At 35.6% G+C, this 57671-nt stretch carries 47 protein-coding genes (2 of these 47 cut by a window edge); 15 read left to right on the top strand and 32 right to left on the bottom strand.

Annotated elements, in window-relative coordinates; translation table 11 throughout:
• The 4 genes from AAC601_RS02035 to AAC601_RS02020 form a co-directional block, all read left to right on the top strand.
• Positions 1-1053 carry the 3' portion of a DUF1343 domain-containing protein gene (locus AAC601_RS02035; protein WP_340152328.1) on the top strand. The gene continues 129 nt to the left of window position 1, outside the view, so only the last 1053 of its 1182 coding nucleotides appear in the window; its start codon lies off the left edge, out of view; the stop codon is at positions 1051-1053.
• Between the two features lie 315 nt (positions 1054-1368).
• Positions 1369-1974, top strand: coding sequence for a hypothetical protein (locus tag AAC601_RS02030; RefSeq protein WP_303267971.1), 606 nt, complete (start codon positions 1369-1371; stop codon positions 1972-1974).
• 247 nt (positions 1975-2221) lie between these two features.
• Positions 2222-2437 (top strand): hypothetical protein, encoded by a 216-nt coding sequence (locus AAC601_RS02025; protein ID WP_340152327.1) that lies wholly within the window; start codon positions 2222-2224, stop codon positions 2435-2437.
• Positions 2438-2491: 54 nt separating this feature from the next.
• Entirely contained in the window at positions 2492-3553 is a 1062-nt protein-coding gene (locus AAC601_RS02020; RefSeq protein ID WP_340152326.1) for a BF3164 family lipoprotein, read from the top strand.
• Positions 3554-3624: 71 nt separating this feature from the next.
• On the opposite strand, the gene queG is transcribed toward AAC601_RS02020, so the two are convergent.
• The 5 genes from queG to AAC601_RS01995 all read right to left on the bottom strand — a co-directional run bounded on the left by queG (position 3625) and on the right by AAC601_RS01995 (position 8655).
• Complete coding sequence (gene queG, locus AAC601_RS02015) at positions 3625-4554, bottom strand: tRNA epoxyqueuosine(34) reductase QueG (protein WP_340152585.1); 930 nt, start codon at positions 4552-4554, stop codon at positions 3625-3627.
• 7 nt (positions 4555-4561) lie between these two features.
• Entirely contained in the window at positions 4562-5590 is a 1029-nt protein-coding gene (ruvB, locus tag AAC601_RS02010) for a Holliday junction branch migration DNA helicase RuvB (protein ID WP_303267970.1), read from the bottom strand.
• A gap of 176 nt (positions 5591-5766) precedes the next feature.
• Positions 5767-7914: a M56 family metallopeptidase gene (locus tag AAC601_RS02005; protein ID WP_340152325.1), complete on the bottom strand. Its 2148-nt coding sequence runs from the start codon at positions 7912-7914 to the stop codon at positions 5767-5769.
• Complete coding sequence (locus AAC601_RS02000) at positions 7911-8300, bottom strand: BlaI/MecI/CopY family transcriptional regulator (protein ID WP_303267968.1); 390 nt, start codon at positions 8298-8300, stop codon at positions 7911-7913. The genes AAC601_RS02005 and AAC601_RS02000 overlap by 4 nt, the downstream gene beginning before the upstream one ends.
• A gap of 178 nt (positions 8301-8478) precedes the next feature.
• Complete coding sequence (locus tag AAC601_RS01995) at positions 8479-8655, bottom strand: hypothetical protein (protein ID WP_340152324.1); 177 nt, start codon at positions 8653-8655, stop codon at positions 8479-8481.
• A gap of 37 nt (positions 8656-8692) precedes the next feature.
• Here AAC601_RS01995 and AAC601_RS01990 point away from each other — a divergent pair, with 37 nt between their 5' ends.
• A complete protein-coding gene (locus tag AAC601_RS01990; RefSeq protein ID WP_303267967.1) occupies positions 8693-9421 on the top strand; it encodes a VIT1/CCC1 transporter family protein in 729 nt (242 codons plus the stop codon).
• 6 nt (positions 9422-9427) lie between these two features.
• Here the strand turns inward: AAC601_RS01990 and AAC601_RS01985 are convergent, their stop codons facing one another.
• Entirely contained in the window at positions 9428-10501 is a 1074-nt protein-coding gene (locus AAC601_RS01985) for a mannose-1-phosphate guanylyltransferase (RefSeq protein ID WP_340152323.1), read from the bottom strand.
• A 379-nt stretch (positions 10502-10880) separates the two neighbouring features.
• Between AAC601_RS01985 and recQ the strand changes: the two genes are divergently transcribed.
• From recQ to AAC601_RS01965, 4 genes are all read left to right on the top strand, one after another.
• Positions 10881-13058, top strand: a complete 2178-nt coding sequence (gene recQ, locus AAC601_RS01980; protein ID WP_303267965.1) for a DNA helicase RecQ — start codon at positions 10881-10883, stop codon at positions 13056-13058.
• 167 nt (positions 13059-13225) lie between these two features.
• Entirely contained in the window at positions 13226-14515 is a 1290-nt protein-coding gene (gene purD / locus AAC601_RS01975; protein ID WP_340152322.1) for a phosphoribosylamine--glycine ligase, read from the top strand.
• Between the two features lie 316 nt (positions 14516-14831).
• Positions 14832-15983 (top strand): regulatory iron-sulfur-containing complex subunit RicT, encoded by a 1152-nt coding sequence (gene ricT / locus AAC601_RS01970; protein ID WP_340152584.1) that lies wholly within the window; start codon positions 14832-14834, stop codon positions 15981-15983.
• Positions 15983-16447, top strand: a complete 465-nt coding sequence (locus AAC601_RS01965) for a gliding motility lipoprotein GldH (protein WP_340152321.1) — start codon at positions 15983-15985, stop codon at positions 16445-16447. Before ricT ends, AAC601_RS01965 begins: the two co-directional genes overlap by 1 nt.
• Before the next feature lie 13 nt (positions 16448-16460).
• Here AAC601_RS01965 and AAC601_RS01960 read toward each other — a convergent pair whose 3' ends face one another.
• The 20 genes from AAC601_RS01960 to AAC601_RS01865 form a co-directional block, all read right to left on the bottom strand.
• A complete protein-coding gene (locus AAC601_RS01960) occupies positions 16461-17213 on the bottom strand; it encodes a carboxypeptidase-like regulatory domain-containing protein (RefSeq protein ID WP_340152320.1) in 753 nt (250 codons plus the stop codon).
• 53 nt (positions 17214-17266) lie between these two features.
• The gene (locus AAC601_RS01955; RefSeq protein WP_340152319.1) at positions 17267-18034 is read right to left on the bottom strand and encodes a hypothetical protein; all 768 of its coding nucleotides are present in this window, start codon (positions 18032-18034) and stop codon (positions 17267-17269) included.
• Between the two features lie 30 nt (positions 18035-18064).
• Positions 18065-19393, bottom strand: a complete 1329-nt coding sequence (gene rmuC, locus AAC601_RS01950) for a DNA recombination protein RmuC (RefSeq protein ID WP_340152318.1) — start codon at positions 19391-19393, stop codon at positions 18065-18067.
• 144 nt (positions 19394-19537) lie between these two features.
• On the bottom strand, positions 19538-20218 hold the full coding sequence (locus tag AAC601_RS01945; protein WP_303267958.1) for an energy transducer TonB: 681 nt from the start codon (positions 20216-20218) through the stop codon (positions 19538-19540).
• An 84-nt stretch (positions 20219-20302) separates the two neighbouring features.
• The gene (locus AAC601_RS01940) at positions 20303-20596 is read right to left on the bottom strand and encodes a VanZ family protein (RefSeq protein WP_303267957.1); all 294 of its coding nucleotides are present in this window, start codon (positions 20594-20596) and stop codon (positions 20303-20305) included.
• 80 nt (positions 20597-20676) lie between these two features.
• A complete protein-coding gene (gene gcvH, locus AAC601_RS01935; RefSeq protein WP_340152317.1) occupies positions 20677-21057 on the bottom strand; it encodes a glycine cleavage system protein GcvH in 381 nt (126 codons plus the stop codon).
• A gap of 74 nt (positions 21058-21131) precedes the next feature.
• Positions 21132-28220 (bottom strand): cell surface protein SprA, encoded by a 7089-nt coding sequence (gene sprA, locus AAC601_RS01930; RefSeq protein WP_340152316.1) that lies wholly within the window; start codon positions 28218-28220, stop codon positions 21132-21134.
• Between the two features lie 67 nt (positions 28221-28287).
• Positions 28288-28881, bottom strand: a complete 594-nt coding sequence (ruvA, locus tag AAC601_RS01925) for a Holliday junction branch migration protein RuvA (protein WP_303267954.1) — start codon at positions 28879-28881, stop codon at positions 28288-28290.
• On the bottom strand, positions 28878-31157 hold the full coding sequence (locus tag AAC601_RS01920) for an NADP-dependent malic enzyme (RefSeq protein ID WP_303267953.1): 2280 nt from the start codon (positions 31155-31157) through the stop codon (positions 28878-28880). The genes ruvA and AAC601_RS01920 overlap by 4 nt, the downstream gene beginning before the upstream one ends.
• A 141-nt stretch (positions 31158-31298) precedes the next feature.
• Positions 31299-32405, bottom strand: a complete 1107-nt coding sequence (locus AAC601_RS01915; protein ID WP_340152315.1) for a DUF4837 family protein — start codon at positions 32403-32405, stop codon at positions 31299-31301.
• A gap of 10 nt (positions 32406-32415) precedes the next feature.
• Entirely contained in the window at positions 32416-33873 is a 1458-nt protein-coding gene (locus AAC601_RS01910; RefSeq protein WP_340152314.1) for a LysM peptidoglycan-binding domain-containing protein, read from the bottom strand.
• Between the two features lie 20 nt (positions 33874-33893).
• Positions 33894-35318: an Asp-tRNA(Asn)/Glu-tRNA(Gln) amidotransferase subunit GatA gene (gene gatA, locus AAC601_RS01905; RefSeq protein WP_340152313.1), complete on the bottom strand. Its 1425-nt coding sequence runs from the start codon at positions 35316-35318 to the stop codon at positions 33894-33896.
• Between the two features lie 2 nt (positions 35319-35320).
• Positions 35321-35563: a twin-arginine translocase TatA/TatE family subunit gene (tatA, locus tag AAC601_RS01900; protein WP_013455447.1), complete on the bottom strand. Its 243-nt coding sequence runs from the start codon at positions 35561-35563 to the stop codon at positions 35321-35323.
• Between the two features lie 142 nt (positions 35564-35705).
• Complete coding sequence (locus AAC601_RS01895) at positions 35706-36911, bottom strand: peptidoglycan DD-metalloendopeptidase family protein (RefSeq protein WP_340152312.1); 1206 nt, start codon at positions 36909-36911, stop codon at positions 35706-35708.
• Positions 36901-37641: a DUF4292 domain-containing protein gene (locus AAC601_RS01890; protein ID WP_303267947.1), complete on the bottom strand. Its 741-nt coding sequence runs from the start codon at positions 37639-37641 to the stop codon at positions 36901-36903. The genes AAC601_RS01895 and AAC601_RS01890 overlap by 11 nt, the downstream gene beginning before the upstream one ends.
• Positions 37625-39388 (bottom strand): tetratricopeptide repeat protein, encoded by a 1764-nt coding sequence (locus AAC601_RS01885; protein ID WP_340152311.1) that lies wholly within the window; start codon positions 39386-39388, stop codon positions 37625-37627. Before AAC601_RS01885 ends, AAC601_RS01890 begins: the two co-directional genes overlap by 17 nt.
• 7 nt (positions 39389-39395) lie before the next feature.
• Positions 39396-40406 (bottom strand): sugar phosphate nucleotidyltransferase, encoded by a 1011-nt coding sequence (locus AAC601_RS01880; RefSeq protein WP_303267945.1) that lies wholly within the window; start codon positions 40404-40406, stop codon positions 39396-39398.
• A gap of 77 nt (positions 40407-40483) precedes the next feature.
• Complete coding sequence (gene dut / locus AAC601_RS01875) at positions 40484-40918, bottom strand: dUTP diphosphatase (RefSeq protein ID WP_303267944.1); 435 nt, start codon at positions 40916-40918, stop codon at positions 40484-40486.
• Positions 40919-40944: 26 nt separating this feature from the next.
• Entirely contained in the window at positions 40945-42423 is a 1479-nt protein-coding gene (locus AAC601_RS01870) for a polysaccharide biosynthesis C-terminal domain-containing protein (RefSeq protein ID WP_340152310.1), read from the bottom strand.
• A gap of 149 nt (positions 42424-42572) precedes the next feature.
• The gene (locus AAC601_RS01865) at positions 42573-43358 is read right to left on the bottom strand and encodes an enoyl-CoA hydratase-related protein (protein WP_340152309.1); all 786 of its coding nucleotides are present in this window, start codon (positions 43356-43358) and stop codon (positions 42573-42575) included.
• Positions 43359-43641: 283 nt separating this feature from the next.
• On the opposite strand from AAC601_RS01865, the gene AAC601_RS01860 reads away from it, so the two are divergent.
• Positions 43642-44805, top strand: coding sequence for a T9SS type A sorting domain-containing protein (locus AAC601_RS01860; RefSeq protein ID WP_303267941.1), 1164 nt, complete (start codon positions 43642-43644; stop codon positions 44803-44805).
• Positions 44806-45242: 437 nt separating this feature from the next.
• Here the strand turns inward: AAC601_RS01860 and AAC601_RS01855 are convergent, their stop codons facing one another.
• The 3 genes from AAC601_RS01855 to fabG all read right to left on the bottom strand — a co-directional run bounded on the left by AAC601_RS01855 (position 45243) and on the right by fabG (position 48913).
• Entirely contained in the window at positions 45243-47288 is a 2046-nt protein-coding gene (locus tag AAC601_RS01855) for an OmpA family protein (protein WP_303267940.1), read from the bottom strand.
• 44 nt (positions 47289-47332) lie between these two features.
• Entirely contained in the window at positions 47333-47827 is a 495-nt protein-coding gene (locus tag AAC601_RS01850) for a hypothetical protein (RefSeq protein ID WP_340152308.1), read from the bottom strand.
• 333 nt (positions 47828-48160) lie between these two features.
• Positions 48161-48913, bottom strand: coding sequence for a 3-oxoacyl-[acyl-carrier-protein] reductase (gene fabG, locus AAC601_RS01845; RefSeq protein WP_340152307.1), 753 nt, complete (start codon positions 48911-48913; stop codon positions 48161-48163).
• A gap of 60 nt (positions 48914-48973) precedes the next feature.
• Here fabG and AAC601_RS01840 point away from each other — a divergent pair, with 60 nt between their 5' ends.
• Positions 48974-50137: a hypothetical protein gene (locus AAC601_RS01840; RefSeq protein WP_340152306.1), complete on the top strand. Its 1164-nt coding sequence runs from the start codon at positions 48974-48976 to the stop codon at positions 50135-50137.
• 68 nt (positions 50138-50205) lie between these two features.
• On the opposite strand, the gene AAC601_RS01835 is transcribed toward AAC601_RS01840, so the two are convergent.
• The gene (locus AAC601_RS01835) at positions 50206-51366 is read right to left on the bottom strand and encodes a hypothetical protein (RefSeq protein ID WP_340152305.1); all 1161 of its coding nucleotides are present in this window, start codon (positions 51364-51366) and stop codon (positions 50206-50208) included.
• Between the two features lie 134 nt (positions 51367-51500).
• Between AAC601_RS01835 and lpdA the strand changes: the two genes are divergently transcribed.
• From lpdA to AAC601_RS01815, 4 genes are all read left to right on the top strand, one after another.
• On the top strand, positions 51501-52895 hold the full coding sequence (gene lpdA, locus AAC601_RS01830; RefSeq protein ID WP_340152583.1) for a dihydrolipoyl dehydrogenase: 1395 nt from the start codon (positions 51501-51503) through the stop codon (positions 52893-52895).
• Between the two features lie 213 nt (positions 52896-53108).
• Entirely contained in the window at positions 53109-53654 is a 546-nt protein-coding gene (locus AAC601_RS01825) for a sigma-70 family RNA polymerase sigma factor (RefSeq protein WP_340152582.1), read from the top strand.
• A complete protein-coding gene (locus AAC601_RS01820) occupies positions 53651-54478 on the top strand; it encodes an anti-sigma factor (protein WP_340152304.1) in 828 nt (275 codons plus the stop codon). The genes AAC601_RS01825 and AAC601_RS01820 overlap by 4 nt, the downstream gene beginning before the upstream one ends.
• Before the next feature lie 303 nt (positions 54479-54781).
• Positions 54782-55894, top strand: a complete 1113-nt coding sequence (locus AAC601_RS01815) for a T9SS type A sorting domain-containing protein (RefSeq protein WP_303267934.1) — start codon at positions 54782-54784, stop codon at positions 55892-55894.
• A gap of 285 nt (positions 55895-56179) precedes the next feature.
• On the opposite strand, the gene AAC601_RS01810 is transcribed toward AAC601_RS01815, so the two are convergent.
• Both AAC601_RS01810 and AAC601_RS01805 read right to left on the bottom strand, forming a co-directional pair.
• The gene (locus AAC601_RS01810) at positions 56180-57085 is read right to left on the bottom strand and encodes a rhomboid family intramembrane serine protease (RefSeq protein ID WP_340152303.1); all 906 of its coding nucleotides are present in this window, start codon (positions 57083-57085) and stop codon (positions 56180-56182) included.
• A gap of 5 nt (positions 57086-57090) precedes the next feature.
• Positions 57091-57671 carry the 3' portion of a rhomboid family intramembrane serine protease gene (locus AAC601_RS01805; RefSeq protein ID WP_340152302.1) on the bottom strand. Its footprint extends 211 nt past the window's final position, so the window shows 581 of its 792 coding nt (coding positions 212-792); its start codon lies beyond the right edge, outside the window; it ends in the stop codon at positions 57091-57093.

The raw sequence follows: 57671 nt of genomic DNA, 5'->3' as shown, positions 1-57671 counted from the left end.
GAATATCTAACATATTTGAAAGGGAAATCAGTAGGCATGGTGGTTAATCAAACCTCAACAATTGGTAAAACCCATTTGGTTGATACCTTGAGATCACATGGGATTAAGATCAAAACAGTTTTTGCTCCAGAACATGGTTTTCGTGGGGAAGCAGATGCAGGGGCAAGCGTGAAATCTGGAATGGATGAAAAAACTGGGCTCCCCATCATCTCTCTTTACGGGGCCAACAAAAAACCTACTAATGAGCAATTACAAGATTTAGATGTTATCATTTTTGATATTCAAGATGTGGGTGCTAGATTTTATACTTACATCAGCACAATGCACTACGTGATGGAAGCTTGTGCTGAAAATGATATCCCATTATTGATTTTGGATAGACCCAATCCCAACGGCATGCATGTGGACGGCCCCATTTTGGAAATGGAACATCAATCATTTGTAGGCATGCACCCAATTCCAATTTTACATGGTTTAACTGTAGGAGAGCTGGCACAAATGATCAATGGTGAAAAATGGCTCAAAAATGAATTGCAATGCAAATTGAAAATCATCAAAAATAAAAACTACAAGCACAATGATTCTTATTCACTCCCTATCAAACCATCGCCTAACCTTCCCAATGATTTAAGCATTGCGATCTATCCTTCACTTTGCCTTTTTGAAGGAACAGTAATTAGTGTGGGAAGAGGAACTGAAAAGCCGTTCCAGCAAATTGGGCATCCTACATTAAATGATTTTGAGCATACTTTCACGCCTGTAAGCATGCCGGGAAGCAGCGTTCACCCTCCATTTGAAGATCAGAAATGTTACGGAATTGATCTCGGAATCAAAGATTTTGAGGAAGGAATTTCTTTGAAATACTTAATTGAACTATATAGTGCATTTCCTGAAAAGGATAAATACTTCAACAATTTCTTGACCAAATTAGCAGGAACGGAATCTTTACGCCATCAGATTGAAGCAGGATTTTCCGAGGAAGAAATCAAAATGAGCTGGCAGGCTGGTTTGGAAGAATATAAGGAGATGAGGGCGAAATATTTGATGTATTAGACCACTTCATATCAAAAAAGGAGGAATTAGATAATGAGGGATGCAAGGTGAAGGGGGTGTTGGGTGAATCCCCAAATAGTACTAACCTTTGCTGTTTATCCATCGACACCAAGCATCACTTCCTTCCAAAAGAATCCTTAAAACAGGAAATCAAAAGTGTTTTCATGAAAGCTAACAACAATCATTATATCTTGATTCTAGGTTCCAGTATCTAGAATCTATACCAAAACCCTGACTTAAATCATATTAGCTCCTTATTAATCTCAGTACGGAATCCATACAATTGTGCGAATTTTGTGAAAAACAATTGGGAAGATGGAAGCGAAAATAACACCTCATCAGACTGGAAACATTCAAGCGAACGACTGGATTCCAGCTAAGTCATTTTACAGCTGTAAAAATGGAATATGTACTAGTTGCTTAGCAAAGCATGAAGATCGTAAACAATTAGTTTTACCGCTATCAAAATTAAAGGAACCCGATTTCAAAATAGATTTAGGTAACTTCTTGAAGAGCCTGGCCAAATTTGATAGACCCGTATTATTTTACCACAGAGACTACCCTATCATAGAACAAGCCTTAATCAAGTTTACAGGACATGAAAACTTCGAGAATTCTTTTAAAATAGTTAGACCCTTTTTGCCTAAAACCACAATTCCCGCTACCATTATTTCACCCTATGCCTTGAGTAAAAATAACCGATTAAAAGAACAAAAATTGGTCAGTTTGACAAAAAGATTTTTTGAACCTCTGGGATTTATTAAGCTACACCTTCACTCTGTTGCTGACTATCATGAGTATGCTGAAAGCGAAAAAGTAGGTTTGTTGATGTTGCCATTGAAGGACTTACCAGATTATGTTCAATATGCAATGCATTCAAAGGATATAAAAGATGTAATTCCAGCTATTTTTCAGCCTTGAGATTTATTAAATTATAAGTGAGCTCACAATTATAATTAATTCTATTTTTTTTTGCAATATATTTATTTTTTGATAGTTTTGAACTATTCAATTAATCAAAGTGATAACTTTGATTAAATATTTTACTAGTGAATATTTTAACCAAACCTATGAAGCGTATTGCACTTAATCCTTCCGGCCAAAGGTCTGTGTCCCAATTCTACTTCCACTTTGATTTAAATTTTTTGTTTTATTTAAAATTTAAATTATGAAAATGTTCAAAAAACAAATCGCAACTGCTATATTATTAGTTGCAGGTTTATTTTCCAGTAGTTATTTATTTTCTCAAAATGAAGACAAAACGCTAGACCCAAATGATTATGGTGGCATTTGTTGTGATAATTTTGGGAATGTATGTTGGCATCCTAATGGAATGGTATTTCTTGGTGCTAAATGGTATTCAGGCGGACCATACTGCCAATGAATTAGTCCTGCAGTGTGAATTTACACTGCAGTTTTTTTATAAACTAAATTACTCATGCTTAGAACTGCAATCTTTTCAGTAATAACTATCTTTCTTACTGCTTCCTGTCAAAAGAAAAGCTTAGATCAAAATTATCAAATCAGTAAATTCCGGAACAATAATATACAATACAAGACCTTAAAGAGCGAAAAATTTGTATATAATCAAATCCAAGTACCTCACAGCATCACAAAAGTAAACTCCAAAATAGTAGTAACAGAACTGGCAGGAGATACTTTAATAAGTGTTATTAATGCCGAAGACATGACTTTTGATCATAAATTTGGCAAAGAAGGTCAAGGTCCCGGTGAATTTTATAAAATTTGGAATTTATATCCGGCCTCGGAAGAAAATGAATTTTGGATTTATTGCCCTGAGACAAAGATTTCAACGCTTTATGATTTAAATGAAGGCAAAATCACAAAAACCTATAAACAGACTTCAGATGATGTGTTAGCTGTCCAATTTGCCCCTACTTACAGAAATTCATTTGTTGGGATAAAAGCTGATGGTTCTTATCAATTTGCAGAATTTTCTACGATGGGCAGAGAGATTGCCGGATTTAATACTTGGGATGGCTACGTTGAAAAATCCGAAGATATTCCTAAAAATGTAATTGCCTCTGTACATCAGGGGAAATTATATTCAAATCCTAGTCAGGATAAATTTGCTTTAGCTTGCATAAATAGAGATATGATTGAAGTCCTTGATTTAAAAGACTCAAGCATTTTATCTATTCGAGGGCCGGAAAATATCATCCCTGAATTTACGGTGGACTATTCTGCGGGATACCCAATGGCACTTACAGATAGAGAAACCGATGTTTATTGTTATTTTGATGCCTTCCTCAGTGAAAACTATATCTACGGGCTTTATTCTGGAGAAACTTCAATAAATGTAAATCAGTTTCACTCTGACATAGCTAAGATTATCTATAAATTTTCATACAAGGGTAAATTGATTGCCTCCTATAAATTGGATACTTCGATACAAAACATCCATATTGATGAAAAAGAATCCAAAATTTATGGCGTTACTACGGATAAAAATCCTGGAATAGCAGTTTTCAGCATGTGATTAAAGATTATTACAGGATTCAGCTCATCAGCTTTAGATCTATTGAATACTCAATTACCCTAATCCACCCTTTACGATTTAATATAATCTATATTCCGCATTAAACCACTGTATTTAGTACGCTTAACAGCTGATTTTCTAAATACTTCGTTGAAAACCTCTTGGGTCATTTCTTGCCAACCCTGTTTATCCATTTCTTTTAAGAGAGGATTTGGTTGAAATGCTTCTTCTTGGTGGGATTTCGAAAAACGGTTCCAAGGACAGACATCCTGGCAAATATCACAGCCGAAAACCCAATTCTCCATTTTACCGGAAAACTCAGTTGGTAAATCGTCTTTTAGTTCAATGGTTAAATATGAAATACATTTTGAGCCATCCACAACTCCATCTCCAACTATCGCATCCGTTGGACAAGCATCCACGCATTTGGTGCAGGTACCACAGTAGTCTTGCATTGACCCATCTTCTTCTAACTCCAAATCAATTATGAGCTCTGCGAGAAAGTAGAAACTACCTCTTTGTTTATTGAGTAATAAGCTGTTTTTGCCTAACCAGCCCAAGCCACTTTTTGCTGCCCATTGGCGTTCCATCACAGGAGCCGAATCCACAAAAATTCTTCCCCCAACCTCTCCTATTTCTTCTTGGATTCGCTTCATGAAATCTTTCAATTTGTCTTTTATAACAAAATGATAGTCTTTTCCATAAGCATATTTGGCAATTTTATAGGAATCGCTTTTGGCTAAGTCTTGTTTTGGATAGTAATTGTACATTAAAGACACCACTGATTTAGCGCCTTCTACCAGCTTTGTAGGATCAAGTCGTTTATCGAAGTGATTTTCCATGTAGTGCATTTTACCATGGTATCCTTTTTTGAGCCAATTTTCTAATTTGGGAGCTTCCTTTTCCAGAAATCCTGCTTTGGACACACCACAGAAATCAAAGCCTAAATCTGAGGCTATGGATTTAATTGTTTTAGTATTTTTTTCCTTTAAAGAGGCCATTAAGACATCAATCAAAAAGACTACCCATTTGAGCGGGAGGTACATTCCCTAAATGCTTATAAGCCAGTTCCGTAGCCTGCCTTCCTCTTGCCGTTCTTTTCAGATAGCCTTCTTTGATTAAAAAAGGTTCATATACTTCCTCAATAGTGTCGGCTTCCTCTCCTACTGCTGTGGCTATGGTCCCCAAGCCAACTGGACCTCCTTTGAACTTTTCAATAATGGTGGTCAGAATTCTATTATCCATTTCATCCAGCCCATGCTGATCTACATCCAATGCATTCAAGGCAATTTCTGCAATTGATTTCGTGATGGTTCCATCCCCTTTTATCTCAGCAAAATCACGAGTTCTTCTTAAAAGTGTATTGGCGATTCTTGGAGTTCCTCTACTTCTTCTCGCTATTTCGTAAGCAGCATCATCCTCCATTGGCGTATTTAAAATAGCTGCAGAACGCTTTAATATTTTCTTTAATAATTCTGCATCATAATATTCTAAACGGGCATTGATCCCGAACCTTGCCCTTAATGGAGATGTCAGTAAGCCAGAACGAGTGGTAGCACCAATCAAAGTAAAAGGACTTAAACTGATTTGCACGGAACGGGCATTGGGGCCGCTATCCAACATAATATCAATTCTGAAATCTTCCATTGCAGAATAAAGGTATTCCTCCACTACCGCGTTGAGTCGATGGATTTCGTCAATAAATAAAACATCTCCTTCTTCTAAATTGGTTAACAAACCTGCTAAGTCTCCTGGTTTGTCCAAAACCGGACCTGAAGTGATCTTTAAATTAGAATCTAATTCATTTGCTATGATATGAGAAAGGGTAGTTTTTCCTAGTCCGGGAGGTCCGTGCAGTAGCACGTGATCTAAAGGCTCAGACCTTTTTTTAGCCGCCATCACAAAGACTTGAATATTATCAACAGTCTTTTGCTGGCCGGTAAAGTCACCAAAAGAAAGGGGACGAAGGGCTTTTTCAAACTCTCTTTCTTCCGGATTCAAATGTTCCTCATCTCCTGTTAGGAAATCTTCTCTCATATCAACTGATTATTTGCGGCAAGTTAATCAAAAAATGAGGATTTTGAAGGGATATTAATTCTTGACTTTTGTGATAATACGGATCTTAGGCCAATGGCTATAGTTCTCGCCTTGAATCCAAACAAAAAATGACCTGCTAACGACAGGTCATTTAAAGGTTGATAGTCTACCAGTTCTTATTCTTTTTTGAGATATATTTCAACTACACCATTTTTGGCTTTTTCTCCATATTTTTTAGTTGCTTTTTTATCTTTCAACACAACTATATGATCAATATTATTTGGTTCAATGTCCTTTGGTTTATAACCTAATTTTTTTAGATCTCCATCGATCACAAACAAAATTGATTCATTATTAAAATTAAGAACATCTAAAACATTTCCCCTGTCGAAATCCATTTGTACTTCACCAGGAAAATCACCTTCATTCGTTTTATATCTGATGTCAATCACTATCGTTTCACTCTCGCTTAGCACTTCCCCAACTTGATCTCCTACAATTTCACTTGTAAGAATATCGATCTCTGCATTTTTAGCATCCTTGGAAGGCATCACTATTTTGATATTTTTTATTTGTCTAACACCTAAAGCATTTTCAATACTGATATCTTTCTCGATTAATTTTCCGTCAATTTTCACTTTGACATCAGAATTTCCGTTCGAATCAAATTTCTGAAGTAGTTTTTTCAAAATCTCTAAATTACTTGTGTCTTGTGTGTAATCGTTCTGACTATGAAATTGCAGTTCAACCGGCCCAGGTATAATAATTTCAGATAAATCGGCAGCCATTTTCTGAGCTTTTGCAATGACATTAGAATTTCTTAAAGCATTTTGACTGAATGAATCAGTTGCTGCCTCTTCCACTTTATCCTTTGTCGAATCAAAATTCTTAGCAGGTTTGAATGTGAAAAACTCAGTGGAACGGTCGAAAACATACGTATTATGATGTTCATTTTCCTTAGCCCAATCTTCTCTATCATAAGTTTCAAAGTATTTTCTTGTGAAAAAATGATAAGACGCATTCTCATCGATCTCAAACATGGTAGCGATTTGATTTTCTCCAAAGGGCAGACGATCATTTAAAGTTTGAAGTTCTTCATCGAGGTACAATTTCACTTTAGCATTCTCTGTTTTTGCAATTAAAGTGTTTTGTGTCATTTCTAAAACCACTCCTAATCGACTATTTTCTGACTTAAACAGCACAGCTTCACTTGATTCTGTCAAGTGTTCGGAATCTACCGTATTCTCCATTAGTTCCGTTTTGTTGACTAATTTTGATGCTCCAATCGGCTCTTCTAATTTATAAAAAGTGAAGCTCATTAGAAATGAAATAATCATCAAAAGGCTTAAAAATGGCTTTAAACCTATATTATTCTCTGGTTTCTGTTCAAAAATTCTCATAATTCTCATTTTAAGGTTAGATTGTTTACTGGAAAAAGGAATAACATAGTTCAAGCTTTGTCTATAGCTCTCCATATTGAGCAAGGCATGTGCATAAACTTTCTTATCAATTATTTGAGTGACTTGGTCATCACATCTGTTTTCTCTTTCTTTTCGAATATTTTTTGCCAGCCACCACATGACTGGGTGATAAAAGAATATCACCTCAAAAGTCATGGTCATAATATTGACCAAATAGTCTCTGTATTTTATGTGATACAATTCATGTAATAGAACTGCTTCTATTTGCTCAGGGGGAATGCTAGTGAAAAATCCAACTGGCAAAACAATTATTGGCTTCAAGAATCCAAATGTGAAAGCTGAGTTTATTCGATGGCTTTCAAATACTTTGACATTATTGTTAATTTGAAATTTTTCAAGTTGCTGAATTATAAAATAATTCCAACTTTCAGGAACACTGCTTTGGGAAGAAACTATTAAGCCGCGGGTATAAAAATAGCCTCCCATCATTTTGATACTAAAAACCAATACCCCTATCAACCAAAATATACCAAGAGATTTAAATAAAAACTCCATATTGAAAGCCTCAGATTCTTTACGATTGGTCATACTTTGATTTTCAGGAATTTCAAAAACCACAGCATCAGCATTGAAATCAGGAGCAGTTTGGCTCACTTTCGTATTAATTGGAATTGGTTTCTTCTGAAGGGAGTTATTTTGGAAATATAAAGTGCCGGCAATATTCAGAAAAAAGAAGAAAATTACCGCAACAATACTTTTGTGGTAACGATCAGTAGATGATTGATTTGAGAATATGGAATCGAAAGCTTTTACAATCAGAAAAATCAGTAATCCGCTCAATAAGCTGACGGCCACCCAAACACCCAATAATTGAATAATGGAACTTTGAAATAAACTCATCATTTTATACCTCCTTTTTCCTTTTGTTCAATCCACTGTTTTAATTCCCGCAACTCTTCTTGAGTGGTTTCTTGGTTTCCCAACAAATGCATCATCATTTCTTTTGCAGAACCTTTAAATAATGTTTCTGATAATTTATTGAATATAGAGTTCTTAATAGATTGCTCGTCAAGCTCAGAAAAATATATAAAAAGCTTACCTTCTTTTTTTCTGCTTAGCATTCCTTTATCCTGCATTCGTTGCATTTGCTTCAAAGTGGTAGTATAGCCAACTTGCTTTCTTGCTTCCAGTTTTTCGTGAATTTCACTGACTGTTAAACCTGGTTTTTCCCACAATTCTTGCAAAATTTCTAGTTCTGCCTCGGATGGTTTTTGCTTGATTTTATTCATCTGATCAATAATTTAAAGGCAATCAAACGACAACTGTCGTAATATCCAAATTTTTACACGACAAATGTCGTAATTATAAATAATATTTTCTCAAGTCTTAGTCACTTTCTTAATCATTATTCGTAGACAGCCTTACTGCAGTACTTGCTGCAACACAATAGAAAATGAAAACCACAAATCAAAAAATCATTTCTCCTCCTGATGAGGACGAAGTGAACTGGCCCGTAGTAATTGGGATAATTGCTACAATGGCCTTTATAGTATTGCTTCTCAATTTTGCGTAGTTAAAAGAAGGCGGCACTTTCACACCGCCTTCTTTTATTGCCTTCTCAGTCCTATAATACTCATTAATCATTCTTCTTTTAAATTGAAACAATTATATTGTCATAAACATGAAGCAAAAGGAAGAATTTTTACATCAAGGGAGCAGCTTTTGGGGTAGACATCAGAACTATCTTTCCGAGTTCGTATACGGTGGGATTGATGGCAGTATTACGACATTTGCAGTAGTTGCAGGTGCTATAGGCGCAGGACTAGATAATGCTGTAATTATCATTCTTGGCTTTGCTAATTTATTTGCAGACGGATTTTCCATGTCAATAGGAGCCTATATGTCAGCAAAATCAGAGAAACAACATTTCAGAAAGCAAAAAGCAATTGAGTATTGGGAAGTGGAAAATTTACCAGATACAGAACGTGAGGAGATAAGAGAAATTTATATTGAAAAAGGATTTGAAGAGCCTTTGCTAAGTCAAGTGGTCGAAGTCATTACAAAAGATAAAGACAGATGGGTAGATGTTATGATGAAAGATGAACTTGGCCTAATAGAGGATAATAAATCCCCTTTTCAAACGGGATTGTTCACCTTCATTTCCTTCGTAGCTATTGGATTAATTCCTTTGTTGGTTTTTGTTGCTGATTACCTCAATATTGAGGTAGCTCATAAATTTCTTTGGTCTAGTATTCTTACAGGAATTGGCTTTATTATCATAGGTTTTCTTAAATCTAAAGTAACCAATAATTCAATAATAAAGGGGATTTCAGAAACTTTGCTTTTAGGCAGTTTAGCAGCAATAGTAGCCTATTTTGTAGGGGACTTTTTGGAGCATCTAATAAAGTAAAGGATACTAGACAAATCTATCCCCTTTTTCAGCTTTCACAGCGTTAACTATTTCCTTGATTTCTTTTTCAGCATTCTTCCTGCATATCAAGAGAACTCCATCTTGTTCTGCAACCAGAAAATCATGTAGATCTTGAATAACCACTAAATCACTTCTATCGGTGGTTACAAAATTACCAGTGGCGTTAAAGCTCATCACGTTTTTAGGAGTGGCATTATCCTGTTCATCTTTTTCACGAATTTCATGCAAACTTTCCCAATTCCCTAAATCAGACCATCCGATGTCAGCTAAGAGCACAAATACGTTTTCCGCTTTCTCCATTATACCAAAATCAATCGATATATTTACACATTGGGTATACGCCTTTTTTACAAATAGATTTTCGTTGGTTCCAAAATACTGACCATCTCCATCAGAAAAAATTTCAGCCAAGTCGGGCAAGAAAGTCTCATAAGCTTGAAGAATGCTTTTGGCCGACCAAATGAAGATTCCTGCATTCCAGACGAAATCCCCACTTTCAATAAATTTTTGAGCCAATCCAATTTCAGGTTTCTCGGTAAATGTTTTTACTTTCTTGATAGTCGCTGAGTCTGGTATGTATTGAATATATCCATAGCCAGTTTCAGGCCTGTTAGGATGCATGCCTAAAGTAATCAATTGATCATTTTTAGAAGCGCTATCCAGTGCTACCGCAATAGATTGATGAAAAATATCCTCCTTCAAAATTAAATGGTCTGCTGGAGCAATCACCATGGATGCATCTGGGTTCTGGCTTGCAATTTTGTGAGCAGCATAAGCAATACAAGGTGCAGTATTTCTTTTGTAGGGTTCTAACAACAATTGTTGGGTTCCGATGTCACTAATTTGTTCGTGGATTAAGTCCTCGTATTCCTTATTGGTAACTATATAAATATTTTCTTTAGGAAATTTAGCCAAAAATCTTTCATAGGTCATTTGAAGTAAAGATTTCCCGACTCCTAATAAATCATGGAATTGTTTGGGTTTTCTGGAAGTGCTCACTGGCCAAAGACGTGTTCCTGTCCCTCCAGCCATGATGATCACATAATGATTTTTATTCATAAGTTTTATGGTTCTGAGCAAGGTAAAGAATGCTCATAATAAAAAAATAAAAGATTTTTTAGGTTGGTACATTTAACGCCCCCATCAATACAAATGTTATACTGCATTTTCTGAAGTCCCAAAAGTGCAAAAATAAAACCTTATTGTAAAATGAATTTAGTTCAGCAAATAAACATTCAATCCAAAATTGCGAAAAATATGATTTAAGAGAAATAAAGCATTTTCAATAATATTCTTACACTCGACACATTATATATTAAAGATAATAAGGCAATGTTTTTAATATTTTTTATTAAATTCAAAGTATCTCATGAATAGCTGTTAAATTTGACATGAGATTCAATGAATATATAATAATTAAGCAATTTGTGCTAAAGAAATGATAGAAGAGCAAGAAGCTACTTTAAAAGAAAAATTAAAAGAGATATTTGGATACAATCAATTCAGGGGAAATCAAGAATTGATAATGCAAAATCTAATAAATGGTAAAAACACTTTTGTGATTATGCCAACTGGAGCAGGGAAATCACTCTGTTACCAACTACCTGCTATTTCCCAAGAGGGAACCGCCTTAGTAGTATCGCCACTAATTGCATTAATGAAAAATCAGGTAGACACCTTAGTCGCATTAGGGGTAAATGCTGCCTTTCTAAATTCCACCCTTACCAAGACAGAAATAAAGAGGGTGAAGAAAGAAGTGATGAACGGAGACTTAAAACTTCTCTATGTTGCTCCTGAATCTTTAACTAAAGAGGAAAATGTTGAATTTCTAAAGCAAGCTAACATCTCTTTTGCTGCCATTGATGAGGCTCACTGTATTTCTGAATGGGGCCATGACTTTAGGCCAGAATACAGAAAAATAAAGGCAATCTTACAGCAAATATCAAATATCCCAATAATTGCTCTGACGGCAACGGCCACTCCAAAAGTACAACTTGATATTCAAAAAAACTTGAATATGGAAGAGGCCAATGTATTTAAGTCCTCTTTTAACAGGGAAAACCTCTATTATGAAGTGAGGCCTAAGAATCAGGCCAAAAAGCAGTTAATCCGTTTTCTTAACGATCGGAAAGGCAAATGCGGGGTTATTTATTGCTTAAGCAGAAAAAAAGTGGAAGAAATTGCAGAATTCCTGAATGTTAACGGGTTTAATGCTGCTCCTTATCATGCTGGTTTAGAAAGTGCTACCCGTATGAAAAACCAAGATGATTTCTTGAATGAAGATGTAGATATCATTGTGGCTACTATTGCTTTCGGTATGGGCATTGATAAACCGGATGTTCGCTTTGTGATTCATTACGACACTCCAAAATCTGTAGAAGGATACTATCAGGAAACGGGCAGGGCAGGCCGAGATGGATTAGTCGGTGATTGCTTAATGTTCTACAGCTACAACGATATTCTTAAACTTGAAAAATTTAATAAGGATAAGCCTGTAACAGAAAAAGAAAATGCCAAACTCTTGTTGGAAGAGATGTCTTCCTATGCAGAGTCATCTGTATGCAGACGGAAACAACTACTGCATTACTTTGGAGAGGAATTTAGTGACTATTGTGGTAAATGTGATAACTGTATACACCCGAAGGAAAAATTTGAAGCAAAAGAGGAAATGACTACTGTTTTAAAAACAGTAAAATTAACCAAGCAAAGATTTGGTATCAATCATTTAGTAAATGTAATCAGAGGTTCTAAAGATCAATATGTAAGTAGTTACGATCATGACAAATTGGACGTACACGGAGTTGGTGCTGATCAAGATCCTGAATTCTGGAAGTCGGTAATTCGGCAAACAATGCTTTATGGATATTTATCCAAAGACATCGAAAATATTGGGGTATTGAAAATAAATAAAGCAGGAGAAGACTTCTTAAAGAACCCAACTGATGTTCAATTTACAGTTAATCATGTTTATACTGATGATGGCGATGAAGATCAAATTGAAAAAGAATCAGTTTCGGCTAAGGCCTTTGATGAAACACTCTACGCTCAATTAAAAGCGCTTAGAAAAAAAGTCGCTAAATCAAAAAATCTTCCACCATATGTGATCTTCCAAGATCCGTCTTTAGAGGAAATGGCTACCACGTACCCCACTACCAATGAGGAAATGGCAGCCGTAAATGGCGTTGGTCTAGGAAAAGTTCGGAAGTTCGGAAAACCGTTTATGGACTTGATTAAGGAATATGTTGATGAAAATGATATTATCACAGCTGCGGATGTTATGGTAAAATCATCTGTCAACAAATCCAAAATGAAGATTTTCATCATTCAGCAAGTCGATAAAAAAATTGACTTGGAGGAAATAGCTGAAATGAAGGATATTTCTTTTGAAGAACTGATTGATGAAATTGAACATATTTGTTATTCAGGAACCACTTTGAACTTAAATTATTACTTAAATCAGATAATCGATGATGAAAAGCAAGAGGAAATTATGGACTATTTTCTTTCTGCAGAATCTGACAGTATTGATGAAGCATTGGATGAATTTGAAGATGAATTCAGTGAAGAAGATTTAAGGCTCATGCGTATTAAGTTTTTATCTACTTATGCAAACTAAAAACAATTGATTTATCCAAAGACTGTCCATCATCTGTCTAGAATTGATATTATGGAGCTAAGAGTGGACATAACTGAATTTTCTAACGAATGAGAAAATGATAGACAAAATTTAATCATAATTGTCCCGTAGCCACGGGATAGAATAAGTAAAATCAAATCGAATAAATGAATATACTAATACTGGGCTCTGGAGGAAGAGAGTATGTTTTTACGGAAAAAATTGCTGAAAGTAAAGATTGTCAAAAACTTTATGTCGCTCCTGGAAATGCAGGTACAGCCACTATAGCTGAAAATGTAAATTTAAACCCAACTGATTTCAAAGGAATAGCTGATTTTAGCTTAACTAAAAAGATTGATATGATTGTGGTCGGACCTGAAGCTCCATTGGTGGCAGGCATCAGGGACTATTTTGAAGCTGAATCAGATTTAAAGAAAATCCAAATTATAGGACCCGGAAAAGCTGGAGCAGAATTAGAAGGTAGCAAGGAATTCGCAAAGAGTTTTATGCACAGACACAATATTCCGACAGCAGCTTATGCCACTTTCGAAAAACCGACATTATCTGAAGGAATTTCGTATTTACAGACTTTAAATCCACCGTACGTACTGAAAGCTGATGGCTTAGCTGGTGGTAAAGGGGTTGTTATATGTGATAATTTACAGACTGCAGAGCAATCACTTACTGAAATGCTCCAAGATGAAAAATTTGGTGAAGCCAGTAAAAAAGTGGTAATTGAAGAATTCTTACTGGGAATTGAACTTTCTGTCTTCGTATTAACTGATGGGGAAAACTACAAGATTTTACCTGCAGCAAAAGATTACAAAAGAATTGGAGAAGGTGATACAGGATTAAACACAGGTGGAATGGGGGCAGTTTCGCCAGTAAAATTTGCGGATGCAAATTTCATGGACAAAGTAGAGTCCAAAATAATCCAACCCACTATTGATGGTCTGAAAAAAGATAGCATAGACTATCAGGGGTTTATTTTTATCGGATTGATGAATGTTGGTGGGGAGCCTTACGTGATAGAATATAATGTAAGAATGGGAGACCCTGAAACACAGGCGGTTTTGCCGAGATTAAAAAGTGATTTACTATCCATATTTACGAGTATGAATGACAAAAATTTGGATCAGGCTTCATTTGAAATTAGTGATAATACTGCTGCAACTGTAGTGCTTGTGGCAGGAGGCTATCCTGAAAGCTATGAAAAGGGCAAAGTGATTAAAGGACTAAAGGATGTAACGAATGCAAAAGTCTATCATGCTGGAACTTCTACCAAAGAAAATGAGATCGTTACATCAGGGGGTAGAGTTTTAGCCATAACGGGAATTGGTGATAATTTAGAAATTGCATTAAAAAATGCATATGCTGGCGCAAATAAAGTGTGTTGGGATGATATTTATTACAGAAAAGACATTGGTCAAGATTTATTGGCTTTAGACGGTCTATGACCAAATTAATTAAAAGAAAACTCAATCCTGCTTCAGCTAACGTCTGATTAGTATTTAGATAAAATTCACAATAAATGTGAAAATATAAAATGCAAAGGCGGTTGAGAAATCTTACAGAATAATAATCAAATGAATATTCCTCTATATTTCTTTTGAGGGCATGTATTCATTTAAATTTAACTGATAATGCTACTCTGAAAAGTAGCTTAAAATAAAGTATATTATGGGATGCTCATCATGTGGTACTAAAAATAAGGAAGGCGCCACAACAGGTTGTCAAAATAACGGGGGTTGTAGTACAGGTGGATGCAACAAAATGAATGCTTTCGACTGGCTATCCAATATGGATTTCCCCAACTACGATAATTTTGATATTGTAGAAATCAAATTTAAGGGAGGTAGAAAAGAGTTTTTTAGAAATATACATAATCTTGATTTAACCACTGGAGATGCTGTTGTAGTAGATGTACCAAATGGTCATCATATTGGTTATGTTTCCTTGCAAGGGGAACTGGTACGCTTGCAAATGCAAAAACGAAAGGTCAAAAATGATGATGAAATCAAAGCCATATACCGCATTTCAACAGAAAAAGATTTAGAAAAATGGTACGAAGTGCAGAACAGGGAATTACCTACTATGTACAGAGCCAGAGAGGTGATTCAAGAGTACAAATTGAAAATGAAATTATCCGATGTTGAATTTCAAGCGGATAACTCTAAAGCTACATTTTTCTACTCAGCGGAGGAAAGAGTTGATTTCAGGGAATTAATCAAAAAACTAGCGGGGGAATTTAAGATAAGAGTAGAGATGCGCCAAATCTCCCTGCGGCAAGAGGCTGGTAGACTAGGCGGTATTGGAAGCTGCGGACGTGAATTGTGCTGTAGCACATGGCTTACAGACTTTAAAAGCGTTTCTACAAGTGCTGCACGATACCAAAATCTATCATTGAATCCGAGTAAACTTTCAGGACAGTGCGGTAGATTAAAATGTTGCCTTAATTATGAATTGGATACCTACATGGAAGCACTAAGTGGAATTCCTGAGGTTGAAAAACCACTTCAAACCAAGAAAGGGGCACTGGCTTTACAAAAAACTGATATCTTCCGAAAAATTATGTGGTTTAGCTATTCGGAAGACAATATATGGCATCCTGTAAAAGTGGATAGAGTAGCAGAAATAATTGCGCTTAATAAGCAGGGAGAAAAGCCTGATACGCTGATGGAAGACGTTTTAGAAATTGAGGATTCCGTTCAAATTAATAGTGATTTAATTAAGCTTGACCGTAAATTTTCGAAGCCTAAAAAGAAAAAGAAAAAAAGCGGCAAATTTAAATCCAGTAATGTAAAGGCCAGCAATGACGCAAAATCAGGAGATAAAGAAAAACCACAAGTAAACTACAAAAAAAATAAAGGAAAGAGAAGGTTTAATAAAAACAAGAACACTCCAAATAATAATAAAAAAGATTAATGAAGGTATTTTATAGTATTTTAGGACTGGCATTCCTATTGTTTTCTTGTACAGAAGAGCGCTATTACGAGGATAATCATGATTTCACAGACCGAATTTGGAATATGGAGGAAAGCGCTGAATTCAAATTCAAAATAGATTCAATTGAACTGCCCTACCAGATCAAATTGAACGTACGTAACACTATGGATTACTCCTACAGAAATCTATATGTAAAATATGAAATATTAGATTCGACAACTGTAATCGAAGAAAAATTACTGAACATAGATTTATTTGAATCAAAAAGCGGCAAGCCATTTGGTGAGAGGCAAAGCGAAATATATTCACATCAATTAATTCTGGAGGACTCCGTATATTTTGCTGACAAGGGAACCTTTACTATCGGTCTTAAGCAGTATATGAGAGAAAAAGAATTGGAGGGTGTTGTTTCTATTGGAGTTAGAATTGAGCAATTAAAGTGATACTAAGGGTAGCTCAGCCTCTTCCTGTTTTATAAACTTCAAATTCTTTAAGAATATGAGCAGCTATTTCATACTCACTTGATCGTTTGACAAACGCTGGGTCAATATTTAAAAAATGGATAAAATCGGTCAAATCATCTCCTTCCAGACCAGTTAAATCCTTCACTATTTCAGGATTATATTTTTTGTCATTTACAATTTTATTTCCTTGATTCGCTACCGTTTCATAGTACTTTACTTTGTTCTTGTGTTCTTTACTAATCTTTTTTACTAAAAAGGAAATGGGTTTAGTTACCGCATATTTCAATGAATTGTTATAAGTGGGATCATAATTTATCGGAATCTTACTTTTGGGTTTATTTGGTTTCATTCCAAAAGGTACAAAATTGTCATTTTCAACTTCTCCCATATCCACTAATTTTCTTCGAAAATCTGCTTCTGTTTCCGGTAGATTACTCACTCTCACCTCATCAAGTTGAATTACAGCAGGATTTAGGGTAATCCTAAGATATTCAGCATTACCCACTACAAATTGCTTTGAATTAAAGTTTATGTTTGAAGCAACCAACGTATCTCCTTTTATGACAGATAAAGAAAAAGTTCCTTTCTCATCAGAAATGGCCATTTTATTTTGAGAGGTATTTACAATATGAACTCCTTCAATCGGCAAACTATCTGCAGCTGAAGTAACTTTCCCCTGCAATTCCTGAGCTGAGACATGCAAAGTAAAAGTTACCATCAAAAAGAAGGTCAACACTATTTTCATTTTATGGTATTAAAAGTTTAAACTCTTTTAACTCAACGCTAAAAAGTGAATTTTTATTTGCTACTATACTCTTCGAATTTATCAAGAATTGTTTTGACCACTTCATAATCACTTGATTTAGATAAAAAATCATAATCAAAATCCAAATACTCCATAAAATCCATAAGCTCCTTGGCAGTTAAACCTGTAAGTTTCGTAACAAGTTCTTTATTATATTTCTCACTATTGGCAAAAACTTGTTCTTTTGAAGCTTTCAGTTCGTAGTAGTCCCTTTTTGCTTTATGCTTCTTACTAAACTTTTTAGTAAAATAAGAAATAGGGACAGTTATTGATGGATTAAAATTTTCATCAGCACCAAAAACAACATCGGTTTCCCTATTATAAAGTTTAGGTATTCTGCCTTTAGGCTTAGCTGCATTAACACCAAAGGGAATAAATGAATCTATTTCCAGAACTCCAAGATCCATAAGCCTTCTTTTAAAATCATTTTCATCCTCTGGTAAATTCGTCACTTTTACCTCCTTCAACTGAATTACATTTGGATGCAAACTAATCATTTTGAAATCAAATTCTTGAACCACAAAGTTAGAAGACTTGAAACTTACATTCGAAATCTTAATTGTATCGCCAATGTTAGCTATTAAATTAAAATACCCATTTTCCGAAGTAAAAGTGAGCTTTTGCTGTGATACATTAAGAATATGAGCACCCTCAATAACCTGATAGTCCTCTGATGAGAACACCACGCCTGTAATCTGATCTTGACCCCATAGCAGACTTGGAATAAAAACACAAATTGCAACTATAAAAACAATACGCATGAAAAAGAAAACGCGCCATGCATATGAAAATTATTCCAAAGACCGATCTAAAAGTCTCTTATCAATACTTTTGGTGGTTTTAGCCCCCAACTCCCTCAAAATCTCAGTTCTTCTAATCAAGTTGCCTTTACCATCATATAATTTTTTCATGGCGTCAGAATAACTATTTTGAGTAGTTTTAAGGTTATTGCCCACCTTTAGGAGATCATCAGTAAAATTTGTGAATTTATCGTACAGCGCACCGGCTTGTGTAGCAATTTCAATAGCATTTTTATTTTGCAAGTCCTGCTTCCAGATGTAGGAAATTGTACGAAGAGTAGCCATTAAGGTAGTTGTAGATACCAAGACGATATTCTTATCTAAAGCTTTTTCATACAGAGTATGATCTTCCTTCAGTGCAATGGTTAAAGCTGGCTCGTTAGCTACAAACATTAACACATAGTCTGGTTGATTAATATCATACAAATTTTGATAATTCTTCTCACCTAAAGTTTTGATATGAGAATACATACTGTCCAAATGATTTTTAAGGAAGCGTGCTTGCTTAATATCATCATCAGCATCAAAAAAGTTACTGTAAGCAGTTAAAGACACTTTAGAATCAAGCACCAAGTACTTATCGTCAGGCATTTTGATGATGTAATCTAACCTTTGATTAGCTCCCTCTTCATTCTTATAATTTTTTTCTTTCTCGTAATGCACTCCCTTTTGCAAACCAACCTTTTCCAAAATGGCTTCCAATTGCATTTCTCCCCAATTTCCTTGAGATTTCGAATCGCCTTTTAAAGCCCTGGTCAGATTTTCTGCTTCTTTGGTTATTTGCAAGTTCAATTCTTTTAGAGAGCTAATTTGCTCTTTTAAAGCTGTATTCCAGACTAGACTTTCTTTGCTACTTTTCTCTACTTTCTCCTCAAATTTATCGATCTTCTCTCGTAATGGATTCAGTAATTCTCCAATATTGGTTTTGTTTTGATCCGTAAATTTCTTGCTTTTTTCCTCGAATATCTCTTGTGCCAAATTTTTAAACTCGCTTTTAAACTGCTCCTGAAGTTCAGCAAGTTCGGATTTATGTTCATCCAGCTTAATTTTCAAATTTTTATAGTCCGACTCCACTGAAGAAAGTTGTCGAGTAAGTTGAATATTTTTTTCTCTCTCTTGAGCGTGAGCTTCTTTCTCTTCTTTTATTTCAATAGCTAAATTATCCCTCTGACTTTTCGATACACTTAGCTCTGTTAGGACTTGCTGTTTTTCGCCTCTTAGCTGTTCTAAATCCTTTCCACCAGTGTTTTGAGACTTAAAAATAAAATATGCCAGTACTGCTCCGACAAGTAATCCTATGACAACGCCAACAATTTCCATGATGCTAAAATTAAAATACTATGTAGTTGAACAAAATTAAGGATTCGAAGGGAGAGATAATTAAAATCCAGAAAAATAATCCAGAAAAAATAGACATAAAAAAAGCCGGATCAACCGGCTTTTCATTATCAAAATATTATATTATTAATTAAGTACGAATCTAATCGGAATTACCCTCTGAGAACGTACCGCTCTACCTCTTTGCTTACCAGGTGTCCATTTCGGTGCGTTTTTCACTACTTCCACAGCTACTTCATCACAACCTCCACCAATACCTTTTACTGCTTGCACGTCAGTTAATGATCCATCTCTTTCAATTACGAACTGAACATAAACTACACCTTCAATTCCCATTCTCTGTGCTTGACGTGGATACTTATCATTTAATTGGTTAGCAACATAGTCATAAAAAGCCTGGATTCCTCCAGCTGGTTCGGCTTGTTGTTCTACAATTTGGAATACCTTATCAACTTCTTCTTCTTCACCTTCTTCCTCGAATACCATATCCTCAATTGCATCATCCTGATCCATATCCATGTCCAAGTCTAATTCAATTTCTTCCTCAATTTCTTCTTCATCAGGGATCTCAATGATTTCAGGAAGCTTTACTTTTGGTGGCGGGGGAGGTGGCTGCTCCGTAGGTGGAATCTCCATGATTTCCTCCATATCGTCATTCACCGTACCTAAGTCCATGGCCGGCCCTTCATCATAAAATTTGTATTCAAAAGCAAAAAACACCAAGGAGATGGAAACAACCAGTCCTATGTTCAAAAAAAGCGTTGACTTTTTGTTGATGTCTGCTTTCGGATTCTTTTTAAGTTCCATAATTAAACATCGTTTAGATAGTAAAACTATTATTTAATGATTTAAATTCAAATTATCTTATCATTCTTTTCAAATAAATTCGAATTAAATTTTATAAATCAGATAAAATACAAACCATCCTGCAAAAACTCCAAGACTATTTGCTACAATATCTGATAATTCCAATCCTCTTTCAGGAATGAATGTCTGACCTATTTCAATTGCCAATCCGTAGATGAAACTTATTGAAGTTGCCAAAGGGACAGCTTTATAACGAAAGTATAAAAAGGTATATTGTTTGGAGAACCCTAGAATCAAAAGAAAACACAAGACCGAAAAAACGAAAAAATGGGCAATTTTATCAAAATTCAAAAAATCCCATACGCTGGTTACTGGCATTGATTCTCCAGGAGTTAAGCCCAATAACAATATGAGCAAGAACCAGATGATTCCAAACAGGTTATACCTGAGAAACATATTTATTCTCCTATCAATTCTTTGTAAGCCTCAGCTGACAGCAATTTTTCAACTTCAGAGGTATCGGACAGTTTCAGTTTAATCATCCAGCCTTTCTCATACGGGTCCTCATTTACAGACTCAGGTGCGTCTTCCAAATCTTCATTAAACTCGAGAACAGTTCCACTGATAGGCATAAACAAATCAGAAACAGTTTTCACAGCTTCTACTGTTCCAAAAACTTCTCCTTCTTCAATTTCTTCATCAATAGTCTCAACTTCCACATATACAATGTCGCCTAATTCGCGTTGCGCAAAATCAGTAATGCCAACATAAGCTTCATCACCTTCAACTCTCACCCATTCGTGATCTTTGGTGTATTTCAAATTCTTAGGAATATTCATTCTTAAATTATTTTAAAATGGCTAATGATTAATATTTTCCCAAAATTACATTCTTTTTTCGGATGCAAAAATATTTATTGCAATCCGAAGCGAACTTGTACACCAAAGGACGTATTTGTGGTTGGAAATGAGTTTTGAACTCTCGGTTCGTTGAAGTTTCTTTGAAAATAAAAATTTAAGTTTAATCTTTCATTTACAGTATAATTAATGGTGGGCCTTAGTTGGAAATTTATTGTGCCATCAACCAGTACATTCCTGCCATCATCTAAGGTTCGTTGCACTACTTCTGTATCTCTGACAGTCACACTCAAATTCATAGTCAAATCATTATCAAGTGAGACTGTTCTACCTTTGACTTTAAATGGTAAAGTGAAATTAGGGTCTGTAAATCCAATATCGATCACAATATCATTGCTTTTTTGATCTGTAATTTGAGATGTTTCTGTGCTTAACGCCACGTTTCTCTCTTTTTTATATTCAAATTTGGCTGTTAATCTACCAGAACTTCTTAAGCTTACTCCGATCAAAGGTGAGAACCTTTCTGAAATCAAAACCTGACCGATTGTATAAACTGGTAAATAAAATCCGCTATCAGAAACCGCTGTTGGTAGCGGATAGTTTTCCAAACTATTACTAAGATTTAAATTACTTTCTCCACTGTAAACCGCATTATTTATATAATTATTAATCGTTAATGTGGATACGTAAGCATGACTTAAACTAACGCTTGGAAATACTTCTTTGATTGCCTTGATATTGGATAAACCTTTATAATCAACTCGCCAATTTGGAAGAGGAATTTTTGGAAAAGGATTATTTGAGATTTCCTCTGGAGATGTGCCTGTATAAGCCGCTAAGAAAGATGGGATTAAAACATCTTGATGGTTTAGTTGATATTCACCACCACTAGAATTGAGAGTGGAGAGTCTTTGTCTTAATATATCTCGATTTTGGCGTACTTCTTCAAAAATGGACGAACTGTTTTCATCAGTAGGAACAAATGCAGTATTAATCATATTGTAACTCATTATATAATTCCCGCTTCTCGTTGGAGTTAGATTTACGAAAGCATCAGCTTCATCACTAAATCTAAAGAGTTCGCTGTAGTTTTCGTTCACTGTTCTATTAACATCGATTTGAATACTCAAATCTTTCGCTGGCTCAAGTGTGGCTTTCAAATCGAGTGTTTTGGTGATTGATTGAGTGTAAAAATTTGACTGAGAAGTTGACTGGGCTAGCCAATCATTCTCTGCGGCTCGAAACCTTATACTTGGATCTTGACTACCAAACACAAATGGAAGACCAGGTGCTGTAAGGGAAGAGTCAAGTCCGAAAAGATAAACTCTGTTTCTAAATCCTGGAAGTAGAGTCCCTCCTCTTTCATTATAACTACCCGTGATATTTTTTACGGACATCAGTAGTTTTAATAATCCTTTTACGATTGGGGCGCCCGGTTGTGTCCAGGTTGTGTCTTTTTGGTTTGCACGAAGTCTAGGAGGATTATTAATACTATTCAAGATCTTAACTTTATTATAAAGTTTATTCATATCCAATCTCGAATTCAGTCCCCACTCACTACTGTTCTGTATGATGTGGCCTAAAGTATCTATTTGATTCAAAGATCCTGAAGTCCAATTAAAATCAACCTTATAACGAGCTTCCGCTGATATCCAGTCTGTAAACGGAATCTTACTCAATGGGACTTGGTACCCGGTCACTACACTTTGATCAAAATTCTTCATCCTACCAAAGTTTTGAAGATTGGTCATAATGCTATCCCTTTTTTCTTCGGTATTGATTTCTCCAGGAGCCTCATCAATGATTGAAAATGCTCTAGCGGAATAATTGATATTAATGTTTTCGGTTAGATTCCAATCAAGATTATAATTTCTGTTTAATGTAAAAGATTTTTGAAATTGAGGCTCAATTCCATCGATCCCAAGCCTGTCGTTTCGTAATTGCGTTTTTATATAACTTCTATCCAGATCAGCACGAAGTCCGAAAGTTGAAGGTAAAGGATTAATATTAATATCTTGAATGAGCTTTAAATATGGCGAACCCAAAAAGCCTACCTCTTTCAGTGGTGCTATACTAGCATTCGGAAAACCATAATTATAACCGACTGCACCTTTATAATTTCTAGTTTCAAGTTGTGCTGTTTGTAAATTACTTCGATTTATGTCGCTATATGCATAGGTAAAATCAAAATTTGAAATAGCAAAAGGCAAAACTAGTTTATCTACTTGCTTTCTTTCCTTTCTAACATTAGTGAAATTTATACTTCTTCTCACTTCTTGATCAACTACTAAATTTCTATAATCTTCTGCCTCCTCAGCAGTTTCAAAACTTTCAAGTGCAGCCGTGAGAGGAATATCAGGATCTCTCGGATCAAAAAATGGAGTGGCCGTAAAAGTTTGATAGCCCAAATACATAGGGATTTTCACACCAGATTCATCCCCAAAAAATTTCCCTAAACTAATATTAGCTGATATGTCATATGCTTCCGTGGTTTCTCTTGTTCTTTGTGCAATGTTTTGTTCAATTCCACCAAAACCCACTGTTGAATAATTGGTACCCATAGTGATATTGGCAAAATCCGCTAATTTTGCATTTAAAGTAGCATTAGCTGCCCAACCGTTGGTTTGATCAAAATCAGTAACCCGCATTTCATTAGCCCAAACGCAAACGTCTTTCGGCAAAGTACTACCGCCATCAGGATTACGAATACCTACCATCATAGTTTGCACCGAGCTCATATCTGGTCTTCCTCTTACCGTAAGTGTATATTTCCCAAATTGCTCGGTATATGGCAATAGTATATTTTGATTTCCTAAGACTCTATTTCTTCTAGATTTTAGTTCATACAATTTATTAATATCAAGGTCGATTTCATTCTCCAATGGCCAAATATCTCTTGGATCAGTGGTTTGATAAGGTGTAATTTTTAAGGGAATTTCAATTTCGTAGTAATTATCATCAAAATCAGTTCCCAATCTCACAAAAGCAGTAACGTCATCATCTGAAATATTTGAGCCCTGTGCATGTAGAAACATCTTAAGAGTATTATAATTAATTAAATCAAAATTCACGTTCTTAAATGCTGCCACAGCTTTACCCTCCTCGAGATCATCAACACATAATTGAATAGATTTTTCATTCTGTCTGACTGGGTTAGCCACAGCAGCAATATCCTGATCACGTGATATGCCAGGAGGCAAAACATAAGGAACTTTACCAGAACCATTTTCAGAATTGGCTTCAATACTAACTGCAGAAATTACCAAATTAGAGGGCTTTTGCTCTGGGGTTTCAATAATTCCAGTTCGCGCCAATGACCCATCGTACTTACGCCATTGTGATCCCACCAAACGGAAATCAGCCATTCTTAACACAACTGGCTGTTCAAAATCTGTAAGAACTGTTCTAATATACCGGATAGTTTTGAACCCTTGAATCTCACCTTGAGTTCTTGACGGATTTCTTACCGGAACCCTAAATAAATACCACTTTACATTTTCATTATCACTCGAAGCGGTCACTTCATCCACAATTAAGGGATTGTTAGCCACGTTCAGATTGCCTCTAGTTAGAGGCACTTCATATTCATAATACTCTTCTAGAGTGGATACCGTCCTATCATTATTCAAATCTTCAGAATTGGGATATCTACTACCAGATGGGTTAAAATCTTCACCCCCGTTTCCAGCGGGAGTATTTCCCTCCATATTGCTGAAGCTCTTATACCTTTCTACTATCGGAGCTTCTCTTGCATCGAACTCATCTCCTAAAAAATATTGAAAATTATCTGCAGAGACATCTGCCAAAATCCTAGCTTTTGCTTCTTCTGAAATCGCAGAGTTGGCATTAATCTCATTGACAAAATCAGAATAAAACTCAGCTTCCAAATCGTTTCTGACTCCATCCAAACCAATATCTTGGTTCGCTCGAGCAGAAGGATCTGTAGAAAAAACATCAGTTATTGGAGCATTGGATGGCACTCTTCCCTCTTCCGTTACATCAACTTCGGCTGTATTATCGTAATTAGCAGGAAGTCCATTTTCATAAGCCAGTTTATTATCAGGTAAAATGTCTTCAGATACACTTCCCAAATTAAAATAAAGCTTACCTCCGGTAGTATTATTAGTAGCGTCTTCAGATCCATCCGCAACCACTCCTCTTTCAGTTTCAATAAAAGGATCTAATAACCAAAATTCAATATATTCAATATTATTTTTATCAAAATCTACCTCAGAAGTTATAGCCCTTGTGATACCCCCCCAGTTCTGTTTAGGATTTTTTAGTAGACCATCAGAAGTTAAGTCACTGTTAAAGTTATACATCCCTCTTTCTTCAGGAAAATATGCAATATCAAAGGTTTGTTGAGCATTTAAGCCTATATTTTCATCTCTATTTTTATAAATTTCTTGAGCAGAAACATATCTGGCATAATGATTTTCTTTCGCTTCATCTGATACTTCAGGGAGATTTTGCCCCGATCGGTTGTAAAAGGTAAGATCAATATTATACCAAGAAAGTTTCGCTCTCTTTTTATTAGCCCCGTACTTTCCTTGTCCTACAAATCGATTGTCTTGCGTAGCAGGAGTAGCTGCTAAATTCCAACTCACAAAATCGCTACCTAAATTATTGACCGTTACAGACTGCTCGAAATCATCTAAGTAAGCAGTACCTTCGCCATCTACCTGACTACTTGTGCCTGGTATCAATTGAGCAAATTCACCTCTAAAAGTCAGAGAAGAAGGCGCTTTGGTATCAATAAAAGGAATGAAATCCACCATCTTAGTTAAGAAGGGGACTTCATCACTATAATTCAAATCTAATCCCCACTTGGTATTGCTTGATGGTTCAGATCCAATGGTGTATCGAGAAACTCCTAACGGTCTTTGGGTGTGTCGTAAGACTGTGGCGCCAACATTGAATTTATCACTTACTACATAATCGAAACGAGTTCCAATCAAAGTTTTAGATTGAAAATTGAACATATCTTCTGTCTCGAAATCAATATCCAAATCCCGTCCGGAGCTTAAAATTCCTTCATTCAATATAATAACCCTGCCTAAATTATAGTCAACCCTATAGTCAATCCCTTCTTGAAGCGGAGTTCCACCAGCACTCACCCTTACTGAATTCTCAGCAATATTAAGGCCTGGCAAAGCAATTTCAGTGGAAGACCCACTTTCATACTGTCCTTTTATAAAAAATTTATCTTTGGAAGTAAGTTGTTGTGCGTCATTTTTAGTAGATCGATATAAAGTATTAAAGACGTATTTACTTTTGAAGGTTTGCTCATCATCTCTAAATAAACTATCTAAACTTCTTCCAAATGGCTCTAATACTGGGAAAATTATCTTGCCTTCTTGCTGATTAATGGTTAAGCCATTAATGTAATCAAAGTTACCATCAGGTTGAGGGTCATTATTTTGATTGAGGCTATCAAGATTAAAGACTCTGAGCAATGGAATATCTCTCAGCGAACTTTCATGTAAGCTAGGGTTATCTTGACCCGTTCTATCATCTCTGTAAATTATCCTTAGCTGAAATCCTTCCTGACTGATTTGATTTCCTTGGAGATTGTAAATATTTTTCATCATCAAATCCCAAGTAGGAACATCCACATTAATTTTTGAGGGTCTTAATAATTTCAATAACACTACATCGTCATCGGGCCTACTACCATAATTTTCTGCCATTTCACCTACTTGATACCGCTGGCCATTGTATGTGTATTCATAGGCAACCGCCAACATTTCATCGTTTTGGAGCTGTCTTCTGAGAGAGATATAACCTAAGGCCTTATCAAAATTGTATTCAGTGGCATCTAACTTCCTTGCTACATTTATGATTTCATAATCGACTGTACGAGACAATTCAGGGCTTGATGTTTCTAAGGAATTAAGAAAATTATCATAATTTTTACTGTAATTATTGATTTCTGCCCACAAGTCATTGGCATCATTATCAGTAGGGCTAGAATTTGAAATTCCTGATTGTAAATATTGAGGTTGGTTTATATTATTGGGATTAGCTTCCCCCAAATCCATAAAGGCAGCAATAGATCTTAGGTTTTGGGTATTCTGGTTCCTATTTAAAATATACACTTCTACTCTTCTTACATCTAAACTGGAATTTACCCGGGGCAATCCATTCAACCATCTTTCATAATTATTTCTAAAGAAATGCCCTAAAAAGAAATGTCTATTTTCATCATAATCTGAGGAACGCACTTCAAATTCTTGTCTCTGTGACCCACCTTCAACTTTCACACTCTCCGCTTTTCCTCTCTGTGTTGAGGCAACACTGGTAACAAATAAATGCCCGAATTGCATTTGCGTCTTTACACCGAACAGGTTTTGAGCCCCTGACATTAGTGAGTTATTTACCGGCATACTCACATTTCCAATTTCAATTTTCTTGAGAATCTCTTCCTCATAACCCGTGTACTCTACTTTTAAATCATTCTGAAAATCAAAGGAATTATTATTGGCAAAATTGGCAGTCACGGCAAGTTTTTCTCCTACTTTACCTACCGCATTCATATTAATTTGCTGATCAAATTCAAAGCTTGAGTATCTTTGTTGTTGTACTGGCAGGTTAGGGTTTTCATTCCGAGTAAATCTCCCACCAAAATCTAAAGTGATAAATCCATTTGGGATCAATTCCACGAAGCTACCTCCAAATAATCTATCAAAAACCGGGCTTACATAAAGGGGAGGAATTAATGATCGGCCACTCACAGCACTTTCACCATCTAAACCTAATGACCTTTCTTTCCAATATTCTTTTAGAATTCGATCATCCTGATACTTTGCAAATTCCTCGTAGGTCATGGATGATGTCGGCCGAAAATCAATATCACCTATGGTCTCATAAATTGAATAATTGAAACCAGTATCAATTTCTACATCCAAACTTAAGGCAGCAGGGTCTTCCAGCAATAATGGACTATTTCCTAAATCATTAGAAAAAGGGTCTCCGTAGCGGTCTTGTGCTTGATAAGTTGGTCGCCTGCTGGGTTGATAATTCTTTACGCTATCTACTTTGGTACTATCTGTTTTAACAGTATCCTGAGCTTGCTGTACCTCCTGAAACATTTCATAACTGAATCCGTTACTTTTAGAGAATAGCTGATAATGTCCTCCAATCAAGAGGAAAAAAATTATTAAAACCCGTAAAAGAAGTTGAAAGCTTCTACTTTGCAAAATACAATTTAGTTTAGGCTGATTTTAAGGCTTGCTTAATTAATTGCTCTAAAGTAATATTTTCCTTGTTAGCTTGCAATATCTTATCAATAACCTTTTCAGCGGAATTTTTAGCGAACCCTAAATTTATCAAAGCTGATAACGCTTCATTTCTTAAGCTATTGTTTGAAACCACAGAAGAATGGCTAGATTCTGAAATTAAACCTTCTTTTTTATATTTATCTTTTAATTCCAAGATCACCCTTTGAGCAGTTTTACCGCCAATACCTTTAATGGATTGAATTTGCTTTACGTTTTCCGATACAATTGCAGATTTGATTTCACTTGGATTCATAGCCGATAACATGCCAATTGCAGTTGAAGGGCCAATTCCTGAAATCCCGATCAAATCTAAAAATACTGCTCGTTCTCCTGGTAAATAAAATCCATAAAGTGTTTGAGCATCTTCTTTGACGTGGAAATGAGTCAAAATCTTTGCTTCTTTTTTATTTTTTAATGCATCATATGCTGAAAGCGGAATGTTGACATGATAACCAACGCCACCCACCTCAATGATTAGGTGGGTAGGTTCTAGCTCAATAATGAGTCCTTTTAAAAATGAAATCATAAGTTAGATCTATTCTGATGGTCTTGTGCATCCACTACTGAGATGGCTACCATATTTACTATTTCTCGAATTGAACTACCAAGCTGAAGAATATGCACTGGTTTATTCATCCCTAGCAAAATTGGTCCAATTGCTTCTGCATTTCCTAACTCCATCAATAATTTGTAAGCAATATTCCCTGAAGCTAAGCTTGGAAAAATAAATGTATTGGCTCCCTTATCCGCCAGTTCGCTAAATGGATACGTTTCCTTTAATAACTCTTCATTTACTGCAATATTGGCTTGAATATCACCATCGATGATCAGATCAGGCCATTTTTCTTTAGCTATTTTTCGAGCTTTAGCTGTTTTTTCTGGTATCTCTCCTTTACTGCTACCAAAATTAGAATAAGATAAAACTGCCATTCGAGGCTCATAACCAAATACTCTGGCACCTCTAGCTGTTAAACCGATTATTTCCACTAGTTCATCCACAGTGGGATTTGTATTTACCGTGGTGTCGGAGAAAAAGAAAGTACCCTTCTTGGTCAATAAGATATACATACCTGCAACTCGCTTTCCCTCTTCTGATCCAATGATCTCCAATGCAGGCCTAATAGTTTTAGGGTAATCTTTAGTAAGCCCTGAAATCATGGCATCAGCTTCACCCAATTCCACCATCATACTTCCGAAATAATTTCGGTCACGCATTAATTTTACAGCTTCATATTGAGTAACTCCTTTTCGCTTTCTTTTATCATATAGTACCTTTCCATACTCTTGACGTTTATCATCATCCAGGAAATTATCAATGATGTCAACCCCTCCTAAATCTAACTGATGAGTTTCAATTAGGGCTTCAATCTTTTTACGATTCCCTAATAAAATCGGCTGAGCAATCCCTTCATCGATGACCATCTGCACGGCCTTAAGTATGTTAGCATTATCAGCCTCTGAAAATACAACGCGCTTTGGATCTTTTTTAGCTTTGGTTAAGATTCTATTCATCAATTTCTGGTCAACTCCTATCCTTTTTTGGAGTTCGACTTCATATTGAGACCAGTCTCTAATATTTGTTTTCGCAACACCAGATTTCATGGCCGCATTGGCCACAGCAGGAGAAATTGTTGTTATTAACCGAGGATCCAGCGGTTTTGGAATCAGGTACTCTCTACCAAAAACAATTTTTTGGTCATCGTATGCCTTGTTTATTAATTCAGGAACAGGTTGCTTGGCCAATTCAGCTATTGCATAAGCAGCAGCCAGTTTCATATCTTCATTAATAGCCGTGGCTCTAACATCCAAAGCACCTCTAAAAATATACGGAAAACCAATTACATTATTTACCTGATTAGGATGGTCAGATCTTCCAGTAGCCATAATAATATCCTTACGTGCCGCCATTGCATCTGCATATGGAATTTCCGGATCTGGATTGGCTAAAGCAAAAACTATAGGGTTGTCGGCCATTGCCTTTATATGCTTTTTATTGATAACATTTCCAGCTGATAAGCCCAGAAACACATCAGCACCTTTCATAGCATCGTATAGATCGTGAACATCTTTATTAGCGGAAGCAAAAAGCTTTCCTTGTTCACTCAAATCATCTCTATCCTTTGTTAAGAGACCCTTTCTGTCAAACATATAAATGTTTTCGATTTTTGCTCCTAAAGAATGATAAAGCTTAGTACAAGAGATGGCAGCAGCACCTGCTCCCATCACTACTATTTTAACTTCTTCTATTTTTTTACCCACCAATTCCAATGCATTGATTAAAGCGGCACTGGATATTATGGCCGTCCCGTGTTGGTCATCATGCATCACAGGAATATTCATCTGCTCTTTTAAGGCAGTTTCCACTTCAAAGCATTCAGGGGCTTTAATATCCTCTAGATTTATCCCACCGAAAGTTGGCTCCAAAGATTTAATGATCTCAATTAACTTCTTAGGATCCTTCTCTTGAATTTCAATATCAAAAACATCAATTCCAGCAAATTTTTTAAACAAAACACCTTTTCCTTCCATTACTGGTTTTGATGCATCAGGTCCAATATCTCCCAAACCCAAAACTGCTGTTCCATTGGAAACCACACCTACTAAATTACCCTTAGCAGTGTATTTATAAGCATTTTCTTTATCTTTCTCTATTTCTTTACAAGGTTCAGCCACTCCAGGAGAATAGGCCAATGCCAAATCCGACTGAGAGCTTAACATTTTGGTAGGCACCACTTCAATCTTCCCGGGTGTGCCTTGCATATGATAGTTTAATGCGTCTTGTCTACGAACTTTTTTAGGCATAACAATTTATATAAAAATGAATATCTACGTTGAAGCAGGAGAACTTCACATTCTCCTCAATTGAAAATAATAAAACAATTATTAAGTAAATGTAGGAAAGACTATGACAAAATTCAGCTTAATAAAGCATTTTAGTGAATTTTAGTCTTTGATACTTTCAGGGACCTTAGCAGTACCCAATATTGCTTTTAACCTGCGCATGGGTTCCCTTTTTGACTCTCCGGGTGCATCCACATAGCCTTCTAGGTAATACAAATCCCCAGATTCTTCGTTAGCAAACAAGTAACTCACAAATGAACCCCCTCTAGAATTGTCAGAATACTTCCACAATCCTTTTATTCTTAAAGCATAATTATTGTTCAGGTTTATGGTATCAATAACGAAGTCCATTTCGTCCTGACTGGTTAGATGTAAATCGGGAAGATCCTTGTCTGTGATGTATTTTTCCCCTAGCGAATTTCTAAAAGATTTAATTTGATCAGGATCAAACACAGATTCATCATTATAAGGCATTTTCACCATCCAAATGTTATACTCCTCTTTAGAATCTAATTCCCTTACCCAAATAAAGTCTTCACTTTTTTGCGCTACATCAAAACCAACCGGCACAATTAACTCAAGATTTAAAGAATCTTGAATATAATTCATAATACCTTTTTGCGCTGTCTTTTTGAAACTAGCTACTAATCTTTCCGCTTCTTTGTCATTAAAAAATTCTTTGATCCCTGATCTATTCGAATTTATATTCTTTATCAGCTCCTCTTCATTTCTTCCAAATAGGTACAGTACTTCCTGCCCTCGAGCATAAACATCTTCCTGATTGAAAGAAAACAAATCAGGTTTTTTTTCTATTTGATTTAATGAGTTTTCCGTAAAATACTTTTTCATGTATTTTCCCTCTGGTTTTTCATTATCCAAAGTAGCGACAAACATCAAATTCTGAGAAGCCTTAAAAACACTGTTAAATTTACTCGGGTCCACAGGTTTTAAATCATATAGTTTTTCATCTTGAGGCAAGACTGTAACATTGGAAGTAAAAATTTCTCTCAATAGGTCACCCAGCTGTCCTTCCCATAAGCTGGGCGGGATAACTAAAATAACTTCTCCTGCTTCTCCTCTCGCTTTTTGTAAAGTAGATTTTGAACCATCATCTTCTTGTCCACCTTTGCCTTCATCACCACACGAAACTGTGAGAAGGGAAAATAAGAGCATGACCGATAAGATATATAATTTATTGATTTTCAACATGATTATAGAATTATGAATTTTCTTTAATTTTAAGGATCTGACCTGGTTTAATACCATTTCCCTCCAAATTATTTATTTTTTTCAACTTCTCTACCGAAAGTCCATCAAATTTTCTGGAAATATCCCATAATGTATCTCCATCTTGAACTTTATATTCCCCAGTTTTCAAAGCTTGATCAATATCAGTTGCAGAGCTTCTGCTTATAGAAGCAAGTTTTTTGTTCACATTATCGTAAAAATCATCTGCGATCCAAATACTTAGTGGTTGACCAACTCTTATGACAGTGCCTCTCAAATTATTCCATTGCTGTAAATCCGCGATTCTAACATTATAAGTTTGTGCAATTTTACCCAATACATCTCCCGACTGCACCTTATAATTCAATTTTTGTCTTCCATAAGTACTCCCCACTTCATTTCTTGCCAATCTTTCAAAATGTTCTTTTCCTTGTCCGGCAAACCTCATGATTTCGTCCAAATTTGCAACTACAAAATCTTTTTGATGAGATGGAATACGTAATTTATACAAAGTGTGATTATCAGAAATCACACCCCGCTTGAGCTCAGGGTTTAGATCATCTAAAACATCAATACAAATACCAGAATGCTCTGCAAATAATGGCAAACTTAAAAATCCTGAAACAGAAATGGTTTCATATTTAGGCATGTATTCGAATTCCTCTATAAAGAGATTGTGCTCTTCCAAATAATTCATGCTGTACATGATAGCAATAAATTGAGGGACATAAGACCTTGTTTCTCTATATAAATACGGATAAATCTCCCAAAAATCTTTTTTATAACCACTTCTCCTAATCGCTTTTCTCACATTACCAGGCCCAGTATTATAAGCTGCTAAAGCTAATTGCCAATCATTGTAGAAATATTTATAAAGAAAAGAAAGATATCTGCAAGCCGCATCAGTAGACTTTTCCATATCCATTTTCTCATCTATATACCAATTTTCGTTTAATCCATAATCCAGTCTAGCAGTAAGCGGCATAAATTGCCAGAGCCCGACAGCACCCGCGGGAGACTTAGCTTTTGGATTTAAACCAGACTCTACAATGGCTAAATACTTTAGTTCATCTGGTAAATCGTATTTTTCCAAGTAGCTTTCGATCATTGGAAAATATTTGCTTTGTAACTTGGCTACCTTTCTAGTATATTCTCTATTAGTTACAGTGAAATAATTGATAAATGAATTGACAATTGGGTTATAGGTTAACGGAATTTCATTTTCAATCTGAGTTAGTCTTTCCTGTACAATTTCTTGCTCATATTCAGGAACATATTCATAATGATGAGATATTTTAATAAGACTATCATTTTCCTGATCTGATTCAGTATTTGAAGCAGATATAGAGTCAGGAATTACATTTTCTATATCGTATATGAATTGTTGGCCGAAAACTGGAGTTAGGAACAGCCACCATAAAAAGCCAAAAACACATATTTTTTTAACCATCACACTAATTTATAATAAGATTATGATTTCATCAAATAATCAGCAAACGCATATAATTCACTTTCTTTGAATACGTCCGTCATTATTTGCAAGCCAATGGGTAAATTTTTTGCATCCACGCCATTTGGAATAGAAATGGCAGGGACACCAGTCACATTAGCTTGAACGGTAAAAACATCCTCTAAGTACATTTCAGCAGGATTATCTCTATTTGCACCTAAAGGAAATGCCGTGGTTGGAGTAGTTGGCAAGACAATAAAGTCATATTCTGCCAGCATTTTTCTCGTTTCGTCTCTAATAATCCTTCTTACTTTTTGGGCTTTAGTGTAATACGCGTCATAGTAACTGGCCGACAGCACAAAAGTACCTAGCATAATCCTCCGTTTTACTTCCTCACCAAACCCTTGAGAACGAGAAAGTTTGTACATACTTTCCATATTGTGTGCTTCTGGCGCTCTATACCCATAGCGGACTCCATCAAAACGGGATAAATTAGCACTTGCCTCGGCAGTTGTTAAAATGTAGTAGGTGGGCAATAAGTAATCTAAATGCGGAAAAGTTACTTCAACGACTTGGTGCCCCTGACTTCTCAACCAATCCAGTTTGGCTACAGTTGCTTCCTTAATTTCCGTTTGGAGCGCTTCATTTTCTAAAGTCTCCTTTAAGTATGCAATTTTTAGCTTTTTGCTAAGCTGAAGATCTTTTGAATACGCAGGTACAGACTCATTAGAAACCGTACTATCAAATTCATCATGACCCGCAATTACTTCTAATATTTGGGCATTGTCCTCAACATTTTTAGAGAAAACACCTATACAATCAAAAGAAGAAGCAAAGGCAATTAACCCATATCTTGAAACTCTGGAATAGGTAGGCTTAATACCTACAACACCACAAAAGGCAGCAGGTTGCCTAACTGAACCTCCAGTATCTGTACCTAAAGAAGCCATGCACAAACCGGCTTGAACGGCTACGGCAGATGCTCCTGAAGAACCTCCTGGCACTTTGGAATTATCCGCTGCATTTAAGGTGGGGCCAAAAGCCGAATTCTCATTGGAAGAGCCCATTGCAAACTCATCACAGTTTTCGACTCCAATTATTATGGCATCTTCATCGATTAATCTTTGGACAGCTGTTCCAGTAAACTGCGATTCAAAACCTTCTAAAATCTTAGAGGCAGACCTCACTTGGTAGCCTTTTTGAACCAATACATCTTTTATCCCAATCACAAGTCCAAATAATTTCCCTAAAGGCTTACCAGCAATAAGCTTCTTTTGCAGATTTTCAGCTTTTGCTAATGCTTCATTTGCATATACATCTAAAAACACATTGAGGTGCTTTTGCTCCTCAATTTGCTTTAAATAATGTTCTACAACTGATTTTAGGGAATACTTATTTTGCTTCAGACCAAGCTGAAGTTGTTTTAGACTGTGATAGGTCTCCAATTTTATTGGTCTTTAGTATTGCTACTTTCTGTGCTATCTGTTTTAGAGGTAGTGTTTTTAGTACCTCCATCTTCAATATTGTCTTTTATTTCTGTAGTAGCGTCTTTAAACTCTCTGATACCTTTTCCTAGTCCTCTAGCAAGGTCTGGAATTCTTTTAGCACCAAAAAATATTAAAATCACCAACATGATTAGAAGAATTTCCCATCCTCCTAATCCTCCTAAAAATGCAAATACTGTGTTCATTGCTCAATTATTATAAATGTGAATGTAAAGTTAATTAATATTTAACTGCCTAAGCAATCACTCATCAAAAAATTGATTGCTTATTTAAGCTAAAGGCTGAGAATGGGTAAATAGTTCAAGGCTGACACTTTAATTTCAAAACTTACTTCTTAAACAACCATTGCTCAGGATTTAGCTTCTGGCTATTTTTCCAGACTTGAAACTGGATTTCCGATGTTCCATCACCATTGGTATATACTGTACCCAATGACTGTTTAGCGTCCACCTTATCCCCTTTTGTTACTTTTACATCTTTCAATTTAGCATAAACAGTGAAATATTCTCCATGCTGCACCATCACTACATTGTTCATCCCCGGAATAAATGCAACATTTCTGACTTCACCGTCAAAAACTGCTCTTATTTCCTCATTTTCATTGGTTTGAATATCAACCCCATCATTTTTTATCTGAATATTCTTATATACTGGATGCGGGTGTGTCCCGAATTTTTGTGTGATAAAACCAGAGTTAACAGGCCAAAACAGCTTATTTCGGTTGCCAGCAAATGAATCTGATAATTCCTTAGCTTCCGGGGTTAATGCAAATTTAGTAGAAGAAGTACCCTTAGAACTTTTCTCAATTTCTTTCTTTATTAGGTCTGCTATAATTTTCTCAAGATTATCAACTGCCTTCTTCCGCTCTTCTATTTCATTTTTGACCTGCTTCTCTCTTTTATTCAACTCTGCTACCAAATCACTCTGCTGCAGTTTCAATTTGTTGAGTTCCCTATTTCTGAATATTTGTTCCTGTAATAAAGTACTCTTCTCAATTCTCACCTCTTCAACACTTTCCTTTTGGCCAATTAACAAATCTTTGATCATTTCAATTTGATTAGCTTGTTGCCTACGCATTTTGCCATAATATTCCATGTACTTGAGACGCATGAACATCTCGTAAAAGGAGGAGGAGGCAAAAACATAAGCCAATTTACTCAATGACTGATTGCTTTTTTGAGTTGCATAAAGCATACTAGCGTACTCAGCTTTCATTTTGTCTAGGTCAGATTCCATTGAGTTAATGATACTGCCAATTTCATTTAATTTTTGATTTAATAAATTTAGCTCGTTAGAAATCGAATTTGTGAGAGATTGTTGAGCCTCAATTTTATAGTTTAAGGCATTCAGCTGACCAATTGTAGCTTTTTTCTTAGAAGTGGTTTGGCTTAATATTTTTTCTGCCTGGCTAATTTTTTCTAGGTTTTCCTTCTTTTCTTTTTCAAGCTCTTCCCTAGATTTTTGAGCCAAAATGGAATTACTTCCAAAAAAAAGTAAGGCAAAAATGACTATATGTAAAAAATTAATTTTCATACTTACCCGGGACACTGAAAGGGAAAGAAATTGGACTATCACTTACTTCCACTTTTGAGTGATTAATTTCAACTTGTGTCGATTCCTCTGTTCCTTTGGCTATAATTTCAACATTAGTATTGAATGGAAATGCCTGATTTGCCACTATGTTAAATTCGGAAAAAATAATTTCCATTCTACTTCCGTCTGGTATCTCCCGAACTTTCACGTTTTCTACCTTCCTATTTTTGGAAGAGGCTCGAGTTTCCAATTCAAACCTACCCCTTTGTTGAGCAATTTTCAATTCTCCCGCTCTTTTGGAAAAATTATCATTCCTTTTAAAATCAAAAACCTGGTTTCCTAAAATAATAGACTGGATCATTTCAAAATTAATATCAAAATTAAGCGCATTGCTTAAACTTTGGTAATTATATCGATAAACGTCCTTATTAACCCTATCCATAAAAACAATAGTATCTTGACTGATGAATCCTCTGGCTGCCTCAATTCCGAAAACCGGAGAAACAGAAATCCAAATAATACTGTCCTTCTTCATTCTGATACTTGCGCTTGAACTTAAGCTTCTGTCAGGAGAGCTGAATCTGATCTTTGATTTTGCTTGTAAATAATCGAAATCAAATCTCTCCAGAGCATACTCTTCTTCTATTGAGGAAGTAGGTAAAAGCTTTTTACCGCAAGAGGATAATACTAAAACTGCAGAGCATAACAGCACACTAAATAGACGCATCATAATATTTTTTATCAGCTATTTTTTTATCAATTAAATCAGAAGCTCCACCTAAAGATTTGGCTTTCTTCCATTGTTCCAATGCTTTTTCTTTTTGACCTACTTTAAATAAAGCATCAGCGTAATGTTCGACAATAGTAGCAGAAGTTTGATTTTCTGCCGCTTTTTCCAAAACTCTTAGAGCTTCTTCGTATTCTTCATTTTGAAAAAGTACCCAACCGTAAGTATCCAAAAAGGTGGTATTTTCTGGGTTTGCTTTCACCATTCTACTTGAAAGCTCTTTCGCCCTCTCTAAATTTTTCTTTTTTAATGACAAATAGTAAGTATAGTTATTGATGGCGAAATAATTATTTGGGTTTGCTTTGATCGCTTCTTCATAGGTTGAAAAGGCTTTTTCATATTGCTTATCGGCATGATAAGCATCCGCTAACTGGGCGGCAAAACTGCTTTTCATTCTATCATTTCCGTAAACAATTGACTTCCCTTGCTCCCACATCATAATGGCATTTTTGAAATTCTTCAATGAAAAATGTGCCGAGCCACCATATAAATATAAAACGGGCTGATTTGGGAAATAAGAAATGGCTTCATCAGCATAATCAATTACTTTTTGGTAATTATTCTTTTCCATTTCTAATGACAATAGGTTTTGCCAAAGTTGTAGGTTATTGCCATTAATTTTAACTGCCCTTTCATAGAAGTATTGAGCACTGTCCATTTCCTTTAGAGCAAAGTGTAAATCACCATTAGCAGCATAGGCATTGGCATCATTGGAGTGAACCTTTAAAATATTAGATCCTAGCTGCTTAAGTTCTGAATTATTTTCATTCTCTGATAACTTTTGAATAAGAGCAACGAAATTATTCAACTTATCTTCTAATTGGATTTCCTCAGAGTTAAATGCTTTCTTAAAATACTTTAATGCCAAATCAATTTCATTGGTTTGTCTGTATAGCTTAGCCAATTCCATTTCTACTAGCGCTTGATTTGGATGTTCATTCAAATATTCCTTCAAATAATCGACTGCCTCCAATTTTTTATCATTTGAAACTAATATTTGCGCAACGGAAACTGCATAGCTCCCTACTTTAGGATACGCCTTAACAAGCCGCTTTCCTTCCGCAATCGCTTCTTTTAACTTGTTTTGTTTTAAATAGATCTTTTGTTTCTGAGTACTAACTTCCTCCAAAACTCCCAAACGCTGCTCAATCCTATCATATGTTTTTAAAGCTGAATTAGGGTTTCCATTATACAGATATAATGCCGCTAGTTCCAATAAATAATCATCTGGAGCTTCTTCATTGAGTTTATACAAGACTTCGTATGTATCTATCGCACTGGATAAATCCCCTAAGTCAGTATAAATTTCAGCTTGCAAGGCCTGATAGTAATAATTATTAGGTTCCTCATCAGTTGCTTTTGAAATATAAAAAAGTGCCTGTTCGGTATCTTCACTATCCTTTAGAATTTTGGCAATTTTAAAATTCAAGGCAGAATTCTCAGGCATTATTTGGTGCGCTTTCATAAAGCTGTCCAATGCTTTAGAAGGATTATCGATTGCCAAAAAGTGCATTCCCTCTACTATCAAAAACTCGACATTGAATCGATCAACCTTTAAAGGATCAGCGTCAGGCAAAATATCCTCCTGCTGAGGAGTTTCAGGTACTTGTGCATTCACCACAAAAGCTGAACTCATCAAAAGAACCACAAAAAACAAAATGCTAACGCTATTCCCTATCTTAATTTCCACTCTATCTCTATTCAATCACCTTATTGTAATCACCAATACTTAAATCCTTAGCCGCTCCCTGATATAATACAAAGCTTCCTAACATACTGTTTTTAAGTTGCGCTTCAGTTATATTGGAGTTCTTTTGAATAATGCTGTTACTTATTCTGCTATCATGAACTTCTGTATTATCTCCGATGGAAACGTGAGGACCCACCACAGAGTTTTTTATTGAAACATTATCACCCAAATAGACGGGAGGAATAATTACTGAATTCTCAACATTCGCAGAGAGACTAATCAATTCTTCATCCTTAATGAACTCCAAATAGCGCTGATTGGTATAAACCGTAGCATCTTTATTGCCGCAATCCAACCACTCTGTCACAGTGCCAGGGCGTAATTTGACTCCTTTCGCCTTCATATTTTCCAATGCCACTGTGATTTGGAACTCACCACCTGCATCTTTGATATCGTTATCCAGTAAGTATTGCAACTCTTTCCTTAAGTCTTCGCCCTTCTGGAAGTAATAAATACCTATAATTGCCAAATTGGAAACCGGAGTGTCAGGCTTTTCAATGAAATCCGTAATTACATTATCATCGTTCACTTTTACAACACCAAAAGCGGAAGGATCATCAACTTTTTGCGTCCAAATGATCCCTTCTTCAGATGTATCTAATTTAAAATCAGCCTTGAATAGGGTATCAGCAAAAGCCACAACAGAATTCCCATCCAATAAATCTTTCGCACACATAATGGCGTGGGCAGTACCTAAGGCTTCTTCTTGATAATGGATGGAGCCCTTTGCTCCTACAGATTCAGCAATATTTATTAAACTTTCTTCAATCTCCTTCCCAAAGGAAGATTTAATAATAAAACCAATTTTATCTACCTCGCTGCCGCAAACTTTTGCAATATCTTCGACCAATCTCTGCACAATTGGTTTTCCGGCTATCGGAACTAATGGTTTTGGAATTGTTAAAGTATGAGGACGCATTCGTTTTCCCATACCTGCCATTGGAATAATAATGTTCATAATGATTTATATCTTTTAATGCCGATTGGCTTTATAGCTTAATTAAAAACTAAATTTAAGAAAAAAATGATTCTATCTTAGACTTTACCAGTACTTCCAAAACCACCGGCACTTCTTTCAGAGTCTTCAAGACTATCTACTAAACTCCAGTCAATTTGCTCATGTTTAGAAATCACCATTTGTGCAACTCTTTCCCCTGATTCAATCAAAAAGGAATCGTCTGAAAGATTTACCAGTAAAATCTTAATTTCACCTCTATAATCTGCATCTATTGTTCCTGGACTGTTCAGCACTGTGATCCCGTGCTTAAATGCCAACCCACTTCTAGGGCGTATTTGCGCTTCATGTCCTTTAGGTAGTTCCATATACAAACCTGTCGGCACAAGCACCCTTTGCATTGGCTTTAAGTCAATAGGTTCACCCAAATTGGCTCTTAAATCCAAACCAGCCGCACTGTCTGTTTGATATGCAGGTAATTCGTTCTTCGATTTATTTATAACTTTTACTTCCATAATTTATTATTGAAAACTCAAAAGTATCATTTTAATTTATTGGATAAAATACTCTTACGTTCATACAGAAACATCAAGGCAGCATAGAGCGCACTAATTCCGATACCTAAACCATAATTGAGCCCTGTATTGGCAGGTTTAAAGTAAAAAAATACTGCAATTATTACGCCAGCAATCAAAATATTCAAGACTATCTTTCCTACGGGATAGGGTATTTTAAAATGCTTCTGCCCACTAAAATAACAGTATGCGGTCATACTAAAGTAAGCCAAAACTGATGCGAAAGCAGCTCCGGTATATCCCAAAATAGGTATTAAAAGGATGTCTCCCATCAAAGCTACCAGTCCGCCAACTATGCTAATATAGACTCCATAGTACGTTTTATCAGTCAATTTAAACCAAATACTAAGATTTATATAAATCCCAAAAAACAATTTCCCTAGTAGCAATATTGGAACCAAAAACAAGGCATCACGAAAAGCATCTTTACTTAAAAATATTCTACCAATCAAATCTGCATTCAAACTCACTCCCACCCAAATCAGCAAGGAAAGCGAAACAAAATAATAAAGCACCTTTGCAAAAAGCTCTGGGGCTTCTTTATCTTCTGCCTGACTAAAGAAGAAAGGTTCTCCAGCATAGCGAAATGCTTGAATCGCTAATGCCATAAAAATACTAAGTTTGAAGGTAGCAGAATAAATCCCTAAGGCTTCTTCAGCATTTACTCCCTCATAAAAATTTTGCGGCAACAAATATTCAAAGATGATCTTATCCAGTTGCTCTACGGCTATACCCGCCAAACCCATTAACAATATTGGTACTGCGTAGACCATCATTTTCTTGGTTCTCGCCCCATGGAATCTTAATCTGACTAAAAATATTTCCTGATATAATATGATCAGCATGCATGCATTCGCCAACAAATTGGCTAGAAAAACATATCCTATATCAAATGGCTCTTGAGTGTCCCATTGCATGTATCCTGACTTTGCCAAAAATGGAAACAGCACCAAAAAGCATAAATTAAATAATATATTCAGCACTATACTGCTCATTCGAGTAAATGCAAATTTTCGAGCTTTATGAGCTAAACGTAGTTTTGCCAGTGGTATAGCGACTATGGCATCTACAAAAAAGATGACAGATAGATAACGGACAATGTAAGTTTCAACAGATAAATCCAGAAATTGTATTATCTGTTCAGCAAATATAAATATTGCGCCACTAAAAAGAATAGAAGTTAATAATATAGAGGTAAAAGCCTGTTCGTAGTAATTTCCTGATTTTTCTCTGGTAGCAAAACGGAAATACGCTGTTTCCATTCCGTAGGTATAGATTATATTCAAAAAGGCAGCATAGGCGTACAACTTGGTAATAGTTCCAAATTGATCCGTCATAAAAACTGCAGTGTGAATAGGAACTAACAGATAATTCAACAATCTGCCCAAAATACTGGGCAATCCATATAAACCGGCTTCGGATGCTAATTTTTTTAATGGATTCATGCTGGGAAGGTGGTAGTAGGATGCGGTAAGAGGGAAGTTGAGTACCAGAAATAAGAAATAGGAAGAAAGAGACCAAAACGATACATCATCTTCCTAATTCCCATATTTTTCTAATTATTAATTAAAAAATTATTAAGTATTAATTACTGCTATTCACCTTTAAACTCCGCAGCTCTTTTTTCTAAGAACGCTTTTGTTCCTTCCTTGAAATCTTCGGATTTGCAACAAGCCGCGAAGCTATTGGCTTCAGTTTGATAACCATTTTCTTCTCCAGCATAATAAGCATTTATGCTATCAATCACCATCCCGATAGCTAAAGGAGCTTTGCTATTGATTTTACTTAATATAGCATTGGCCAGTGTCATTAATTCGTCATGACTTTCAGCGATGTGGTTTACTAACCCAAGGCTTTTCGCTTCTTCAGCATCGATGAAATCAGCTGTCATCATTAATTCCAAAGCTTTTCCCTTGCCGATCAACTGCGTTAATCTCTGTGTACCGCCATATCCGGGGATTATACCCAAATTTACTTCCGGCTGACCAAATTTTGCATTAGGTGTTGCAACTCGCATATGACAAGCCATAGCCAATTCACAACCACCGCCTAAAGCAAAACCATTTACCGCTGCCAAGACAGGTTTATGGCACTTTTCTATCATCTCAAAAACCTCCTGGCCGTTCTCGGAAAACTTTCTGCCATTCATTTCATTGAGTTCTGATATCTCAGAAATATCCGCCCCTGCTACAAAAGCTTTTTCTCCTGCCCCAGTTAAGATGACAGATTTCACATCCGGATTATCATAAATATCTTGGAAAGCTTCACGCAATTCTTCTATAGTGGCGATATTTAAGGCATTTAGTTTTTCGGCTCTATTGATGGTGACGGTTAACACACCATTATCATTAGCCAGTTGTAGGTTTTCAAAATCAGCCATAAATGAATTCTAGTTTCTTTTAGAATGCAAATATAGCGCATGCGAATGCAACCACAAAGAGCTAATTGTTATAATGACTGTAATCTTACCACTAAGTTTTGGATATTAGGGGCTTAATCGAGTAAAATGAGTGGTTCAACGTAAATACTATATACTTGACAACCAATATGTAGGGAGTAGTCGTATATTAAGTGTATTATGTAATAAATCATCAGTGATTTACTTATTGATATTGAATAGATTAGATCTATTGAAGTATATTTGCATTATAATCTATATGAAAATGAAGAACATTTTATTTATTACCCTACTTTCTACTGTACTATTAACTAAAGCTTATAGCCAGAAAACTAGTAATGATAATTACGAGGGTATTTGGACGAATAATAGTTCTTGGCAAGGTGGTACAGCTCCTAACACTACTGGATTAGGGCCTGAAAACATTACTATACAAGGATATATAAATAGAGGTGAATATCCAGCACCAACTCCGGGTACGTCAACTGCATTGCAGTTTGCTACAAATAATGAGGGAAGGGATTTTACCGTAAATGATACATTGGTAGTATATGGAGATGTTGTATTTGAAAACAAAGCAATGCAATTAGTCATTGGCACAGGAGGAGTCTTTATAGTATTTGGCAATTTAGTTTTAGATAATAAAATATCTATTAATACCGAAGGAACATTAATAGTTAAAGGTACGGTCAGCAGAGATCAAGGCAATACAAATCAAGCTGATTATTCAGGGAATGGTAATGTATATGCTACAGAATACACTGGTACTTCAGATGACATTATAAACGGTGGAGACCCAAATAGTGCAAGAACTATTGATCAGCTATCAGATGATGGTTTTTCTGATTTAGAAAATTTTGTAAATGGAGATGGTCAAACTTCACTTCCGATCGAACTAAAATCCTTTACTACTACCAAATCAAATAAAAATATCAATTTAAACTGGGTAACCGCTAAAGAAGAGAATTTCTCACATTTTGAGATTGAGCGTTCTTTAGACCAGAGCAATTGGGACCCAATTGGAATGGTTCAAGGTTTAGGTGAAAGTAATTCAGATGTCTATTATGATTTTACGGATAGAAATAGTCCGTTCGGTGTTGTTCATTATCGATTAAAAGCAGTAGATATTGATGGATCTTTTGAATACTCACCAGTTTCAAGCATTAAAGTGGGGTTTGAAGGTAAATTAGCGGTATCGCCTAATCCCGTGAAGGATGTTTCCAACTTAAAAATTCAGGTACCAACTGAATTTAGAGAGAAATTAGCTTATGTAGGGTTATTTGACCTAAATGGTGTTAAAATCCAGGAATTTAGAGAATATAATACCGATGGCACACTGCAAATCAATCAGAAATTGAAGTCCGGCATGTACATCTTAAAAGTAATTCATAACGGATTACAAGAAAATATTAGAGTTATTATTCAATAAGATAACTCATCATCATGCAACAATAGGGTTAGCCTCGCAGCAATGCGGGGCTTTTTTTTGTTCATAGCATAATTATAACCAGGTACAATACACCCCTATGATCCCCTCAAGGGGATACTTCGCACAGATTTACGGTTCTTTTTTAATTTGGGGAGGAAATTGCTTAATTGAAATAAATTGACCAATATTCAACCATAGGAGCGCCTAGTAGAAATGTGAGGCTTTTTTTGACCCCTAACCCGCCTGAAGTCGATACCTTTGTCACAGAAAGTTATGTTTTTGTTATTAGATATAAGATTGTTTCTCCTTAAATCTATGCCCTCAGTTAATTTGACAGAAACGATGCTAACTTATATTAAATACTCTCTTAATTACGAGCAAAATATCCACTTGAAGGGATTATAGAAATATATTTTAAGACTATGGAACTAGGTCTCCTAATTAAAATCGAACTCATCCGTGGAAGCCTCAGGAACTGCTTTCTCGTCTTTAATCTCCACTTCTACTGTACCTTTTTTGAACTGTGCTTCTTCTTGTTCCCTTATTCTTCTGGCAATTTCCTTATCGTATTCCGTTACTTTAAATTCAGTCCTTCGGTTGGTTTCATGTTCTTCTTCCGTTTCAGCATCTTCAATGATCAACTGGCTTTCCCCGTACCCTTTAGCCTTAATTCTTGAAGGGTCAATGCCTTGAGAAATAATATAAGCAACAGCTGATTCTGCTCTTCTTCTAGAAAGATCTTGATTATATGCCGCCTCTCCCCTGGCATCCGTATGTGAACTTAGTTCAATTTTTATCGGTGGATTATCATTTAAAATAGTAACTAATTTATCAAGCTCGACTGCCGCATCTGCTCGAATATTAGCGGAATCGAAATCGTAGTAAATATTCTCAAGCTCAAAAGCTTTATCCAAAATAATCTCTTCGAGCAGAATTTCTGTTTGGAATACTTTATTAGTAATTAATGAAGTCAATTGGCTTTTATCCAATGTTTTTCCTATTGTAGAAAACGTCTTTCTGGTGGTAAAAAAATTATCTCGCTCTGCAATAATGAAATACTCCTCCTCTTCAGATACTCTGAAATTAAATTTCCCATCTTGCCCAGTTAAAATTTCTCCAAGCAAAACGCTGTCTTGAGAGAAAATTCTTACGTTTACACCAGGCAGAATTACCTCCACTTCATTTGAATTATTGGTAGTAGTTACGCCTTCAAGAAAATAGTTGATAATTTTAAGATTTGGATCTTCATTCTTAAATGTATAAATATCATCTCTTCCTTTTCCTCCAGGCCTGTCACTTGAAAAGAAGCCTCTATCAGGTGAATACATAAATACAGCAAAATCATCTTTATTGGAATTCATAGGTTTCCCTAAGTGGGAGATTGTAACCTTCCCTCCTTTTCGGTCAGCCACAAAAATATCAAGTTTACCTAATCCGGGATGCCCGTTGGAGGAAAAATATAACTTTCCATCCTGTGAGGTGGAAGGAAACATTTCGTCTTCTGGTGTATTAATTTTCTCACCCAGATTTCTAACATTCCCCCATTGACCTCTGCTATTAACCGTTGCAGAGTAAAGATCAACCCCTCCAAATCCACCTTCTCTTGTGGAGGAAAAATATAGTGTTCTTCCATCTTCACTAAAGGCAGGAGTAGAATTCCATGCTTCAGGATCATTTATCCTCATTAATTCAGGTTCGGACCATTTACTATTTCTATATCTTGTAATATATAGATTAACATCATTAAGCCCTTTCCGTTTCCCTGTATTACCTCTTGCAAAAACCATAGTTCGACCCCGTGGATCAATGGCCACAGAACCTTCATTTGCATCTGGCCAATTAATAATTGGGGGTAGTTTTTGTATGCTACTTGTGTCCACATTTGCACCCCGTGATTTCACCTTGTAGATATCAGAGTAATTGTCTCCGGTGGCCTTGTATATCTTGCCATCGTCATCTCTAGTTGAAGTAAAATACAATTCGTCATCATGAAAAAATGGAGCATATTCTGCTGCTGGTGTATTTATTTCCTCTAGATTTTTAACCGTATAGAATGTTTGATCCTCGAGGATTTCGTCAATATTGGAAAGGTTTTTCAACTGGAATTCGGCCAATCTCTTAATTTCAGGATTATTTGCGTTGGGCAAATAATTCTCCAAGACTTCCTTGGCTTGGGTGTAAGAGGAATTCGACTTTAATGCGAGTGCGTAATTATAAAAAACTTCATCTTCTCTATATCCTGAATCGATGGCGGCCTCATAAAAAGGTGCAGATATCTCCAATCGATTGGATAGTCTGTATGATTCAGCTGTTTTAAATAATGCTTGAGCAGCATTATCATTTTTCTTTACCGCCTGTTTATATAAATTGATAGCAGAATTAAATTCACCTTTTTCAAACTTTTTCTCTGCCTTTTTATAAACAGAACATGCGTTTATGAATAAAAAACTAATAAAAACTAAAATTTGTGCAGTATTCCTCAAAAGTCGATCCTCCTGTTTTAAAGTAAACGAAAAAGTTGCAATAATTATACTTTTGCTCTCAAAAATCTAGCCATCCAGCTATCACTCACAGGAATTAACCAATGAGAATCAAAATCTCCTTTGCTAGTCACCATATTGTTAAAAGTCAATAAATCGGGCGTAATTTCTTCTGACTCCACTTTTGATTTAATGCCCGCTAAGTTTTCTAAGAAGATTTCATCATTTCTTTTAAAAGCTACCTTCCCTTTGTCAAGCAGGTTGACTTTTAATTCATTCTCTATAGCCTTAATGAAATGTACTGATTTATCAATTGAGCAACCTGTTGCAGGTGCTTGAGTTTCATCTACGGCCAATATTATAAATCGATTAAATTTAACTTCAATCGAAGCTTTTAGTGCTTGATTATGAGCTGTCCAAGATTCCACAAATGCTTTACCATTATCAAGAATAAATTGCTCCTCAGTCTCATTGAGTACCCTATCCGATTGGTAAACCCACAGTCTTGAACTCTTATCTAACTCATTAAAATTGGTGTACATATCTGATTTGTAATTATTTGTTTTGCTAATGCTAAAAAATTATAACGTTGATTCAAATTTCTCCAATTAACGATTCTTAAAGTTAATAAGTTCGAAGGAAATTACTCAAAAAGAACTCTGAGCCTTCGCTAGCTCCAAGTTCTCTTTATTTTTGTCTCTCCTCTGAAATTTGAATAGTCAATTCAACTTTACGATTTAGTGTTGCTGACAAACACTGCTTCAATAGAAAATAAAGCAAACCTGTCACGGCTCCTGGCTAAGAAATTAAGGCTGTAAAATAATCCAGTATTGATAATTAAGGTGTTCCTGACAGGTTTAAAAAATTTCTGTAGATCAAGTTAGCATTCCACCATCAACCTGAATTACTTGACCTGTAATATAAGCAGACATATCAGATCCCAGAAAAACGCATAAATCTGCTACGTCCTCTGGCCTTCCACCTCTTTTCAATGGAATGGCATCTCTCCAGCCTTGAACTGTTTTCTCATCCAAGGCATCGGTCATTTCCGTTTCGATAAAACCTGGTGCAATGGCATTTGAACGAATATTTCTTGATCCTAATTCTAAGGCTACAGATTTGGTGAAACCTATAATACCTGCTTTGGAAGCGGCATAATTTGCTTGACCAGGATTTCCTTTAATACCTACCACAGAAGTCATATTGATGATAGAACCACTTTTTTGCTTCATGAAGGTACGGTTTGCTGCTTTCACAGTATTGAAACAAGATTTTAAATTGATATTAATGACATCATCCCACATTTCCTCAGTCATTCGCATCAACAAATTATCTTTAGTAATCCCAGCATTATTCACTAAAACATCCAAGCTACCAAAATCTGAGACGACATTTGCTATCAACTCTTCTGCTGCTTGAAAATTTGAGGCATCGGAACGATATCCCTTAACCTTTACACCGTAGGCATCAGTTAGTTCTTTTTCTAATGCTTGACCTTTTTCAACACTAGATAAAAAAGTAAAGGCTACGTTAGCACCCTGTTCAGCATACTTTTCGGCAATAGATTTACCTATTCCTTTTGAAGCACCCGTGATAAGTGCGGTTTTTCCTTCTAATAGTTTTGTCATAATCGGTTTGTAGTTGATTGTAAAAAGTCTAAAATTACAAGGATTAAGCTAATTAAGAAAATGAAAGGGGAAATAGACTTAAAAAGATTTGTCAATAAATATGAATATATCATTATTGCTCCCTTACTATTAACAGCATTTTGTATTCATTTATATGCAACTTCTGGTGGTTTAATTTGGAATTCAGATTCCTTTCACTACTGGTCCGCATCAAGGAGTTTTCAGTCAGATTTTGTTCTTAAAGCTTATGACGGTGGCGTTTACACATTCTGGCCACCCCTCTTCCCGATAATAATGAGCTTCTTTAGTGAGAAAGCTTATTATATTTTTCACACTATTTGTTTACTGTCCGCCTTACTATTTATCTACTGGGTTGTTAAACTAAAATCTAGTAGAAATTTAGCAATTCCTACTTTAGCAATATTCTCTGTATCAGTTTACCCTTATCTTGTCTCTAGCTTTCTTTGGTCAGAAACAATCTTTATCCTTCTTTTTTACTCAGGTTTATATTTCTACATAAAATGGAGAGGTGAGCAATCCAAGATTCAGTTTCTGTTTATAGCTACAATCCTGTTATCCCTAATGTGTTTACAAAGAAATGCAGGTGTTTTTATCATACTAGGACTTACAATTCAATCAATAGGTACCTTTCTAAAGGAAAGAAAATGGCATTATCTCCTAAAGATGATATTCATCCACCTGGTCATAATAACTCCGAATGTTGTATGGAATATTAATCAAAAACTCAGGTTTCCTGAAGAATTTTATTTTTACAGCAGTCCGCCAATTATTGACTTCTTTTCAAATCTTAAAACGTTTGCAAGTGAATTAATAAGAATATTTATACCCTATAGTGACCTAATTCCCCCATTTCTATTAATTACTGGAGGTACAGTTATTTTATCAGTCCCCTTATTGTCAAAAATCAATAACATTCTATCTACTATATTTCTGACTTACATTGTTTCATTCTTGCTATTACCCAAATTTGAATTAAGCGAAACAGGCAGATTTCTAGCTCCTGTTATACCCTTATTAATTTTACAACTAACAACTATTTCGAAAAGGCTTTATGAAAAACTAATTTCTAGTAAAATGAAAATGGTATTATCTGCACTTATCGTTATTCTTTTAATATATAATATTACAAGGACTACTAAAAACGTAGCGCAATGGAATTATAGAAGTAAACATCAGCAAAAGTCAGCAAAAATATTCTACTAACAACTGTGCTTCAAACTTCATAGGCCCATATTGCTATTTTATGATTATAATTTTAGCCTGAAGTCAGCCTAAATAAGAATTGAACTCAAGTCGAAAGAGTCCGTCCTGAGTCCATTCCAGAAAAAAACATTTCTGATCGCTCTCAAAACACTATAGCTTCCCAAAAGAGCAATACCAAAATAAGTAACTCTTTTAACAATAATCGATTGAGTAGATTTAATGAGATCATCAATTTGAAGAAACAGATTTAAGAACAACAGCAAATAAAAAATTGCCAGGTACCTTTCAGCTGCATAATACTCTACTCTAAATACAGATATCATTAAAACGCAATAAATTATAAAAAGTAAGGGAGTCAAATAAATCTTACTTCTATGGTTCTGAAAGTAGAGCAGAGAAGATTTATAAATGACAATAAAAAGAATGACTACACTTACAGATCTGCTAAAGAGGCCATCAATCATATAAGGAAAAAACCAACTCGTGATTGCTTTACTATAAGAGGTGAGATTATATCCAATATGGTTAATTCTTCCTGAGATTAATGGAGTTATAAACCTATCCCAGCGGCCTAAAAATCCTTCGCTGAACAAAAATACCCATCCAAATGAAATAAAGAACAAGATCACAATTGAAAGTAAAACTATTTTTTTTCTTTTTGATCTAATTAGGAGAAACCCAAAAATAGGGACAACCAAAAATATACCTGCAAAACGTACAAAGGGAAGGGTTATTAACAATACAATTGCCGAAAAAACATAACTAGTAAGTTGAGTTTTATGGTGTTTTTCAAGTAAAAAAAAGGTTAATAGTAGAATTGTTAAAAACAGAGGTTCTGTCCATAAAAATGAGCTAATTAGTAAGTGAGGAGTTGCGAAAATTACTATTGTTAAAAATGTATAGCGCAAATAAGCATGTTTGATCTGGTGAGACCAGTAAACACCAAAGGCTTGAATAACAATAAAACAAAGAAAATTTAACCAAACCATATTGCTCTCACCCAGAACTGCAATTAAGAATGGTAAAACTGGTGGTTTAACATTGAATCCTTGTATTTGAAAAAAACCAACTGAATTAACCTCATTCGCAATTTCAACATACATCCTTGAGTCGAAGGTATAGCCCAATCCAAAGAAATTCACAACCCAAAATAAAATTCCGGAAATGAATAATGTTAAAATATAATCGAAATACTTTTTAATAAAAAAAGGAATAAATGTTTCACGCATGCAGAAAGGACTTAAAAAACAAAAACTTATTCAATGATATGGAAAATTTGATAAAAGCAACAAAATTTTTTTCTAGCCCCTTTTCCATTAAATTTGTCTGTAAGAAAAAAGAATCCAAAATTTAATTAATCAATATTATGGCATCAAAATATGACATTATAATAGTGGGCTCTGGCCCCGGAGGTTATGTAGCGGCAATCCGTGCTTCTCAACTAGGTAAAAAAGTAGCTATTGTTGAAAAGGAAAGTTTGGGCGGAATTTGTTTAAATTGGGGCTGTATCCCTACTAAAGCATTATTAAAAAGTGCCAATGTATTTGAATATATAAGCCATGCGGAAGATTACGGAATCTCTGTGAAAGACGCTAAAGCAGATTTTTCAGGTATGATTAAAAGAAGTCGTGGTGTTGCAGATGGCATGAGCAAAGGTGTACAGTTCTTGATGAAGAAAAACAAGATTGATGTGATTATGGGCTATGGAAAGCTGAAATCTGGTAAAAAGGTTGAGGTAGAAGCTGACGGCAAAAAAACTGAATATTCTGCTGACAGTATTATTGTAGCTACAGGCGGAAGGGCAAAAGAGCTGCCAAACCTACCGATAGATGGTAAAAAAATTATCGAGTACAGAAAAGCGATGAGCTTAGAAAAACAACCGAAGAAAATGGTGGTTGTAGGTTCAGGTGCGATTGGAGTGGAATTTGCTTATTTCTATAACTCTATTGGCACAGAAGTAACCATAGTGGAATTCATGGACAGAATTGTTCCAGTTGAAGACGAAGAGGTTTCAAAAGCACTGGCTAAAACGTATAAAAAAGCTGGTATAAATATAATGACTAGCTCAGAAGTGACTTCTGTTGACACCAAAGGTAGCGGTTGCAAAGTAACTGTTAAAACCAAAAAAGGCGAAGAGAAACTAGATTGTGATGTAGTACTTTCTGCTGTTGGTGTTTCTACCAACTTAGAGGGTATTGGTTTAGAAGATGCTGGTGTTTCTACTGACAAAGGAAAAGTTTTAGTTGATGATTATTACAAAACGAATGTAGATGGAGTATATGCCATTGGCGATATCGTTCATGGTCCAGCCTTAGCACACGTAGCTTCGGCAGAAGGTATTATCTGTGTTGAAAAAATAGCTGGTGAGAATCCAGAGCCATTGGACTATAAAAACATACCGGGTTGTACTTACTGTAGCCCAGAAATTGCATCCGTTGGTTATACTGAAAAACAAGCTAAAGACGCTGGCTATGAATTGAAAGTAGGTAAATTCCCTTTCTCTGCTTCAGGAAAAGCGAGCGCTGCCGGAGCAAAAGATGGTTTCGTGAAATTAGTATTTGATGCAAAGTATGGTGAACTATTAGGTGCCCATATGATAGGTGCTAATGTTACAGAAATGATTGCTGAAATTGTGGCCGTAAGAAAATTAGAGACTACTGGTCATGAATTGATTAAGACCGTTCATCCTCACCCAACTATGAGTGAAGCTGTGATGGAAGCGGCTGCGGCTGCCTATGATGAGGTGATTCATATATAAATGAAAAGTAGCTGAAACCTTTCAGGTTTGATTATAATAAAAGCGTTTGATTTAGAATATCATTTTAATATATAGCTATTGAAAACCTGCCTGGTTTAAAACTTCAGCATTATCAAAACAAAAAGCTGTTTAGCAGATTTAATAAATTGAATTTGCCTAACAGCTTTTTTTATTGACTTAATATCATTTATTTAGCAAACGAAATTTACAACCATAGCACAAGTAGTTAAAATATCAGAGGAAGTTCTTATTAAGGAGCTCAAAGCACAGAAGCCCAGTGCTTTCGAGTATCTGTACGATAATTATAGTGCAGCTATTTATGGCGTTATAATAAGAATAGTAAAAACAGAAGAAGTTGCTCAAGAAGTATTGCATGATGTTTTCATGAAAGCCTGGAAAAATATCAATGCATACAGCGCTGAAAAAGGGCGTCTGTACACATGGTTAGTGAATATTAGCAGAAATGCTTCCATCGATAAACTGAGATCCAAAGAAATAAAAAATACAAGCAAAACCGATTCAGTCTCTGACAACGTACATACCATTGACAATGCAAATTCAACAGAGCAATCAATTGATGGCATAGGTTTAGAAAAAGTTTTAGATAAGCTTTCAGACGAACTTCGATTTGTTATTGATCAAATGTATTTTAAGGGCTATACGCAAACTGAAATAGCAGATGAGTTTGACATTCCATTAGGAACAGTCAAAACTCGTGCTAGGACTGCTATGCGTACATTAAGGGAATTATTATTGTGAGTAAAATTGAAGCGTACATATCGTCAGGAGTAATCGAAGCCTTTGTTTTGGGTCAGCTAAATGAAGCCGAAACAAAAGAATTGCTTCAGTATGCCGAGGAGCATGAGGAAGTACGAACAGCTTTAGATGAAGCTGAGGAAACCTTATTTGCCCTAGGTCAGACAGGAAGTATTGCACCTCCGGTTGCTTCTAAAAATGCTCTTTTTGAGGAATTGGGAATAGAAACAAATTCAACAAAAGACGAAGTTGATTATAATTTTTCTAAACCAGAGATGAAAACGGAAGAAAAATCCTTTTCCATATATCCATATTTATCTGCTGCAGCAAGTATAGTTGCTGTAATCGGAATAGTCTTAAGTGGCTATTATTACAATCAGTGGCAGGAAACCGAAGCCAGATTATCCAATATTATTGCCCAAAACCAGAGCATGGCTCAGCAATATAATGTGGTCAAAAACCAAATGGATCAGTATGCAAGTAATATTGAGATTCTGAGACAGCCTGGAATTGAAACAGTGCCCATGAAAGGTTTGGATATTGCTCCTAATGCTCAGGCATTTGTCCATTGGAATAAGAAAACCAATGAGGTTTATTTAAATGCTAAGAAAATGCCAGCAAATGAAGTCAAAAATCAATATCAATTGTGGGCCATAGTAGATGGAAGTCCTGTGGATATGGGTGTTTTTGATGTTGCAGGTGACATGACAAGCTTACTCAAAATGAAAACTACGAGCAAAGCCTCTGCCTTTGCAGTTACCTTAGAGCCAAGAGGCGGCAGTGAAAATCCTACCATGGAGAAAATGTATGTAATCGGTCAGATTTAATCACGGATTTTAATTTTCTAAAAGTAAATCTAAAAGCATAATTTTCCTCTTTTTATGATGTTTTGATGTAATTTATTTTTTAAAAATGTTGAGATTTTATCAATTATAAGATTGGTAGATCCCTTTATTCAGATAATATCCCAATTTTTTCTGTAGGCTTCTACATTTCATCGATAAAATGTCAGAGATTAATTTTCTTTAGTTTTATTACATACATTTGCTTTTACTTAATTCTTAAAAGCAATTCAACTTCATTAATCATAATATTACATAATCATTGGTTAAGCCAATAAATGTAATGTCATGAAAAAATTATTTTACTTCATCTTAATTGGTTGTATTTCGGTACACTTTTCGTTAGCACAAAATATCTCTCCAAGTGAGCAATTTATTGATTGGAGTGATGATTCAGCTTGGTCTTCTGGTAACAGACCGCTATCGAATCAAGGAGGTCAAGATATTTTCATTGACGGTAGTGTAACAAGATTCTCGAACTTCACATTAGGTACTACGAATTTTTTTGGTGGTAGCAACCCTTCCAATCTAACCGTATATTCTGGGGATTCTCTTGTAGTTGACGGTGATTTAACTATAAATCCAGATTCAGAATTAACAGTTGAAGATGGTGGCTATCTCTACGTAAATGGAGACTTAAATAATCAGGGTGAATTCTTTATAATATTTCCAACTGGAGACGGTGGTATTGCAGCAAACGATGGAACCATTGCTGTCAATGGCGACTATAATCAAGGCCCAGGGGCAAATATTAGTAATAACGGTACAAATTCTAAATTTTATGTGGAAGGTAATTCAGATGGAGAGCCTACTGACGGACAAATCCCACCCGAAATCCAAGAGATATACAACACACTTCCAATAGAACTCAAAGTTTTCGAAGGAATTCTGGCAAAGAACGCAACTCAATTAAATTGGATAACAGCCAAGGAAGAGAACTTTTCTCATTTTGAGATTGAAAGATCGGTCAATGAAAAACCCTTTGAAGTAATTGGCCTCGTGGAAGGACAGGGAAATAGCATGACGGATGTTTACTATGATTTCACAGACCTTTCCATCCCATTTGGCATTATTAGATATAGATTAAAAGCAGTTGATATTGATCATAGCTTTGAATATTTTGAAGCCATAGAAATAAAAAATACTTTTAGCAATCAGGTTTCTGCTTACCCAAACCCGACAACTAACATTTCAAACGTAAAAATAGTGTTACCTAAGGAGTTTAAGGGAAAACTAAACAAGGTAAGCTTATTCAATTCTTCTGGAAGAAATTTATATAATCAATTAAATTTTGATCCTCAAGTGTCAAAATTGGAATTAGGCGAACTGGAAGAGGGGATGTATATCCTAAAAATCTATCATAATGGACTTACTGAAAATCTTAGGATTTTTGTTCATTAAGTACAAGAACTCAGTAAAGATAATTTAATAGCGCTTGCCCCCATTTGGGTGTTTTCACCCAAACTTTATTATTGTCTCTGAAATCTCACAGAAAATTGAAGGTGAAAACACCTTCAAGAGGGAGTAGTTAGATGAGAGGTGGTGAGGGATTAAACTTTGTATAATAGTGGCTGAGTAAATACAAATCTTTTTTATTTATCAATTGAGCAAAGGTAAATTGAAAAAAAGACAACGTTACAAGAATTGGAATGCCCTAATTACTAATTATTAATTCGTAATCATTAATTATTTTTTACTTGCATTAAAAAGCTTCTGCTTTTCATCTTTGCTTAAGCTCTCATATCCTTTATCAGATATTTTATCCAATATTCTGTCAATCTCTTCTTGCTCAATGGCTGAGGAAGCACCAGAAGATTTCGCGCTGCTTTTACTTGCTCCAGTAGGCTGTTTCTTTTTATAAGTGACTTTTATTTTCGGTTTAGATTTAAACAGACTTTGGATAAAACCTAAAGTCATTTGAATCCATAAACCAAAATCTGTTCCAGCTTGCAATCCTCGCACATATAAAAAGCCAATCCCTGCACCACCAAGGTGTGCAATATTTCCTCCAGCATTTGGTCCTGCAGAACCAAGAAGGGATAATATGATATAAACTGCAACGATATATTTTATCTTGACTGGGCCTATAAAAATTAAATGAAATTTGTGATCTGGCAGCAAAGTTGCTGATGCAGTTGCCACAGCATAAACTGCTGCTGAGGCACCCACCATGCCGTTCGTCCCTCTTTCAGCTAAGAAAGGAACCAAATTATATGCCAAAATAAACACAACTGCACCTGCAAGTGCCCCTAAAACGTATAGATTGACCAATTTAGCACTCCCTAGATATTGCGAAACTAACATTCCAAACCAGTAAAGCACTAGCATATTGAGAAGAATATGGAAGAAACCAGCATGAGAGAATGCATAAGTAATAACAGTCCAGGGTCGGTAAATAAATCGCTCTAGATCTGGTGGAATAGTAAATTGCGCATCTACTATAGCAAAAAGTCCCTCCGTCCCAGAAAACTTACCTATTAAAGCCAACAAACCCAAACCCACAAAAACCACCGCATTGATAATAATCAACTGATTCAAGGCATTGTTGGGCCTTTTAAAATTTTGCTTTAACTCATCGAAAAATCCTGCCATCTTCTTTAATAAAATCTGTTACTGTTCTTCTGCCAAATTTTCAACAGAATAAATGCAATCAACATTCCACCTAAATGGGCATAGTGCGCCACATTATCGCCCGGAACATTCTGTATGCCTGCATATAACTCATATAATCCATAGAAGGTTACAAGGTATTTAGCTTTGATAGGGATAGGTGGAAATAATAAAAACAGTTCCGTATTTGGGAAAAGAAATCCAAAGGCAAAAAGAATTCCAAATACTGCCCCAGAAGCTCCAATTAATGGTACATTTCCTTGAAATCTAACCACTTCTTGAACCCTTTGAACACTCGCATCAATATATTCTTGACTACCTGGGTTTTCCCCATAAGCATCAATGAAATCATACCATTGCCTATAAGCATAATTAGCATTCTCTTGAATGAAGGAAACAAAACCCTCATAATTAGGATTCTCAATATATTGTTGAGCAGCACTTTCTAATTGCTGCATTTCAATGAAATTCACAACTCCATATAGCATACCAGCACCAACACCTGTCACCATATAAAATATAAAAAACCTTTTTGAGCCCCAAAACCGCTCTAGCATGGGACCGAATA

The organism is uncultured Marivirga sp., from assembly GCF_963974845.1.
Classification (GTDB): Bacteria; Bacteroidota; Bacteroidia; order Cytophagales; family Cyclobacteriaceae; genus Marivirga; species Marivirga harenae.
The sequence above is the reverse complement of the archived record's forward strand: the minus strand, read 5'-3'. Positions and strand labels throughout refer to the sequence as shown.

Bases quoted from the DNA above. Each gene is read 5' to 3' on its own strand.
- AAC601_RS01995 (WP_340152324.1), bottom strand. From the start codon at position 8,655: ATGATTAATGAGTATTATAGGACTGAGAAGGCAATAAAAGAAGGCGGT.
- rmuC (WP_340152318.1), bottom strand. From the start codon at position 19,393: ATGGAAATTGTTGGCGTTGTCATAGGATTACTTGTCGGAGCAGTACTG.
- AAC601_RS02030 (WP_303267971.1), top strand. From the start codon at position 1,369: ATGGAAGCGAAAATAACACCTCATCAGACTGGAAACATTCAAGCGAAC.
- AAC601_RS02020 (WP_340152326.1), top strand. From the start codon at position 2,492: ATGCTTAGAACTGCAATCTTTTCAGTAATAACTATCTTTCTTACTGCT.
- AAC601_RS01920 (WP_303267953.1), bottom strand. From the start codon at position 31,157: ATGCCTAAAAAAGTTCGTAGACAAGACGCATTAAACTATCATATGCAA.
- ricT (WP_340152584.1), top strand. From the start codon at position 14,832: ATGAATGCTTTCGACTGGCTATCCAATATGGATTTCCCCAACTACGAT.
- AAC601_RS01910 (WP_340152314.1), bottom strand. From the start codon at position 33,873: ATGGTTAAAAAAATATGTGTTTTTGGCTTTTTATGGTGGCTGTTCCTA.
- AAC601_RS01945 (WP_303267958.1), bottom strand. From the start codon at position 20,218: ATGGAACTTAAAAAGAATCCGAAAGCAGACATCAACAAAAAGTCAACG.
- AAC601_RS01985 (WP_340152323.1), bottom strand. From the start codon at position 10,501: ATGAATAAAAATCATTATGTGATCATCATGGCTGGAGGGACAGGAACA.
- fabG (WP_340152307.1), bottom strand. From the start codon at position 48,913: ATGACAAAACTATTAGAAGGAAAAACCGCACTTATCACGGGTGCTTCA.
- recQ (WP_303267965.1), top strand. From the start codon at position 10,881: ATGATAGAAGAGCAAGAAGCTACTTTAAAAGAAAAATTAAAAGAGATA.
- ruvB (WP_303267970.1), bottom strand. From the start codon at position 5,590: ATGAGAGAAGATTTCCTAACAGGAGATGAGGAACATTTGAATCCGGAA.
- AAC601_RS01895 (WP_340152312.1), bottom strand. From the start codon at position 36,911: ATGAAAATTAATTTTTTACATATAGTCATTTTTGCCTTACTTTTTTTT.
- AAC601_RS01815 (WP_303267934.1), top strand. From the start codon at position 54,782: ATGAAAAAATTATTTTACTTCATCTTAATTGGTTGTATTTCGGTACAC.
- AAC601_RS01860 (WP_303267941.1), top strand. From the start codon at position 43,642: ATGAAGAACATTTTATTTATTACCCTACTTTCTACTGTACTATTAACT.
- AAC601_RS01850 (WP_340152308.1), bottom strand. From the start codon at position 47,827: ATGTACACCAATTTTAATGAGTTAGATAAGAGTTCAAGACTGTGGGTT.
- AAC601_RS01990 (WP_303267967.1), top strand. From the start codon at position 8,693: ATGAAGCAAAAGGAAGAATTTTTACATCAAGGGAGCAGCTTTTGGGGT.
- AAC601_RS01870 (WP_340152310.1), bottom strand. From the start codon at position 42,423: ATGAATCCATTAAAAAAATTAGCATCCGAAGCCGGTTTATATGGATTG.
- ruvA (WP_303267954.1), bottom strand. From the start codon at position 28,881: ATGATTTCATTTTTAAAAGGACTCATTATTGAGCTAGAACCTACCCAC.
- AAC601_RS01940 (WP_303267957.1), bottom strand. From the start codon at position 20,596: ATGCCAGTAACCAGCGTATGGGATTTTTTGAATTTTGATAAAATTGCC.
- AAC601_RS01810 (WP_340152303.1), bottom strand. From the start codon at position 57,085: ATGGCAGGATTTTTCGATGAGTTAAAGCAAAATTTTAAAAGGCCCAAC.
- dut (WP_303267944.1), bottom strand. From the start codon at position 40,918: ATGGAAGTAAAAGTTATAAATAAATCGAAGAACGAATTACCTGCATAT.
- AAC601_RS01955 (WP_340152319.1), bottom strand. From the start codon at position 18,034: ATGCGTATTGTTTTTATAGTTGCAATTTGTGTTTTTATTCCAAGTCTG.
- gcvH (WP_340152317.1), bottom strand. From the start codon at position 21,057: ATGAATATTCCTAAGAATTTGAAATACACCAAAGATCACGAATGGGTG.
- AAC601_RS01915 (WP_340152315.1), bottom strand. From the start codon at position 32,405: ATGTTGAAAATCAATAAATTATATATCTTATCGGTCATGCTCTTATTT.
- AAC601_RS01840 (WP_340152306.1), top strand. From the start codon at position 48,974: ATGAAAGGGGAAATAGACTTAAAAAGATTTGTCAATAAATATGAATAT.
- AAC601_RS02000 (WP_303267968.1), bottom strand. From the start codon at position 8,300: ATGAATAAAATCAAGCAAAAACCATCCGAGGCAGAACTAGAAATTTTG.
- AAC601_RS01880 (WP_303267945.1), bottom strand. From the start codon at position 40,406: ATGAACATTATTATTCCAATGGCAGGTATGGGAAAACGAATGCGTCCT.
- AAC601_RS02005 (WP_340152325.1), bottom strand. From the start codon at position 7,914: ATGATGAGTTTATTTCAAAGTTCCATTATTCAATTATTGGGTGTTTGG.
- AAC601_RS02025 (WP_340152327.1), top strand. From the start codon at position 2,222: ATGAAAATGTTCAAAAAACAAATCGCAACTGCTATATTATTAGTTGCA.
- AAC601_RS01835 (WP_340152305.1), bottom strand. From the start codon at position 51,366: ATGCGTGAAACATTTATTCCTTTTTTTATTAAAAAGTATTTCGATTAT.
- purD (WP_340152322.1), top strand. From the start codon at position 13,226: ATGAATATACTAATACTGGGCTCTGGAGGAAGAGAGTATGTTTTTACG.
- AAC601_RS01965 (WP_340152321.1), top strand. From the start codon at position 15,983: ATGAAGGTATTTTATAGTATTTTAGGACTGGCATTCCTATTGTTTTCT.
- queG (WP_340152585.1), bottom strand. From the start codon at position 4,554: ATGGCCTCTTTAAAGGAAAAAAATACTAAAACAATTAAATCCATAGCC.
- AAC601_RS01960 (WP_340152320.1), bottom strand. From the start codon at position 17,213: ATGAAAATAGTGTTGACCTTCTTTTTGATGGTAACTTTTACTTTGCAT.
- tatA (WP_013455447.1), bottom strand. From the start codon at position 35,563: ATGAACACAGTATTTGCATTTTTAGGAGGATTAGGAGGATGGGAAATT.
- AAC601_RS01865 (WP_340152309.1), bottom strand. From the start codon at position 43,358: ATGGCTGATTTTGAAAACCTACAACTGGCTAATGATAATGGTGTGTTA.
- AAC601_RS01890 (WP_303267947.1), bottom strand. From the start codon at position 37,641: ATGATGCGTCTATTTAGTGTGCTGTTATGCTCTGCAGTTTTAGTATTA.